47 protein-coding genes, 2 rRNA genes and 1 pseudogene (2 of these 50 cut by a window edge) are annotated in these 57,671 nt (G+C 61.1%); 18 read left to right on the top strand and 32 right to left on the bottom strand.

Annotation, left to right across the window (positions count from 1 at the left end):
- On the bottom strand, positions 1–1,487 hold the 5' portion of the coding sequence (gene cysN / locus AC3IP0_RS03490; protein WP_489326661.1) for a sulfate adenylyltransferase subunit CysN. It extends 415 nt beyond the left edge of the window; 1,487 of the gene's 1,902 nt are visible here — the first part of the coding sequence; its start codon is at positions 1,485–1,487; its stop codon lies beyond the left edge, outside the window.
- A complete protein-coding gene (gene cysD / locus AC3IP0_RS03485) occupies positions 1,487–2,416 on the bottom strand; it encodes a sulfate adenylyltransferase subunit CysD (RefSeq protein WP_489319714.1) in 930 nt (309 codons plus the stop codon). The genes cysN and cysD overlap by 1 nt, the downstream gene beginning before the upstream one ends.
- A 280-nt stretch (positions 2,417–2,696) precedes the next feature.
- On the opposite strand from cysD, the gene AC3IP0_RS03480 reads away from it, so the two are divergent.
- The 5 genes from AC3IP0_RS03480 to AC3IP0_RS03460 all read left to right on the top strand — a co-directional run bounded on the left by AC3IP0_RS03480 (position 2,697) and on the right by AC3IP0_RS03460 (position 8,167).
- Positions 2,697–3,467, top strand: a complete 771-nt coding sequence (locus AC3IP0_RS03480; protein ID WP_489318277.1) for an SDR family NAD(P)-dependent oxidoreductase — start codon at positions 2,697–2,699, stop codon at positions 3,465–3,467.
- A 66-nt stretch (positions 3,468–3,533) separates the two neighbouring features.
- Positions 3,534–4,796 carry a sulfotransferase family protein gene (locus tag AC3IP0_RS03475; protein WP_489326660.1) on the top strand — a complete coding sequence of 421 codons (1,263 nt, stop codon included), beginning with the start codon at positions 3,534–3,536 and terminating at the stop codon, positions 4,794–4,796.
- Positions 4,793–6,016, top strand: coding sequence for a hypothetical protein (locus AC3IP0_RS03470; RefSeq protein WP_223458489.1), 1,224 nt, complete (start codon positions 4,793–4,795; stop codon positions 6,014–6,016). The genes AC3IP0_RS03475 and AC3IP0_RS03470 overlap by 4 nt, the downstream gene beginning before the upstream one ends.
- Complete coding sequence (locus AC3IP0_RS03465) at positions 6,013–7,131, top strand: Gfo/Idh/MocA family oxidoreductase (RefSeq protein ID WP_489318275.1); 1,119 nt, start codon at positions 6,013–6,015, stop codon at positions 7,129–7,131. Before AC3IP0_RS03470 ends, AC3IP0_RS03465 begins: the two co-directional genes overlap by 4 nt.
- Positions 7,132–7,147: 16 nt before the next feature.
- Positions 7,148–8,167: a zinc-dependent alcohol dehydrogenase gene (locus AC3IP0_RS03460; RefSeq protein ID WP_489326659.1), complete on the top strand. Its 1,020-nt coding sequence runs from the start codon at positions 7,148–7,150 to the stop codon at positions 8,165–8,167.
- Between the two features lie 181 nt (positions 8,168–8,348).
- Here the strand turns inward: AC3IP0_RS03460 and AC3IP0_RS03455 are convergent, their stop codons facing one another.
- Entirely contained in the window at positions 8,349–8,612 is a 264-nt protein-coding gene (locus AC3IP0_RS03455) for a hypothetical protein (RefSeq protein WP_489318273.1), read from the bottom strand.
- A gap of 203 nt (positions 8,613–8,815) precedes the next feature.
- Between AC3IP0_RS03455 and AC3IP0_RS03450 the strand changes: the two genes are divergently transcribed.
- On the top strand, positions 8,816–9,277 hold the full coding sequence (locus AC3IP0_RS03450) for an isochorismatase family protein (RefSeq protein WP_489326658.1): 462 nt from the start codon (positions 8,816–8,818) through the stop codon (positions 9,275–9,277).
- A gap of 29 nt (positions 9,278–9,306) precedes the next feature.
- Here AC3IP0_RS03450 and AC3IP0_RS03445 read toward each other — a convergent pair whose 3' ends face one another.
- A complete protein-coding gene (locus AC3IP0_RS03445; protein WP_095942455.1) occupies positions 9,307–9,558 on the bottom strand; it encodes a helix-turn-helix transcriptional regulator in 252 nt (83 codons plus the stop codon).
- A 419-nt stretch (positions 9,559–9,977) separates the two neighbouring features.
- Here AC3IP0_RS03445 and AC3IP0_RS03440 point away from each other — a divergent pair, with 419 nt between their 5' ends.
- The 3 genes from AC3IP0_RS03440 to AC3IP0_RS03430 all read left to right on the top strand — a co-directional run bounded on the left by AC3IP0_RS03440 (position 9,978) and on the right by AC3IP0_RS03430 (position 12,145).
- Positions 9,978–10,331 carry a DUF6124 family protein gene (locus tag AC3IP0_RS03440; protein WP_489326656.1) on the top strand — a complete coding sequence of 118 codons (354 nt, stop codon included), beginning with the start codon at positions 9,978–9,980 and terminating at the stop codon, positions 10,329–10,331.
- Between the two features lies 1 nt (position 10,332).
- Positions 10,333–10,581, top strand: a complete 249-nt coding sequence (locus AC3IP0_RS03435; RefSeq protein WP_489326654.1) for a hypothetical protein — start codon at positions 10,333–10,335, stop codon at positions 10,579–10,581.
- A 157-nt stretch (positions 10,582–10,738) separates the two neighbouring features.
- Positions 10,739–12,145, top strand: a complete 1,407-nt coding sequence (locus AC3IP0_RS03430; protein ID WP_489326652.1) for a DUF2252 domain-containing protein — start codon at positions 10,739–10,741, stop codon at positions 12,143–12,145.
- Between the two features lie 189 nt (positions 12,146–12,334).
- Here the strand turns inward: AC3IP0_RS03430 and AC3IP0_RS03425 are convergent, their stop codons facing one another.
- Both AC3IP0_RS03425 and pmrG read right to left on the bottom strand, forming a co-directional pair.
- Complete coding sequence (locus tag AC3IP0_RS03425; protein ID WP_489326650.1) at positions 12,335–13,162, bottom strand: phosphatase PAP2 family protein; 828 nt, start codon at positions 13,160–13,162, stop codon at positions 12,335–12,337.
- A gap of 31 nt (positions 13,163–13,193) precedes the next feature.
- The gene (gene pmrG, locus AC3IP0_RS03420; RefSeq protein WP_489326649.1) at positions 13,194–13,865 is read right to left on the bottom strand and encodes a lipopolysaccharide core heptose(II)-phosphate phosphatase PmrG; all 672 of its coding nucleotides are present in this window, start codon (positions 13,863–13,865) and stop codon (positions 13,194–13,196) included.
- 260 nt (positions 13,866–14,125) lie between these two features.
- On the opposite strand from pmrG, the pseudogene AC3IP0_RS03415 reads away from it, so the two are divergent.
- Positions 14,126–15,139: pseudogene (locus AC3IP0_RS03415) on the top strand (methyl-accepting chemotaxis protein); the annotation flags it as partial.
- A 42-nt stretch (positions 15,140–15,181) separates the two neighbouring features.
- Positions 15,182–16,045: a methyl-accepting chemotaxis protein gene (locus AC3IP0_RS03410; protein ID WP_371318451.1), complete on the top strand. Its 864-nt coding sequence runs from the start codon at positions 15,182–15,184 to the stop codon at positions 16,043–16,045.
- A 145-nt stretch (positions 16,046–16,190) separates the two neighbouring features.
- Here the strand turns inward: AC3IP0_RS03410 and AC3IP0_RS03405 are convergent, their stop codons facing one another.
- From AC3IP0_RS03405 to AC3IP0_RS03370, 8 genes are all read right to left on the bottom strand, one after another.
- Complete coding sequence (locus tag AC3IP0_RS03405; protein ID WP_489318266.1) at positions 16,191–16,610, bottom strand: type II toxin-antitoxin system VapC family toxin; 420 nt, start codon at positions 16,608–16,610, stop codon at positions 16,191–16,193.
- Entirely contained in the window at positions 16,607–16,852 is a 246-nt protein-coding gene (locus AC3IP0_RS03400) for a FitA-like ribbon-helix-helix domain-containing protein (RefSeq protein WP_046038645.1), read from the bottom strand. Before AC3IP0_RS03400 ends, AC3IP0_RS03405 begins: the two co-directional genes overlap by 4 nt.
- A gap of 87 nt (positions 16,853–16,939) precedes the next feature.
- Positions 16,940–18,313 carry a DUF1329 domain-containing protein gene (locus AC3IP0_RS03395; RefSeq protein ID WP_489318265.1) on the bottom strand — a complete coding sequence of 458 codons (1,374 nt, stop codon included), beginning with the start codon at positions 18,311–18,313 and terminating at the stop codon, positions 16,940–16,942.
- Positions 18,314–18,447: 134 nt separating this feature from the next.
- Positions 18,448–20,403 (bottom strand): DUF1302 domain-containing protein, encoded by a 1,956-nt coding sequence (locus AC3IP0_RS03390; RefSeq protein WP_489318264.1) that lies wholly within the window; start codon positions 20,401–20,403, stop codon positions 18,448–18,450.
- Between the two features lie 60 nt (positions 20,404–20,463).
- On the bottom strand, positions 20,464–21,753 hold the full coding sequence (locus tag AC3IP0_RS03385) for a phospholipase (protein WP_489318263.1): 1,290 nt from the start codon (positions 21,751–21,753) through the stop codon (positions 20,464–20,466).
- Positions 21,754–21,982: 229 nt separating this feature from the next.
- Positions 21,983–23,551: an FGGY-family carbohydrate kinase gene (locus tag AC3IP0_RS03380; RefSeq protein ID WP_489318262.1), complete on the bottom strand. Its 1,569-nt coding sequence runs from the start codon at positions 23,549–23,551 to the stop codon at positions 21,983–21,985.
- A gap of 20 nt (positions 23,552–23,571) precedes the next feature.
- Positions 23,572–25,167 (bottom strand): glycerol-3-phosphate dehydrogenase/oxidase, encoded by a 1,596-nt coding sequence (locus AC3IP0_RS03375; RefSeq protein WP_489318261.1) that lies wholly within the window; start codon positions 25,165–25,167, stop codon positions 23,572–23,574.
- Positions 25,168–25,172: 5 nt separating this feature from the next.
- Positions 25,173–26,768, bottom strand: a complete 1,596-nt coding sequence (locus AC3IP0_RS03370) for an FAD-binding oxidoreductase (protein ID WP_489318260.1) — start codon at positions 26,766–26,768, stop codon at positions 25,173–25,175.
- A 210-nt stretch (positions 26,769–26,978) separates the two neighbouring features.
- On the opposite strand from AC3IP0_RS03370, the gene gliR reads away from it, so the two are divergent.
- Positions 26,979–27,995, top strand: coding sequence for an AraC family transcriptional regulator GliR (gene gliR, locus AC3IP0_RS03365; RefSeq protein ID WP_056728148.1), 1,017 nt, complete (start codon positions 26,979–26,981; stop codon positions 27,993–27,995).
- 15 nt (positions 27,996–28,010) lie between these two features.
- Here gliR and AC3IP0_RS03360 read toward each other — a convergent pair whose 3' ends face one another.
- The 7 genes from AC3IP0_RS03360 to mdaB all read right to left on the bottom strand — a co-directional run bounded on the left by AC3IP0_RS03360 (position 28,011) and on the right by mdaB (position 36,168).
- Positions 28,011–29,468 carry an N-acyl-D-amino-acid deacylase family protein gene (locus tag AC3IP0_RS03360; protein WP_489318259.1) on the bottom strand — a complete coding sequence of 486 codons (1,458 nt, stop codon included), beginning with the start codon at positions 29,466–29,468 and terminating at the stop codon, positions 28,011–28,013.
- 1 nt (position 29,469) lies between these two features.
- Positions 29,470–30,330 (bottom strand): MurR/RpiR family transcriptional regulator, encoded by an 861-nt coding sequence (locus tag AC3IP0_RS03355; RefSeq protein WP_046038631.1) that lies wholly within the window; start codon positions 30,328–30,330, stop codon positions 29,470–29,472.
- A gap of 14 nt (positions 30,331–30,344) precedes the next feature.
- Positions 30,345–31,694: a GntT/GntP/DsdX family permease gene (locus AC3IP0_RS03350; protein WP_008047545.1), complete on the bottom strand. Its 1,350-nt coding sequence runs from the start codon at positions 31,692–31,694 to the stop codon at positions 30,345–30,347.
- Positions 31,695–31,879: 185 nt separating this feature from the next.
- On the bottom strand, positions 31,880–33,325 hold the full coding sequence (locus tag AC3IP0_RS03345) for a SulP family inorganic anion transporter (RefSeq protein WP_489318258.1): 1,446 nt from the start codon (positions 33,323–33,325) through the stop codon (positions 31,880–31,882).
- A 201-nt stretch (positions 33,326–33,526) separates the two neighbouring features.
- On the bottom strand, positions 33,527–34,420 hold the full coding sequence (locus tag AC3IP0_RS03340; RefSeq protein WP_489318257.1) for an NAD-dependent epimerase/dehydratase family protein: 894 nt from the start codon (positions 34,418–34,420) through the stop codon (positions 33,527–33,529).
- A gap of 103 nt (positions 34,421–34,523) precedes the next feature.
- The gene (locus AC3IP0_RS03335) at positions 34,524–35,435 is read right to left on the bottom strand and encodes a LysR family transcriptional regulator (protein WP_489318256.1); all 912 of its coding nucleotides are present in this window, start codon (positions 35,433–35,435) and stop codon (positions 34,524–34,526) included.
- Between the two features lie 142 nt (positions 35,436–35,577).
- On the bottom strand, positions 35,578–36,168 hold the full coding sequence (mdaB, locus tag AC3IP0_RS03330; RefSeq protein ID WP_489326648.1) for an NADPH:quinone oxidoreductase MdaB: 591 nt from the start codon (positions 36,166–36,168) through the stop codon (positions 35,578–35,580).
- A 163-nt stretch (positions 36,169–36,331) separates the two neighbouring features.
- On the opposite strand from mdaB, the gene AC3IP0_RS03325 reads away from it, so the two are divergent.
- A complete protein-coding gene (locus AC3IP0_RS03325) occupies positions 36,332–36,646 on the top strand; it encodes a putative quinol monooxygenase (RefSeq protein WP_223465714.1) in 315 nt (104 codons plus the stop codon).
- Here the strand turns inward: AC3IP0_RS03325 and AC3IP0_RS03320 are convergent.
- Entirely contained in the window at positions 36,636–37,400 is a 765-nt protein-coding gene (locus AC3IP0_RS03320) for a sulfite exporter TauE/SafE family protein (RefSeq protein ID WP_489318254.1), read from the bottom strand. The genes AC3IP0_RS03325 and AC3IP0_RS03320 overlap by 11 nt on opposite strands.
- A 226-nt stretch (positions 37,401–37,626) precedes the next feature.
- Between AC3IP0_RS03320 and AC3IP0_RS03315 the strand changes: the two genes are divergently transcribed.
- From AC3IP0_RS03315 to AC3IP0_RS03300, 4 genes are all read left to right on the top strand, one after another.
- Positions 37,627–38,511 (top strand): LysR family transcriptional regulator, encoded by an 885-nt coding sequence (locus tag AC3IP0_RS03315; RefSeq protein WP_223448211.1) that lies wholly within the window; start codon positions 37,627–37,629, stop codon positions 38,509–38,511.
- Between the two features lie 42 nt (positions 38,512–38,553).
- A complete protein-coding gene (locus AC3IP0_RS03310; RefSeq protein WP_489318253.1) occupies positions 38,554–39,132 on the top strand; it encodes an NAD(P)H-dependent oxidoreductase in 579 nt (192 codons plus the stop codon).
- 49 nt (positions 39,133–39,181) lie between these two features.
- A complete protein-coding gene (locus AC3IP0_RS03305; protein WP_489318252.1) occupies positions 39,182–39,553 on the top strand; it encodes a MerR family transcriptional regulator in 372 nt (123 codons plus the stop codon).
- Between the two features lie 106 nt (positions 39,554–39,659).
- Positions 39,660–40,004 (top strand): cupin domain-containing protein, encoded by a 345-nt coding sequence (locus AC3IP0_RS03300; RefSeq protein WP_028624747.1) that lies wholly within the window; start codon positions 39,660–39,662, stop codon positions 40,002–40,004.
- A gap of 140 nt (positions 40,005–40,144) precedes the next feature.
- Here AC3IP0_RS03300 and mmsB read toward each other — a convergent pair whose 3' ends face one another.
- Positions 40,145–41,032 carry a 3-hydroxyisobutyrate dehydrogenase gene (gene mmsB, locus AC3IP0_RS03295; protein WP_057716518.1) on the bottom strand — a complete coding sequence of 296 codons (888 nt, stop codon included), beginning with the start codon at positions 41,030–41,032 and terminating at the stop codon, positions 40,145–40,147.
- Positions 41,033–41,042: 10 nt separating this feature from the next.
- Positions 41,043–42,569, bottom strand: coding sequence for a CoA-acylating methylmalonate-semialdehyde dehydrogenase (locus AC3IP0_RS03290; RefSeq protein WP_489326647.1), 1,527 nt, complete (start codon positions 42,567–42,569; stop codon positions 41,043–41,045).
- A gap of 150 nt (positions 42,570–42,719) precedes the next feature.
- Between AC3IP0_RS03290 and AC3IP0_RS03285 the strand changes: the two genes are divergently transcribed.
- Positions 42,720–43,667 (top strand): LysR family transcriptional regulator, encoded by a 948-nt coding sequence (locus AC3IP0_RS03285; RefSeq protein WP_007994583.1) that lies wholly within the window; start codon positions 42,720–42,722, stop codon positions 43,665–43,667.
- Here the strand turns inward: AC3IP0_RS03285 and yfiB are convergent.
- The 8 genes from yfiB to AC3IP0_RS03245 form a co-directional block, all read right to left on the bottom strand.
- Positions 43,664–44,164: an outer membrane lipoprotein YfiB gene (yfiB, locus tag AC3IP0_RS03280; protein ID WP_489318237.1), complete on the bottom strand. Its 501-nt coding sequence runs from the start codon at positions 44,162–44,164 to the stop codon at positions 43,664–43,666. The two genes, AC3IP0_RS03285 and yfiB, sit on opposite strands and share 4 nt — an antisense overlap.
- A 5-nt stretch (positions 44,165–44,169) precedes the next feature.
- On the bottom strand, positions 44,170–45,438 hold the full coding sequence (dgcN, locus tag AC3IP0_RS03275; RefSeq protein ID WP_489326646.1) for a diguanylate cyclase DgcN/YfiN: 1,269 nt from the start codon (positions 45,436–45,438) through the stop codon (positions 44,170–44,172).
- Positions 45,435–46,010, bottom strand: a complete 576-nt coding sequence (gene yfiR, locus AC3IP0_RS03270; RefSeq protein ID WP_489326644.1) for a regulatory sequestration protein YfiR — start codon at positions 46,008–46,010, stop codon at positions 45,435–45,437. Before yfiR ends, dgcN begins: the two co-directional genes overlap by 4 nt.
- 118 nt (positions 46,011–46,128) lie before the next feature.
- Complete coding sequence (gene recD / locus AC3IP0_RS03265) at positions 46,129–48,237, bottom strand: exodeoxyribonuclease V subunit alpha (protein WP_489318234.1); 2,109 nt, start codon at positions 48,235–48,237, stop codon at positions 46,129–46,131.
- Positions 48,234–51,923, bottom strand: a complete 3,690-nt coding sequence (recB, locus tag AC3IP0_RS03260; protein WP_489326642.1) for an exodeoxyribonuclease V subunit beta — start codon at positions 51,921–51,923, stop codon at positions 48,234–48,236. Before recB ends, recD begins: the two co-directional genes overlap by 4 nt.
- Positions 51,923–55,372 carry an exodeoxyribonuclease V subunit gamma gene (gene recC / locus AC3IP0_RS03255; RefSeq protein WP_489326641.1) on the bottom strand — a complete coding sequence of 1,150 codons (3,450 nt, stop codon included), beginning with the start codon at positions 55,370–55,372 and terminating at the stop codon, positions 51,923–51,925. Before recC ends, recB begins: the two co-directional genes overlap by 1 nt.
- Positions 55,373–55,526: 154 nt before the next feature.
- Positions 55,527–55,642, bottom strand: a 5S ribosomal RNA gene (rrf, locus tag AC3IP0_RS03250).
- 151 nt (positions 55,643–55,793) lie between these two features.
- Positions 55,794–57,671, bottom strand: a 23S ribosomal RNA gene (locus AC3IP0_RS03245) (it continues 1,016 nt past the right edge of the window).

The raw sequence follows: 57,671 nt of genomic DNA, 5'->3' as shown, positions 1-57,671 counted from the left end.
TCAAGCAGATAGGTATGTTTGCCCAATGCATGCAGTTTCTTCTCGACGAGGTTCGCGATCGTGGACTTGCCGGCACCCGACAGCCCTGTGAACCAGAGTACGCAAGGCTTCTGCCCCTTGAGGGTGGCGTGCGCCTGCTTGTTAACGTCAATCGCCTGCCAGTGGATGTTCTGCGAGCGACGCAAGGCAAAGTGCAGGAGTCCGGCGCCGACCGTATTGTTGGTCAGACGGTCAATCATGATGAAACCGCCGGTATCGCGATTTTCCTTGTAGGGATCAAATGCGATTGGCTGGTCAAAGCTCAGGTTGCAGACGCCGATTTCATTCAGGTCCAGTGTCTTGGCGGCGAGGTGCTCGAGCGTATTGACGTTGACCTTGTATTTCGGTGTCGCGCTGGTGGCCGTCACGGTCTTGGTGCCGATCTTCAACAGATAAGGGCGGCCCGGCAGCATCGGTTCATCGCTCATCCAGACGATCGTTGCCTCGAACTGGTCTGCCACCCTGGCCGGTGCATCGATCGTCGCGAGAATGTCGCCTCGGCTGATATCGATTTCGTCCTCGAGCGTAATCGTGATCGACTGGCCAGAGACGGCTTCCTCAAGGTCACCCTCGCGCGTCACGATACGCGCGACCCGGCTTTCCTTCCCCGACGGCAGGACACGGAGGCGATTGCCGCGCTTGACGCTGCCGCCGACAACGATCCCGGCATAGCCGCGGAAGTCGAGGTTCGGTCGGTTGACCCACTGCACCGGCATGCGAAACGGCCCGGACTGATCCGCAGCATCCTCGACCTGCACTGTCTCAAGGTACCCCATCAGTGTCGGCCCCTGGTACCAGGGGGTGTTCGGGCTCGGCTCGGTGATATTGTCGCCCTTCAGGGCTGACATCGGGATGGTGACGATATTCTGCAGGCCAATCTGGCTGGCGAAAGCGCGATAGTCCGCGTCTATCTTGTCGTAGATCTCTTTCGAGTAACCCACCATATCCAGTTTGTTGATGGCCAGCACGACATGGCGAATGCCAATCAGCGACACCAGATAGCTGTGTCGCCGCGTCTGGGTCAGCACCCCTTTGCGCCCGTCGATCAGAATGATGGCGACATCCGCTGTCGAGGCTCCGGTGACCATGTTGCGCGTATATTGCTCGTGGCCCGGTGTATCGGCCACGATGAACTTGCGCTTGTCGGTCGAGAAGAAGCGATAGGCAACATCGATGGTGATGCCTTGTTCACGCTCGGCGGAAAGTCCGTCGACCAGTAGTGCGAAATCCAGGTCGCCACCTTGCGTCCCCACCTTCTTTGAATCCGCTTCCAGCTGGCTCAACTGGTCTTCGAAGAGCATCTTCGATTCGTAAAGCAGGCGCCCGATGAGCGTGCTTTTTCCATCGTCGACGCTGCCGCAGGTGATGAAACGCAGCAGGCTCTTATTCTCGTGGGATTTCAAATATTGTTCGATGTCTTCGGAAATCAAATCGGATACGTGTGCCATTAGAAATACCCCTCCTGTTTCTTTTTCTCCATCGAACCCGCGGAGTCGTGATCAATCAGGCGGCCCTGGCGCTCGGACGTCCTGGCCAGAAGCATTTCCTGAATGATGGCCGTCAAGGAGTCGGCCTCGCTCTCGATTGCGCCGGTCAGCGGGTAGCAACCCAGCGTGCGGAAACGCACTTTCCTGATCTCGGGAACCTCGCCGTCGTTCAGTGGCATGCGCTCGTCATCGACCATGATGAGCGTGCCGTCGCGCTCCACCACCGGTCGCTCTTTCGCCAGGTAGAGCGGCACGATCGGAATGTCGTTCAGATAGATGTATTGCCAGATGTCGAGCTCGGTCCAATTGGACAGGGGAAACACCCGGATGCTTTCGCCCTTGTGCTTGCGGGCGTTATACATCCGCCACAGTTCGGGGCGTTGCAGCTTGGGATCCCAGCGGTGCTGTTCGGAGCGGATCGAGAATATCCGCTCCTTGGCCCGCGACTTCTCTTCGTCCCGCCGTGCGCCGCCAAAGGCCGCATCGAAGCCGTGCTTGTCCAGCGCTTGCTTCAATCCCTCGGTTTTCCAGATGTCGGTGTGTATGGCCGAACCATGGGAAAAGGGGCTGATGCCCTTTTCCAGCCCCTCGGGATTGATATGGACGAGCAGGTCGAAGTCGTGCTTTTTCGCCATGGCGTCGCGGAACTGAATCATCTCGCGGAACTTCCAGGTCGTGTCGACGTGGAGCAATGGGAACGGCAGTTTTCCTGGGTGGAACGCCTTCAGGGCCAGGTGCAGCATCACTGCACTGTCCTTACCGACGGAGTAGAGCATTACCGGGTTCTCACACTCAGCGACCACTTCTCGCATGATGTGAATGCTCTCGGCCTCAAGACGCTGCAAGTGCGTCAGCATGTGTTTCCTCCTTCCTCTGCGCTGGGTCGTGATGCCACCGAGAATCCGATGCCCGGCCCAGTCGCTCGAGGTGCGATTGCGTGTGGACGTTTATCGCCCACCTCTTTTTTAAGCCCTGTTACTTAAACTGGCTTTAAAGGTAGATCCCGCAATTGCACGGATCATCGTCCGTTTAGACTATTCGCAGTTCGAATGCTTTTAATACTATCGCCTTATCTTGAACCGCCAGTCGGCTGGGGCGATAGCTGCTGCTCCTGATCGACTGGCCCATTGCGCCACAGCAATCAGGTGTACCTATTGGAGGCAACGCCCCATGAACACTCAACAGGCCGACTGGCCGAACCTTCAGTTTGACTACAACAATTGCCATGTCCTGGTGACCGGTGGCACCAGCGGCATCGGGGCCGGCATCGCCGCTGCGTACCAAGCAGCAGGTGCGCAGGTGACGATCACCGGCACCCGGCCCTGCGCCGCCGATTACGACATTGACCTCGACGGCTACCGCTACTTGCAGCTCGACATCGAGAACGCAGACAACATTTCTGCCGTTGCAGCAGCGCTGCCGCGCCTGGACATCCTCGTCAACAACGCTGGCTTTGCGCTACCAAGCAGTGGCCTGGACGAGTACGAACCGGATGTTTTCGAACGCGCGGTGCGCATGCACCTGGTCGGTGGCTATCGCATGGCGCATGGCTGCGCCGACAAACTCCTGAAAAGCACGCTGCCTGGCGGCCCTTCGATCATCGGCATTGCATCAATGAGCTCGTTCTTCGGGATCGATGTGGTGCCCGGCTATGGCGCGGCAAAGACTGGCGTCGTCGGGCTGACCCGGGCACTGGCGGTCCATTGGGGCGGACGCATTCGCGTCAACGCGGTCGCGGCGGGGCTTACCGCAAGCCGCATGACGGCAGCGACCGTCGCCAATCCGCAGTGGTCCGCGCCCACGCTTGCGCGTACGCCGGCAGCACGGCTTGGGGTGCCGCAGGACATCGCCGGTCCAGTCCTTTTCCTGACGAGCGCCGCCGCCGGCTGGATCACGGGACAGACACTGCCTGTCGATGGCGGTTTCACGGTCGCCGGCTGAGTCCGGCACCGGCCCTTCCAGTACTGCCTGTCGCCAACACCTCTCCTCACACTTATGGAGCAGCGCATGAAACCTGACATCATCCGTATCACAGACCTGGGCGCCCCCGAGCTGACCGAGCGGCAGCGTCGAGCGATCGCGGGCGCCCCCCCCGTGGAAATGCGCGAGGAGGCCGTCCTGGCAGCCGCATGCCAGCGCACGGGGCTTTCCGACTTCGGTTCGGAGGACTTCCGCGAACGGCTGCGAATCTGGCTGAAGAGTTTTGACGAGGATACGGAGCTCGGCCCCCTGGGGCGCGCGGGGATGTTCGGCGATGCCGTGCGCTACGCATCTTCGCGCCTGCGCTTCGAAGATCTGGTGAAGCGACACCCGGAAATCAACGACGTCGCGATTGATCGGCCGATCATCGTCGCCGGGCTTCCCCGCTCAGGCACGACCCACCTGGTCAACATCCTGGCAGCCGATCCGCGACTGCGCTCGATGCCGCTATGGGAAGCGATGGAGCCGATTCCTGCGCCGCAAGACCAAACATCAGACGGGGAAGATCCGCGTATCGTTCGTACCCGCCAGGCCTGGGGCGAATTCGAAGCCATATTGCCGTTCATGCCGGCGATGCACGAAATGTCCCCCACCCACGTGCATGAAGACATCGAACTGCAAGGCCTGGACTTCTCGTCCTATCTGCCGGAATGGCAGTCTCGCCCGTGTCGCTGGCGCGACTACTACTACAGCCATGATCAAACGCCGCACTACCGTTATGGTCGCCGAGTCCTGCAGGCGCTTACCTGGCTCCAGGGCCCGAACCGATGGGTGATGAAATCGCCGCCGCACATGGAGAACCTGCGGCCGCTGATGACGACCTATCCCGACGCCACGCTCGTCATCACCCATCGCGACCCCGTTGCCGTGCTCCAGTCCGCCATCACCATGATCGCCTATGGCGACCGCATCCGCCGCCATACCGTCGACGTAAAGGCGTTGGCGCGCTATTGGACAGATCGAGTGGAACATCTGCTGCGCGCCTGCGTTCGGGACCGGGACAGTGTTCCCGCCGGCCAATCGCTCGATGTGCTCTTCGACGACTACATGGCCGACCAACAGACGGTGATCGAACGTATCTATGCCATGGCTGGCCTGCCATTGACCGCCGATGCCAAGGCGCGGATCCAGGCCTATCAGAACGCCAATCCACGGGGCAAGCATGGTCGCGTCGTCTACGACCTGAAAGGCGATTTCGGGGTTGATATTGCCGCTTTGCGCGAGCGATTCGGCTTTTACTATGAGCGCTTCTCGGTCAGGCCAGAGCGCATCGAAGGAGAGCGGCCATGACCGATCTAGCTACGGAACGCCTGTTGTCCGGCCGCGCGTGGGACGACTTCTGCGAAACAGTTCGCCAGGCCGGCCACAGGGTCGATGCTTTCGGCGCCGAGGCCGATACCCTCGACCGCGCCGAATGGTATCGATTCATGACCCGGCTCATGCGTAACGGTTTCGAACGCTACCTGGAGAACTGCGAGCCAGAACGGCCGCGCCTGCGCGATGCGCCCTGGCGCCAGTCCATCAACTTCCAGTCTCCCGATCAGGATCATCTGCTTGCCGAGTTCGTCGACGGTAGTCATGACTATGTCATTCGTGGCCATCGTGGCGGGCTGCCGTACTTCGTCATCGCCTCATGGCGCGCGCCACAACCGCGCCATCCCGGCGCTCAGGACTGGGCAACGCGTGGTGTATCCGGCCTTGACGAATTCGATCCCGCTGCGCTGCAGACCACCGGCTTCATCTCCTCACGCCAGGTGAAGTTCGATGCGCAGGGAAACTTCGAAATCGTTGTCAGCCAGAACAAACCCGCAGACGGGCGCGACTGGCTGTCGATCTCACCGGACTGCGTCGGTCTCCTGGTGCGCACGCTCTATCATGATCGCGCGAATACCGCGCCGCCTCACTTCACCATCGAACGGATCGATAGCCCGCAACCTCGTCCCGTCACCGCCGCCGAAATAAGCGATGCGCTCGCCAAGGCGGGCCAGATGGTACTTGGCTATTGCGAACTGGTGCGCAGCTGGTGGCAGGACAATCTCAGCCAGCGGCCAAACCGCATCCGCTTCGACCGCGCGGTGTACCTGTCCAATGGCGGCGTGCCGGACCGACACCACGGCTTCGGTACATGGGAGTGTGCTGGCGACGAGGCGCTGGTTATCGATTTCCTGCCCTCAGCCTGTGATTACTGGATATTCCAGCTCTGTTCGATCTGGCAAGAGAACCTCGACAACTACGAGGACGGCGGCGGTTGTGTGCAGAAGTACAAGGCCAGCTATCGCCACGACGGCTCGGTGCGCGTCATCGTTGCGCAAGGCCAGCCCGGCATTGCCGGCAATTGGGTCCAGTCCTTCGGCCATGTCCATGGCGGCATGAGTTTGCGCCTGATCGGCACGCAGGGCGAGCCGCCGCAGGTAACGCTGCGCCGTATTGCGCTGGCCGTGCTGCAAGAACGTGGTGAAGAGGCGCTGGAAGACATCGTGCCGATCATCAGTGGCGAGGTGGCGCGATGAGTACGCCGTCGCGATCCATTGCTGCGGCGGTGGTCGGCACCGGCTTCGGCCTTTTTACCCATGTACGTGCGTTGCGCGAGGCGGGGTTCGAGGTGCGCGCGATCGTCGGCCGAGACCGTGCCCGCACCATCGCGCGCGCCGCACCTCTCGGCATCCCGCTGGCAACCGATAGTCTTGCCGAGGCGCTTGCCGATCCAGCGATACAGCTCGTTACGGTGGCAACGCCCCCGCACGCACACTATGCACCGGTGATGGCCGCGATCGCCGCCGGGCGGCATGTCGTGTGCGAAAAGCCCTTTGCCCGCGACGCCGCCGAAGCGGCGCAGATGCGTGAAGCCGCGACAAAGGCCGGTGTTCATCACCTGCTCGGCGCCGAATTCCGCTTCGACAGCGCGCAGGCGTTGCTGCGGCGCGTCGTTCAGTCGGGGCTGATCGGCACGCCGCGCCATTTCCTGCGCATCTACCATCAACCGGGCCTGCAGGACTCGACAAGCAAGCTCAGCGACTGGTGGGAGGACGCTGACCAGGGCGGCGGTTTCCTTGGCGCATTCGGCTCGCACATGATCGATCAGGTCGAATACATGTTCGGCCCCATCGCTCGTGTCAGCGGCATGCTGCAGACGCTGGCGCCCGGGCGCCCCACCATGACAGCCGACGATTGCTACACCGTGCAGTTCGAAACGGACAGCGGTGTTGCCGGGTCAATCATCGCCGCGCTGGCCGCGCCGGGGCCGCTGGTGATGGCCACCAAGGTGGTGGGCAGCGCAGGCGGCGCGTGGATTCAGAGCGGCGCGACGTTTGGTGACCCCGAAGAAGTCTGGGTGAGCGACGCCGATGGCGTGCGGCGCATCGAGATGCCCGCGGATCTGGTCAACGCAATGCCGACAGCTTTTCCCGTCGCCGAGCTGATCCAGACCGAGCAGGACCGCTGGCACACCATGGGCTTCGATGTTGCGCCCTATGCGCGTCTGTTCGCCGAGATGCGCACGCGGATCGAAAATCGCGTACCCGCAATCCCCGAGCGTGCCGCCACATTCAACGACGCTGCGCGTGGCCAACAGGTGCTCGACGCCATTCGACTGTCGGCGCGCAAGCGCGCCTGGATCACAATCTGAAATGAAGGAATCCACTATGACGAAATTGATGCTTCATGCAACGGTTCACGGTCCTGACGATATTCGTGTCGAACAGGTACAACGCCCCAGTGCCGGGCCGGACGATATTGTGGTCAAGGTCGTGGTCTGCGGTATCTGCGGCTCTGACCTCGGTTATGCGCGCGCCGGTGGCCTGCCGATGGGGGGCGATGGTCCCTTGTCGCTCGGGCATGAGTTCTCGGGCGTGATCGAGGAGGTAGGCGCGCGAGTGACGGCGCTGCGCAAAGGCCAGCGCGTGGTGGTCAACCCGACGACGCCTGCGAACATGATCGGCTCCGGAGGCCCTGGGGCCTTCGCCTCGCACATTCTCGTGCGCAATGTCATGGCCGAGTCGTCGGTCTACCCCATTCCCGACACGCTGGACTTCGAAACCGCTGCGCTGGTCGAGCCGCTCGCCGTCGCGCTGCACGGCGTCAACCGGTCGCGTGCCGGCGCTGGTAGCAAGGTGGTTGTTTTCGGCGCGGGCCCCATCGGGCTCGGCGTCGTGGCGATGCTCCGTCTGCGCGGCGTTGCGGACATCATCGCCGTCGATCGCGTGGACTCACGTCTGGAACGTGCGCGCGCACTCGGTGCAAACGCCACGTTCAATCCCGACAATTGCGATCTGTGGGCTGAAATCGGCAAGCGCCATGGCGCTGGCACACTCTACGGGATGCCAGTGGTGGATACCGACGAATTCATCGAGGTGTCGGGCGCAGCTCCGGTTATTCCCCAAATCATTGCGCGCGCACGTTTCGGGGCGCATCTGACGGTGGTGGCGGTGCATCACGCACCGGTCGCCATGGATCTGGCGATGGCGCTGGGCAAGGAGATGGAAGTGACCACCGCCATGGCCTATCCCACCGAGTTTGGTGAGGTGCTGGAGATCCTCGCCGCAGGCCGGATCGACACCACCCCGCTGATCAGTCATCGCTACGCCTTCGAAGACTTCGAGCAAGCCTTCGCTACCGCCGCGCGTGCAGATGAATCGGCCAAGGTGTTGGTGACGTTCGGATGAGTCTCAAGCCAGAACATGGTGATGGTACGGCTGCATCATCGTTCTTGCGCAAACGACCACCATGACTACAGCGAATTTCGATGATGTCCGCCCTGGATCGAAGCGGACATCCACCATCTCTCGAAATCCCGAAGCGCTTGACCGGCCTGCCGGCAGGCGCAATCAGGACCCACGCAAACGATCAGTACTTGATATCCCGGGCTGTGCGACGGGTATCCTGCTTGGTGCTGCGCTTGTCCTGGCGACATTCCACGTTGCTCTTGTCGCTGCCCTTTCTGCATTCATCCTTGGTTTGCCGGGCAGTGGAGCGCCCTTCCTGCCTGGTATCGCGAGCTTCACGCCGTTGTTGACCCTGCTCGGTCGCGTAGACGGGTAGCGTCACCCACTGCACGCCAACGGCGATGAGCAGCGTCGCCAGGGCTTTCAAGTAGTGCTTGGGAATCATGATGTTTCTCCAATGCCATATCGCTCAGTCGCTTCGTTCGCTCCCCCGGGAATTCAGCGAAAACGTGAGTTACATCGTACGCCCACAACTCACAAAAGCACTTTGTGACAGGTAAAATCTGACGATAGGGTTACATGGACAGTCGCGCGATGCCGCTATGTGCACAGTCGCCCCTATCACTGCCATCACCCTCGGAGAAGCCCATGCGCCAAGCCCTCCTGATCATCGACGTACAACCCGGCTTCGCCCCGCCGCAATGGCTGATCGACGGTATCCAGGCGCTCATCGGCACCCTGCCCAGTGTCGCCACGGTCGAGCGCCATGACGAATCCATAACCCCCTTCGAAAAACAGCTCGGCTGGCACCCCGCGCCGGACGATGACAGCCTGATCCCGGCCGACCGCATCTTTATCAAGCACGGTTACGCGCCCACACCGGAAACCATCGACTACCTGAAAAGCCTGAACGTTGAACGCGTGCTGGTGTGCGGCCTGCAGACCGAAACCTGCTGCCTGGCGGCGGGGTTTGCGCTGTTTGATGCGGGTTTGCGGCCGACGTTGATCACGGATTTGACGGTGGGGTCATCGCTGGACCGGACGGGAGGGTTGGGGGTCAGGCTTTGGGAGCATCATTTCAAGCACACGGTAAAATTGGCGGACTTGTAAGCTGTTGTGCTCACGCAAAAGCCGTCGTTTCACTCGAACAGTTCACCTAGTTCTTCAAGCGTTGGCAGTGCTGCCGGAATCACAGAAAGCTCACAATCCAATGCGCACAAAACTCGGGCATACGCGACCATCGCAACGGTGGATGTACCCTTTTCCACGGCAATAACTTTCTGTCGCGGCAACCCGGAAAGCTCGGCAACTCTTGATTGCGTCAGTCCGTGACTCTTACGCTTTTCACGTATTTGGTGTCCCAGGCGGGATAGCAGAAGAGATTGATCCATGTTCGGTTACCGTGACATTGGTGATCGAATGTATTGCATACAGGACATTACTGCGAATCGATTTGGCTCAGCATCCAAGCGGTTACCCATCTCGACGCCTTCCTCACGTCCTAGGACATTTCCCGCAAAACGCATCGCCTTTCATGAACTGGCGGACGCAACTTCTCGACGATAGCCTTCAAGGGTCGCTGCACATCAGCGATCGGCTTTGACAGGCTGAAAAGTGTACCCTTCACACCTCCCAAATCAGACAGCATGCATTCGCGCATGTAGTCACGATTATGGCGGCTGTGCGCGGGGCACCTTCGGGTGCACCGGGTTCTCACACTTCCGGTCTGTCAACCCGCGTATAGCTGCCACCCAATCCTGTTTGACAGCAGGGGATGGCAGCTTCTCTAAACAGTGTGAGGAATGCCATCTTGAAAAAGAACAGCCCCAATCCCCCGGAAACCCCAGCCAATTTAGCTGAAGACAAAATCGACTTATCGAAAACCACCGAACCCACCATCAGCGCCCGCCTCCGCAACCCCAATCACCTCGACCCCATCAGCCACGTCTTCACCCTCCGCCCCAACATCGACACACCGTCCCTGCTCACCCACGCCAGTGAAACCCTCGCCTCGCTCAACGTCATGAGCACTGACCTTGCCTGCGAGCTTGAGAGTTCGCGTCGCAACATCGCCCTGGCGATCCAGCAGCTGGCCGTGCTGGCGCAATTGCTGGTGAACCGGGCACTGGACAACATTGCGCCACTCGACGAAGTGGAGGCTTGAGATGGATCGATACATGCCGATGACCGGCATCGACTGCACCATCGCGTCGCTGCTGATCGACACTGAAGCACCACTGGATGTGCTGCACGAAACAGCCGCTTATCGCATTCGAACCGCGACGCAATTGCTGGAGAGTTTCGCGGCTGACGAGGGTGTTTACAGCGAACTGGCGCGGGTGCTGGTCACGTCCCTGCGCGATGGTTGCGATTTGCTGGATGTGGTTGGGCGGCGGTTGCGGATGCAGGCTTGATCCTTGAAAAATGGACGGTCTCATTGAGATCGTCCAACTCCAGAGCCGCGCTCATCGCAGCACACCACGGATACTTGAACGCGGTTTCTGATGAACCCGCAAAGCCCTTCTACACTCAATCCGCAATCGCCCTGTAACCCCTGTCGAATAGGCCTCCATGACCACCCTCACCGACCGTTTGAAGCAAGGCAAGGATGCGCGCAAGAAGTGTTCCCGCAGTTCGCATGCAGCCTTGGGCAATGTCGACCGCGACCCCATACCGCTGATCAAGGCGTCGAGTGAAGGACGCATCAAATCGCTGGTGGAGTTGCGCTACGGACGCATGCTGGTGTCACCGTTCACCTTCTATCGCGGCAATGCGCTGCTGCAGGCACACGACCTGGCGGGCACCTCGAGCATGGGGCTGGTTTCGCCGATTTGTGGCGATAGCCACTTGATGAACTTCGGCGGTTTCGCAACGCCGGAGCGCAACCTGTTGTTCAGCGTCAACGACTTCGACGAAGCCCATCCCGGGCCGTGGGAGTGGGACTTGAAACGCCTGGTGGCGAGTTTCCTGGTGGCCGCCCGCGACTTGCGCCATGGGGAATCCGTTGAGGAAAACATCTGCCATGACGTGGTAAGCGCCTATCAAAAAACCATGCTGGAGTGCGCCGAACAGAGCTCGCTGGAAACCTGGTACGAATCCATCAGCTATGACGACCTGCTGGCGCAGGCCAACAAAAGCACCATGGAGCATGTGGAACGCGCCATCGCCAAAGCCGAACGGCGCACCCACGCCGAACTGCTGCCAAAAATCAGCGAACGCGACGCCCATGGTCGTCTGATCATTCGCGATGACCTGCCGGAAATTTTCCACCTGCACAAAAACACCACACTGCTGGACGCCGATGACGACTGGTTGCGCCTCTCGGACTGGCGTCCGCTCTACGACACCTTCATGCGCGACTATCGCGGCACCCTGCAAGCGGACCGCCGTGAACTGGTGTCGCGTTTTCACGTGCAGGACATGGCGTTCAAAGTGGTAGGCGTGGGCAGTGTCGGTACCCGTTGCCTGGTGGCGCTGCTGACCGACGATCAGGAGTTCCCGCTGTTCCTGCAATTCAAGGAAGCGCGACGCTCGGTGCTCGCCGGCTACGTGAAGACCAGATCGCGGGTGCGGCATGAGGGGCAACGGGTGGTCGATGGCCAGCGGTTGATGCAATCAGCCAGTGACTTGTTCCTCGGCTGGACCACCGGCCCCAGCGGGCGGCATTTCCATGTGCGGCAATTACGCGATATGAAAATCTCCGCCGAACTCGAGACCTTCGATGGCGACGCATTCGCCGCCTATGGCCGGCTCTGCGGCCGGGCCCTGGCTCGCGCCCACGCCAAGTCTTCCGGGCACGCGGCGGTGATCAGCGGCTATATCGGCAAGAGCGACGCACTGGCCGACGCGCTCTATAAATACGCCCAGGGCTATACCGAGCAGAACGAGCGTGATTTCGAGCGGTTCCAGCAAGCCTGCCGCAAGGGCCGTTTGCGTGCCCGGTCGGAAGCAGACTTTGCCGCGGATCATTTGCCGTAGCGGTGTCGCAAGCTCTGGTACGGAGCTTGGAGCGAGATGAATTTTTCTTCACCCCACGGTTCCGTTACTGCCTGTACATTGCACTCGCTCATTCAAGAAACTACGGTTTGCCCGCCCTCCCGCGGGCTTTTTTTTTAAAAAAAACACGCAGCCCTTTCGGAGTGCGGGTTTTGCGGTTCAATCGTCAGCTCAATTCACAGGTTGAGTCTGAGCCGCCAACACCGGTTGTTGCGCTTTGGAGAGCACGGGCTGTTCCAGCCTCGCTCGCCCGTAAAACGCCAGCGCCGTCAGCAAACACGCCAGCCACACGAAGATCCCGGCCCAGAAGGTGTGGGACATGTAGTGCCACCCTTGCAGTACCCGTGTGGTGCCATAGATGAAACCGAGGGTCAGCGAGCCATACATGATCGCTTTCGAGTAGCGCCAACGATAACGGCGCGCCACGAAGTACAACGCCAGCATGGTGAAACCGCCCGACGCATGTCCGCCCGGCCAGCAGCGCCCCTCACCGGCGACTTTCAGCAGGTCGAAATTTTCATACCACTCAATGTGCTCCATTTTGCCGCCGTACAGGGTCGTCTCGATCGGGCAATACACGCTGGTGTGGCCCTTGAGGTAGTGAATGACCCCGGTGCTGATGGAGAACGCGAACACCACGTAGAGAAAGTCGCGTCGATGGCGGTTGGCAAAACGCAGCACCGGTGCGACTTTGATTTTTTCCAGGAAGGCGATGATTTTCGCGTGCTTTTCGGCCTTCAGGCGTGGCCAGAGAAACGACAGCAAGGCACCAATAATCGCAATTTCACCGGTCCAGTTCGGGATGATCCGCGCCCATTTGTGGGTGATTTTTTCGAACAGATGGACCTGGTCCAACGGGTACGTCTGCGTCACCGGATCAAAAAAGTAATTGTTGAAGACGATGTCGATACTGGTCATGTCGAACATCAGGAACACCACGACCGCGCAGGCCAGCGGAATACCAAAATTCACCCAGTAAAAGCGGGAAACGGTCAGCATGCTCAGTCCTGATTCAAAGGGATGGTGAAATTCAACGGGGCGTCACCGTCGGCCAATCCGATGCTTCGATAAAGCCAAGCATGCGCGGAGTCCGCGGCGATTCGGCGGAGATAAACAGAGAGGCCCCGTAACCCAGGGTCGAAGTCGGCAAATGGAGGTCTTTTTCCAGTTGGTCCATGCATTCGCTGTGGGTCACCAGAATCAGGTTGCGCCCGGCCACCTTGTGCGCCAACGCGTCGCGCAGCATGGTGCCCTTGCAACTGATCAACCAGTCTTCGCCCGTGCCGACCTTGTCGAACATGAAGCTGGCGGTCTGCGCCGTCCGCAGGATCGGGCTGTTGTAGATATCGGCCTTGTCCAGGCCCAGGTTCTGGAAGTGCGCTCCGACACCCATGGCGACACGGCGCGAGCGCTCGGTAATGCCATCGTTGCCAAACAGGCAAGGCGCCGAGGAGTGATCGCAGCGTTCGACGTGGCGCACCAGAACGATCAGGTCGCCCTTGGCCCATCCGGTCATCAACGCCTGTGCACCGGTCACATTGCCGTGAGCCAGGTCCGCAACGGCGGCAGGTCGCAGCAGGAACACCGTCAACGGGATCACCAGCAACGCCGAGGCCAACACCACCGCAGCGTTGCGATAGCGGGCTAAGCGGCTCAGATCGATCGAGCGTTTTATCCCGAAAAGACTCAGTCTTAATTCCACATCAAGCCGCCTCGCCGGCACGCACTACCTCATTAGATCCAGGCAGGTTAAAGAAACGCGCGTCGGTGTCTGGTGAAACCCATGTGAAAAAAAGCTTAAAAGCATTGTAAAAATTTTGTTACAGAATCCGTTCGGAAAAAACCTTTCAGCTCCCGGGATTGCTGCCGATACATCCTGCTTACACAGCTTGGCGGCTTCCAAAAAAAACAATCTTCCAGCCAACCGACGATAAAGAAGTACCAAGTTCCTGGAGGAATGTGATGAATAGCTGGTTCGGCAACATCAGCGTGAACCTGAAACTGGGCCTGGGGTTTGGCCTGGTCCTGGCACTGACCTGCGTCCTGGCCCTGACCGGCTGGACCAGCCTGGGCGGGTTGATCGACCGCAGCAACTGGATGAGCGACATCACCCAGCTCAACGCCGGCCTGACCAAGCTGCGCGTGGTTCGCCTGCAATACATGCTGACCAACGGCGACGAAACCGCCGCGCAGAACGTACAGACCACCCTCGATGCCTTCTCGGCCCAGCAGCAAGCCCTGCTGGCGAAGTTCAAGAGCCCGGAAAACCTCAAGCTGCTGCGAGAGCAAGGCGCCGTCATCGACGCCTACAGGACGTCCCTGGGCAAGATGCGCAGCGCCTATCGCGCCGGCAACAGCGCCCGCGACGCCATGAGTGCCAACGCCGAAACCGCCAGCACGCTGATCAATGACATCAATGCCCGCGTGCAGCAAATGCCGTTGAGCGACCAGCGCTTCGAACAGTTCCAGGCCATAACGACTGCCAAGGAAGCGTTCCTGCTGGCCCGCTACGAAGTGCGCGGCTACACCGCCAGTACCAATGCCGAGACCGAGCAAAAAGCCGTCGGCCAACTGGACGCCGCCATCGCCAGCCTGAAACCGCTGAACGTGCATTTCGCCGACTCCCGGCAAGACGCCCTGCGTCAGCTGGAAACCGCGTTGGGCAACTACCGCAGCGCCTTGCAGACCTACAAGGCCGCCAGCAATGACGCGGTGCAAGCGCGCAAGGAAATGACCGACCAGGGCGCCGCCATCGTATCCCAGAGCGATCAGCTGTATCAGATCCAGCTCGACCGTCGTGACGCCGAAAGCGCCCGGGCCCGTACCCTGCAACTGATCAGCACCCTGCTGGCACTGCTGGTAGGCATCATTGCCGCCGTGGTCATCACTCGCCAGATCACCCGCCCATTGCGCGAAACCCTGGCGGTAGTCGATCGCATCGCCAGCGGTGACCTGTCCCACAATGTGCTGGTCACCCGTCGCGACGAACTCGGGGTGTTGCAGCAAGGCATCGCACGCATGGGCGTGACCCTGCGCGACTTGATCAGCGGCATCCGCGACGGCGTGACCCAGATCGCCAGCGCTGCCGAAGAGCTGTCGGCCGTGACCGAGCAGACCAGCGCCGGGGTCAACAGCCAGAAAGTCGAGACCGATCAGGTCGCCACCGCCATGCACGAGATGACCGCCACCGTGCAGGAAGTCGCGCGCAACGCCGAAGAAGCCTCGCAAGCCGCTGCGGCGGCGGACGGCGAAGCCCGTGAAGGCGACAAAGTGGTCAACGAAGCCATCGCCCAGATCGAGCGCCTGGCCAGTGAAGTGGTGCGCTCCACCGAAGCCATGAGCGTGCTGCAACAGGAAAGCGACAAGATCGGCAGCGTCATGGACGTGATCAAGGCAGTCGCCGAACAGACCAACCTGCTGGCGCTCAACGCCGCCATCGAAGCGGCCCGTGCCGGTGAAGCCGGTCGTGGTTTTGCGGTGGTGGCCGACGAAGTCCGGGGCCTGGCCCAGCGCACGCAGAAATCCACCGAGGAAATCGAAGGCCTGGTGGCCGGTTTGCAGAACGGCACGCAACAAGTGTCCGCCGTGATGAACAACAGCCGCGTCCTCACCGACAGCAGCGTGGCCCTGACCCGCAAGGCCGGCGAGTCACTGGAGAACATCACCCGCACGGTGTCCAACATCCAGTCGATGAACCAGCAGATCGCCGCCGCTGCAGAACAGCAAAGCGCCGTGGCCGAAGAGATCAGCCGCAGCATCATCAACGTGCGCGATGTGTCCGAACAGACCGCTGCGGCGAGCGATGAGACCGCTAAGTCCAGCGTTGAGCTGGCGCGGCTGGGTGGTCAATTGCAGCAGATGGTCAGCCACTTCCGCGTATGACATTCGCCTTGCCGTGAATGAAAGATCCCTTCGCGAGCAGGCTCGCTCCCACAGGTAAAGAGTCGAACACAGACTCTGTGAACGATCCAAAACCCTGTGGGAGCGAGCTTGCTCGCGATTGCATTGTGGATGACTGCGCAGATGCTCAGGCCTCCCAAGGATTGATGACCTCAATCCCGGGAAATCCGAAGTCGCGAATATTGCGGGTGGCTATGGCAGCCCCATGGCTTCGGCAAATGGCGGCAATTTGTGCATCTGCCATTGAAACCGCACGCCCATTTGCTTCAGCACCGGCTGTCAGCGTTGCGTACTCAACAGCGGCATGAGCATCGAAGGGCAAAATGCGTCCGGCAAAGTCCTCTTCGAACATTGCCATGGCATGGGCTTCAAGTTTCTGTTTGCGCTTGCCCGAAGGCAGGCGTGCGATGCCGTGGAGTATTTCCGCCACCGTTACCGCACTGACTGCCAGATCCATCGATGGCTGCGCATCGACCCAGGCAAGCACCCGGGCTTCAGGCTCGACTCGCATAAACTCTGAAAGAACGTTGGTATCGAGCACTATCATTCAGAAAAATCCACCGCCGTTGCTTTCTCTGAACGCTCTGGCAGATCAAGCTCGACGCCTCCGAGAGCGCTGAATCTGTTGCGGATCCTGCTTCCAAGTCCACCGGCACGATCAACAGTCGCCAAGGCCCTGCCCAGAATCAGCCGAGCCTCTTCTTCCATGGAATGTCCGTTATGAGCCGCTGTGATACGCAGCTGCTCCTTGAGCTTCTCATCAAGGTTTCTAATTGTGATGCTGGCCATGATGCCTCCTGCAATCAATGAAATCATTGATTGCAGGCTAGCACATCCTGGTAAACCAAAACCCGGCAATCTTCCGAATGGCCAATATCACCGCGTCCCGCGCTGGCGCAATGCCGACGGCATGAAGTACGCGTCTTCCGGTACCGGTTGGGCGAAGTCCACTGTGGCTGGCTCTTCGTTGTCCAGGTTCTGCACGTAGTAACGACGCGCCTGCAAGTCATGGAATACGTCCAGCGCGCTCCAGGTGGTGGGCAGGTCGTAGAAGTTTTTCAGGTAAGCCATCGACACCCGCCACAACTCCCCTCGCCCGTCGTATTGATCCACCAATGCGGCGCCCCAACTGTCCTCGTCCAGAAACAGCACTCGCTTGGAATAGATATGCCGTGCACCCGGCTTGAGCGTGCCTTCGACCACCCAGACCCGATGCAGCTCATAACGGGTGAATTGAGGGTTGAGGTGGCCCGGTGTGAGCAACTGCTCGTACTTCACCTCAGGGCTGCCGACTTTGTAGTTGTTATAGGGAATGTAGACCTCTTGCTTGCCCTTGAGCTTCCAGTCGTAGCGGTCTGGCGAGCCGTTGAACATGTCCGTATCGTCCGCCGTGCGCAGGCCGTCGGATGAGGCGATCGGGGTGTCATACGCCAGGTTCGGCGCCCGGCGCACACGACGCTGACCCGCATCGTAGACCCAGGCCTGACGCGGGTCCTTGAGCTGGTCCAGGGTCTCGTGAACCAGTGCCGCACCGCCCGCCAGCCGGGCCGGGCTCTTCACGAATGCCAGGTAGTAGAACAGGATGTTTTTCAGGTCGGCAAACTGCCCGCCCGGACGGTAATAGTTGAAGAGTCCCTCCTGCTGCGAGGTCACGAGCGCGAAGCTGCCGTTGCGTTGTACCGGCGCTTCGGAGGCACGACGGACCACATAGATGCCGCGATAACGGGTGATGTGGTTCGACAGCACCTCGATGCCATCCTTGGGCACCGGGAACGGCACACCGCCATAGGCATCGGCAAAACCGGTCCCGCCATCGATCAGCTTGGCCGAGGTCGCATTTTTCAAGGTGTTGTCATACAGCCACTGCGGCGCCGAGCCCGAGCGGCGAGAGGGATAGACCGGCATCTGGAAGGTGTCGGGGTAGCTGTTGAACAGTGCGATCTGACCCGGGCTGAGGTGGGCCTTGTACTGTTCAAGGTTGGCCTTGGTGATGGTGAACAGCGGCTTGTCCGCCGCATACGGGTCCAGGTGATGCTGGCCGGGTTTGTAGCCCGCCGGCGCCTGGGTGATGCCGCCGCTCCATGCCGGAATGGTCCCGGCCGCGTTGCCGGCACGCTCGGCCCCCATCGGCGTCAGCGTGGTCTTCAATTGCTCGGCTTGCTGGGGCGTGACCGCGGCGAGTGCGCTGCCAGCGGCCAGGCTCAGGAACAGCGCCAGCGTGGTCTTGGTCAGTCGTGAGGTGTGAAACATGATCGTTCTCCGAAATACAAAAACCTGTGGGAGCGGGCTTGCTCGCGAAGAGGGCGGCACATCCAGCACAGATGTCGCCAGATACACCGCTTTCGCGAGCAAGCCCGGTCCCACACAGGGTCTGCGTGTAGCAATCAAAGGAAGTACTTGAGGTTGAAGCCGACGTTGTCGCGGTCACGCAGGCCGTTGTCCTGCCCGCCACCGTAGAACTCGGTGTATTGCAGCTCGGCCTCCAGCTTGTTCTGGTAGTTGGCCTTGATCCCCAGGGTATAGGCCTTGCGGCCCTCGATGATGTTGCCCGCCTGATAGCTGTTGCCCTCGAAGTCATCCTTGTAGACGACATAAGGCGAGACGTTGACCCCGGCATACACGTCGTTCCAGGTGCCGTTGAGCATCGCGGTGTAGCTGTAGGAGTTGCGGTTGACCTGGTCGCTGCGTTCGCCGCCGGACACATAGGAAAAGTTACCGGTGCCAGCGTAGTAACGGGTACTGCCGTCATACGCGGTGTATTGCAGGCTGCTACCGCGCAGGTGCTCGGACGCCAGTTCGAATACGCCGAACATCGAGTCGAATGACAGGCTCGGGCCAAAGTTGTAAATGGTGCCCACGGACGTGTTGAACGCTTCCACCCGCTCGGCGTTATTGATCTGGCTGTCGAGCGTGACTTGCTGCCCACCGATGTTGATGGTCTGGCCGCCTGCCGCTGCGGCGGCGCCGTTGGCCAGGTCGCCGATCAGGTCGTTGGTGGCGGCAACCCCGATGGGCAGGTTCGGCCGATAGGCCACTTCACCGAACACCGACGCCTGGCCCAGGGTGGTGTTGAAACTGAAGCCGTACATGCGGATGTCTTCGGCGTAGCGCCGATGCGCCTGGATATTGCCCAGCACATCCATGGTCGCCAGGCCGTTGGCCAGTTGCCCCGCCTGACTGCCGGCGACACCGGCCAACAGGTTGGTCAGGGCATTCATGTCGATGCCCTGGTATCCGCCCAGATCGGCGGAAATGGTCGGCTCCTTGGCGTGGTAGTTGACCATGTACAACCCGAACTCGGTGCTGTTGAGCTCTTCTACGATGTAGCGAAAAGCGAAACCGAACTGGCCGTCGTTGCGCGCATTGAAATCCTTGCCGACCGTGGCCACTTTGACGGTGTTGCCAAAGGCTGGGGTTACCCCGTTGGCGTACAGGCCGGTAGTGCTCAGGGCCTGGCTGAGCAGCGGGTTGTTGCCCAGCGCGCTGTACAGATCGATGACGTTGCCGAAGCCAGGCACCGGAGTGTCCAGCGCGGTACCGCTGAAGTTGTTGTAGGCGGTGTTGCCGCCGTCGGCGAACAGGTCCGTCTGCGAGTAGAACGTGCCAACCGGGTCGATGCGGGTTTCCTTCCAGTTCGTCTGGTAAAAGCTTTCCATGGTCAGGCTATCGGTCAGGCCGATGTTGAAGCTCAGCGCTTCCACTGGTACCAGCACTTCCTTGACTTCGGCCCCGGGCAGACGGTACTTGGCCGCATCCACCGGGTTGGTGGTGTTGATCCCGCCACGGTAGAAAATCCCCTCGCCCCAGTTGAACACCTGGCGCCCGATACGTGCCGTGAGCGGCATCTGCGCGACGTCCCAGTTGCCATAGAGGTAGGCGTCGAGCATCTCCACCCGGCTGCCGGCGATATCGCGGGTCTGGTCAGTGAAGTGGTCGTCCTGCGGGAAACTCTGGCTGGGTTGCGACGGGTTGTTGTTGCGGTAGTAATCGTTGCGCTTGTCCATCAGTTGGGTGTCATAGAACGCGGTGCCGCGCACGAACATCCCGTAGTTCTGATAGTTGGCCTCGAGCTCCGAGGTGATCTTGTACACCTCGGAAACCAGCCCGGTATCGAAGTTGCGATTGCCGTCGTTGGTATTGACGTCGTCGTTGTTCTTGTCCCGGCCCTGGACCCGCCACAAGCGGCCATAAGACAAGGTACTGTCGAATGAACCGGTGACCTGGTTGTCCAGCACGCTGAACTCCTTGGCCTGCACGCCGTCGACCGCGCACAGTTGCAGCAGCCCTGCCAGGCCCACGCCGGGAAGCGCCGCGCCAGACAGGCGAAATCGAGTGCTCATGATCCTTTCCTCTTTCCCTGGTTTTATTGTTTTTGTCTTCTGACACCGTTGCAACGATGGCTATGGCGCCAATCCCGCACGGGCGTACATCCGGCTGTGGGCGCCGAAATGCCCCAGCAGTTTGAGCAGCTGCCGGTTAAGTGCCGGATGGTCGAAGTCTTCGCGTTGCAGCTGATTACTGCTGCTGAAATCGCTGGTGATCGGTGCTGTGTCCAGCCACTGGCCGATGGCTTCATCAAACGCCGCGGATTGGTCGACGGACTCGGCACTCACCACTTCGCGCAGGTAGTCGACCGAGTACGGCGGATAACGGGCGTCCTGTGCAGAATCGGCATAAGCGTCGAGCATCGGGTGTGCCTGACCGGCGCGCAGCAGGCGACGAAGCCAGGTCGACTGATATTTCTCCACCTCCATGTGCCGGGTGGCGACCCGTTCGATGGCCGCATGCTTGTCGGCATCGAAGCCGGCCAGGGCCTTGCCTTCAAGCAACAACAGGCTCGCCAGTTCGACACCCGGCAGCGGCTTGGCGTGATACGGCTGGGTCAGGTCCTGAACGTGGTGCAGGCCCCAACCGAGAAATCGATAACCCCAATAGGGATGGCCAGTGGCAAACGCCAGTCGCGCCAACCCCATGTATTGGTAGGCGCGCCAGTCCGGCCAGCTGCGCTGAAGAAAACCGGCGGCGGCATACACCACCGGGCTTTCATGGAAGAAGCCCATATGAAAGGGCGCCTGGGAGCTGTACTGAAAACGCGCGTCACCGAAAGGCTGCGGGCCGAAACCGTACAACGCGCCCACCTCGCCCGGGTTGTCGCTGAACAGGTTGATGTCGTGGCCGTAATCCGGCTCGTCGGCGGCGCTGGCCAACACGGCCAGGGGCGCGACTGGTTCGTGGTCAGCCACAACGATGAAGCGCTGGCGATTCCACGGTGAGAGCGTCTGCTCCACCATGACTTGTCCGGCCTTGAGGTGTTCACGCTCGGGCAGATCCTTGCCCGGCAGCGGCTGGATGACCATCGCCAAATGAACCCCGGGATTGATGCGCAGTGCGGTGAGGAAGTCGTGGCGCAGATTGTCCCCAGGCACGGCTGGCAACCGCAGGTTGTCGGGGCGCGGCGGGTATTGGGCGAAGTGCTCGCGGGCGAAGCGTTCCTGCTCATCCAGCAGCGCACTCACGGCCTGGTATTGCTGCGAAAGAAACTGTTCCAGCGGCTCGACTTCGACCTGTGGCGCATCACGTAACGTCGGCAAATCCTGCAACGCCAGGTAGCTGCCCACCGTATGGTTGGACCAGCCCCAGGCTGTCGGGGCAGTTGCACAAAGCAGCAACAGGAGGAATGTCAGCTTCATTGCCTGGTTCTTATTGGATGTGCCGTGGGGGTTGAGCCTAACAACCGACCCTGCCCCTGACACTGTCCAATCTCACCAGAAAAGCTCTCCGATAGCGCCACATGCAAGGTTGCCTATGGTTCCTCTGTAGGAGCTGCCGAAGGCTGCGATCTTTTGATTTTGGCGGACTCGAAGATCAAAAGATCGCAGCCTTCGGCAGCTCCTACAGGGGGGGATCTACGGTGTTCTTTCAGGCGGGGTAACCGGTAATTTTGCGGATGCTCTGGTACAACGGCTTGAGCTGTCGATACATGCGCAGGTAGACCTCCTTGTACAGTCGCTCATAGATCTGCTGCGCCTCGGGTTGCGGCATGAAAACCGCACCGACCCGCGTCATGGAGGCCATCGCCGTGGGGAAATCTGCGTGCAACCCCAGCCCTACCGCGCAGCAAATGGCCGCGCCCAGGCCGGACGCTTCGTAGACGTGCGGACGCTCGGCCGGCAGGCCGAAAATGTTCGCCGTGAGTTGCATCGCGGCATCACTCTGCGAACCTCCTCCGGCAACACGCAAGCGCGTGATCGAGACCTTCGAGCGCTTCTCGATCTTCTCCATGCCCTGACGCAAGGCATACGCCAGGCCTTCGAGGATCGCCCGGTAAATGTGCGCGCGGGTATGCACGTCGCCGAAGCCGATCATCGCGCCCTTGGCTTCCACACCCGGCTCGCGGATGCCGGGCGACCAGTAGGGTTGCAGCATCAACCCCATGGAGCCCGGCGGCACCGCGTCGACCAGCGCATCGAAGAGTTGCTCGGGCTCCACGCCCTGGGCTTTGGCCTGCTGCATTTCCCGCAGGCCGAACTCGTTCTTGAACCAGCTGACCATCCAGTAGCCGCGATAGATCATCACCTCGCAGTTGTATTGATCCGGCACCGCGGACGGGTAAGGTGGAATCAACGGGACGATTTCCAGATAGCGCGACCGGGTGCTGGTGATCGTCGCCGTGGTGCCGTAGGAAAGGCACACGGTACCTGCGTCGACGACACCGGAACCCACGACTTCGCAGGCCTTGTCGGCACCCGCGGCGATCAGCGGCAGCCCCTCGGGAATGCCGGTGTGGCGGCTGGCCTCGGCGCTGATGTAGCCTAGGGTTTCACCGGGCTTGTGCAGGCTCGGCAGTTGCTCGGGACGCACCGCCAGCGCCTGCCATTTCCAGTCGGCGGGTGCGGCCCAGCGCAAGCGCTTGAAGTCGAACGGCAGGTAACCGACGCAACAGCCCACCGAATCGACAAAGCGCCCGCAAAGGCGATGGGTGAGAAACCCCGAGAGCAGCAAGAACTTGTCGGTCGCCGCCCACACTTCAGGCTGATTGCGGGCGATCCAGTTGGCCTCGGCCTGGGCGCGAAAGTAGTCCACCGTGGCTTGCGCGCCGACCAGTTTGAACAGCCAGCCCCACGGGCCCTTGATGCCGCCTTTGACTTCGGCCTGGCGTTGATCGAGCCACAGGATCGCCGGGCGCAGCGCCTTGCCTTGGGCATCGACGTTGATCACGGTGCCGCGCTGGGTGGTCAGGGATACCCCGGCAATCTGTGAACGATCGATGCCGGTTTGCTGCCACAACTGCTGGCAGGCCTCACCCAGTTTTGCCCAGTAATATTCCGGGTCCTGCTCGGCCCAGCCGGGTTGAATCGAGTAATAGGCCTGCAACTCGACCTTGCCTTTGCCCAGCAGATTGCCCTGCAGGTCGAAGAGCAGCGCGCGCACGCTCTGGGTGCCATTGTCGATGGCCAACAGGTAACGCTTGTTCGGGTGGTTATCCATGGAGCTCTCTTCAATGGGCATCAATGCGCGGCATCCGGTAAACCATGATGGCGTTGCCACAACGCCCGATAACGCTGTAATTCCTGCTGCCAATGCTCATCGTCCCAACCCAGTCGCGGTTGGCAGAGTTGGCGAATGGCAGCGAAATAATCCTCGCCACCGCGCGGCAGCAACAGGCCCAGGCGGGTTCGGCGTAGCAGCAGGTCATCCAGGTGCAGGACCATTTCCCCATCGCAGGCAACGGCCAATTCCGCCCACAAGGTGTCAGTGCCGCCGACGCTGTCGTGACCCAATTCGACGAGTAGCTTCGCCAGCCTCGGCAGGTTGCGGCCATGCCGCCCGGCCAGGCGCCGCCAACGGTTGGCGCTGAGCCCCGGTATCGCCAGCGGCGGCACGGCGGCGAACACCGGCGCGGCGTCATCAACGAATGGACGGTCGAGCATGGCCGCGCAAGCCTTGAGCACTTCGATGGCCTGCGGGCGAAAGGTGGTCAGCTTGCCGCCGGCCAGGGTCACGCAACCAGGCTCCTGCCACAGCACATGCTCACGGGTTTCATTCGACGGTTTGTCTTGGTGCTCACCCGCCGCACTGCCCACCACCGGGCGCACTCCCGACCAGGTCGACAGCACATCGGCTGCGACCACCCCGGCCTGGGGGAACTGTTGGCTGCAGGCCGCCAGCAGATAGTCGAGTTCATCAAAGCTGATGCTCGCGCTCTGGTCCAGATCGCCGTGATGATCGAGGTCCGTGGTGCCGACCACCGTGGCACCCTCCCACGGGAAAACGAACACCGGTCGACGGTCGCGCTCGTGGAGGAAGGTGAAGGCTTGCGCCACTGGCAAGCGCCAGCCCGGCAACAACAGATGACTGCCACGCAAGGGGCGCAACTGGCGAGGGGCATCGGGCAGACGCAAGCGCTCGGCCCACGCGCCGGTGGCCACGGCCAGCACACCGCAACGCAATGTCAGTGATCCGCCGCCCTCGCAGTCTTCGACCTCAACCCCGCAAACGCGCCCCTCTTCACGCAGTAATTGCTGCACGCGCACGCCGTTGAGCACCACGGCGCCGTCGGCCCGGGCCTCGCCCAATACGCGCATCACCAGACGGGCATCATCGGTCAGCGCATCGACAAAACAGGTGCCGCCCAGCAGGTCGTCTTCCTTCACCCCGGGCGCCAGATAACGCAGTTGTTGCGCATCATGGAAGTGATGGCTGCGCCGCCCGGCCAATGCGTCATAGATGGACAGCAAACCACCCAGCACCCGAGGTCCGGGAAAACCGCCACGGTAATGCGGCATCATGAAACTCATCGGCTCCACCAGCCCCGGCGCTTCGTCGAGCAGGCGCTGGCGTTCGCGGACCGAATCGCGGGTCAGGCGCCATTGGCCCTTGGCGATATAACGCAGGCCACCATGGACCATTTTCGAGGAGCGGCTGGAGGTGCCCCAGGCGAAATCGCGCTGCTCCAGCAGCAGGCAGCGCCAGCCACGACGCGCGGCTTCGCGCAGGATACCGGCGCCGCTGATGCCGCCGCCGATGACGATCAGGTCCCAGGTTTCATCCGCCAGCGTCGGCAGCACCCGCTGTCGCCACGCCGCGTTCCAGTCCAGGCTCATGGCCGTCACTCCTGCAACAGCGTGCCAGGGTTCAGGCGCCCGGCCGGATCAAAATGCCGACTCAGTGCCTGCAGGGTTTCCATCGCCAGCGCGCCCTTCTCCCGCCGCAGGTACGGCGCGTGATCCTTGCCCACGCCATGCTGGTGACTGATGGTGCCGTGGTTGTCGACGATGGTCTGGCTGGCCGCCTGCTTGAGTGCCTGCCAGCGCGCCAGGGTGGCGGGGTAGTCCGCCGCCGGGCGAAACACATAGGTGGTGTAGATGCTCGACCCTTCGCCATAGACATGGGAAAGGTGGGTGAAGACATGCACCCGCTCGCCTTCGGCAGCCAAGGCGTCGCGCAGGCTGTTTTCGATCAGCGTGAGCAGGTTATCGACGTTGCTCCAGTCAGTGGCCGTTTCCAGGGTGTCCACCACATAACCTGCGCTCCACAGGTTTTCGCGCAGGTAGGGAAAACGAAAACGGTTCTGCGCCCACTTCTTGCCGAGCAAGGTGCCGGTAAACACCCCGCCGAAGGCCTTGAGGTGCTGCCGGGCCTGACGCAGGGACAGCGCATTTTGCCGACGATTGCCGGTCACGCCGAACGTCAGCAGGCATTTGCCCTCACCGGCGCCGCGCAGGGCCAGGTACTTTTCCAGCCAGGCGATCTGCTGCGGGTGACCGGCCAGCGCCAGCTGGGTTTCGGTTTCCACCGCGTTGGACAGGCGCAGCATCGACAGCGGCACGCGCGCCTGGGCCAACTGGCGGATGGCTTGCAGCGCCTTGGGCCAATCGGGCAGAAACACCCCATAGAAACGCTCATCGGCGGGCAGTGCGCTGACCCGTACCTTCACCTCGGAAATGATCCCGAAACGGCCCTCACAGCCCAACACCACCTCGCGCAGATCGGGCCCGGCCGCCGAGGCCGGAAAGGAGGGAATTTCCAATGGCCCGGCAAAGGTCTCCAGGGTCCCGCCGGCGAACAGTTGCTCGATCCGCCCATAGCGCAACGACTGCTGGCCACTGGAGCGGCTGGCGACCCAACCACCCAGGGTCGACAGCTCCCACGACTGCGGGAAATGCCCCAGGGTGTAACCACGGGCGCGCAGCTGACTTTCCACCTGCGGTCCGCTGATGCCGGGGCCGAAGGTGGCCAGCAGGCTCTCTTCGTCGAGGTCCAGCAGGCGATTCATGCGGGCCAGGGAAACCGTCACCACCGGCCGCGCGGAACTCGGTGGGTTGATATGACCGGCCACCGAAGTGCCGCCGCCATAAGGAATCAGGCACAGGTCCTGTTCATGGGCGAGCAGCAGTAATCGGCGAATCTGTTCAGCGCTCACGGGATAGGCCACAGCGTCGGGATAATTTCCCAGCTCGCCCTCACGCAACGCCAGCCAGTCCGGCAGGCTCTGGCCGCGAGCATGCAGCAAACGATCATGGGCATCCACGCTGTACAAGAAGTGTTGCTGCAACCGCGACGGGGGCACGCGGGCCAAAGCTGTCTCAAGCGTCGCATCGGGCAGCGCTCGACCGTCACCCACCCGCCGGGCGAGAAAACTCGCGCCCTGGGCCGGCAGTTCGACCACCGTGGTTGCATCTCCCCAGCCGTTCCAGCGTCGCATGCGTGTGTCCTTTTGCGGTTCTGATCAGTGATATTTCAGGCCCCCATACTAGTCAGCCGCCCGAAAGTGTCACGGTCGCATCCGGCCAGTTCGAGTAGCCAATTGAGTCAAACGTCGCGCAAGCGTCAGCCATTTACTTTAGCCGTGGTTTCAAATTACCTTTCAGCGCATTCATCCGCGCACGCGGGCCTTGATCAAAGGAATACGGTCATGCAATCCCTGGGCTTCACTTCAGTTCCGCCGCTGCTCAAATACCTGCGTCATGCCGAACAACTGGGCATGGCCATCGAGCCTGCGTTGGCGGCTGCCGGGTTGCAGGCACAGCAGTTGAGTGACAACAGCCTGCGGTTGCCGGGCGAAGCCCATGAACGGCTGCTCGATTATTTCTGCGAACACTCGGGCGATGCGTTGTTCGGTCTCAACGCCGCGCGTTTTGTGTTGCCCAACTCCTGGAGCGTGCTGGGCTACATCACCATGAACTGCGCGACACTGGGCGACGCCATGAGCCGCATCATGCCGTTCGAGAAGCTGGTGGGAGACATGGGCGTCAGCCGCGCCGAGGTGCAAGGCAGCGAGGTGCACCTGATCTGGACATGCCGCCATCAACGCCCGCGAATTCGCCGGCATCTGGTGGAAAACGTGCTCGGTTCCTGGCTGCAATACGCGCGCTGGATCGCCGACACGCAAATGTCGCCGGCCGCCGTCTGGCTGGAACATGCCTGCCCGGCCGACACGACGCTGGCAGAGTACGAGCAGTTCTTCGACTGCCCGGTACTGTTCGACCAGCCTTATTCGGCGCTGATTGTCCCGTTGCCGTATTTGCAGTTGCCATTGCGCCAGGCCGATGCGCAATTGCTGCGCACGCTGGAAGAACATGCCCAGGGATTGATGGCCACACTGGAAGACGCGTCGCTGGAGCAGCGGGTCAAAAGCATCCTGCGAAAGTTGCTCAAGGAAGGTCTGCCACGCAAGGAGCAGGTGGCCGAGCATCTCGCCGTGTCAGTGCGCACGCTGCAACGCCAGCTGCATCTGGCCGGTACGTCGTACCAGCAGATCCTCGATGACCTGCGCCAGGAACTGGCCGAGCATTACCTGCTCAACAGTACTCTGCCGATCCAGGACATCGCCCAGTACCTGGGTTTCACCGAACCCCGCTCGTTTCACCGCACGTTCAAAAGCCGGCGCGGGATGCCGCCGGGTGAGTTTCGCCAAACCCACCGGGTTTGACGCAGTCCTCGAAACTCACTGAAAACCCGTGCGCAAGTCCCCTTCCCGGGCCAGGAACCGCCCTTCCCTGCGCCCGTTGGCCTGGCCATCGCGGTAGCTCAACACACCGTTGACCCATACGCCCTCGATGCCTTGCGCCGCCCGCTGCGGGTCGTTGAAATCGGCGACATCGCGGATGGTTGCCGGATCGAACAACACCAGGTCAGCCCAATGGCCTTCGCGGATCTCACCGCGCCCCTTCAAACCGAAGCGTGCCGCCGACAGCCCGGTCATTTTGTGCACGGCGGTGTGCAGCGGGAACAGTCCTACGTCACGGCTGAAATGTCCGAGCACCCGAGGGAATGCGCCCCACAGGCGTGGGTGCGGAAACGGATCTTCCGGCAGGCCGTCGGAGCCGACCATCGACAGCGGGTGCGCGAGGATTCTGCGGACATCCGCCTCATCCATTCCGTAGTACACCGCACCGGCCGGTTGCAGATGGCGAGCGGCCTCCAGCAGCGACACATTCCATTCGGCGGCAATGTCCATCAGGTCGCGGCCGCCCATTTCCGGGTGCGGGGTCGACCAGGTGATGGTGATGCGATGGGCGTCAGTAACCTGCTTCAAATCCAGCGTCGAAGAACTCGCTGCATACGGATAACAATCGCAACCCACCGGATGGGTTTTCGCCGCCTGTTCGAGGGACGCCAGCAGCTGCGGACTACGCCCCCAGTTACCGGCGCCGGCACATTTGAGGTGGGAAATGATCACCGGGCTTTGCGCATGGCGGCCGATCTTGAACGCCTCGTCCATGGCCTCCAGCACCGGTTCGAATTCGCTGCGCAAATGGGTGGTGTAGACCGCCCCGAACGCGGTCAACTCTTCGGTCAGCTGCATCACTTCCTCGGTGGATGCCGAGAAGGCACTGGCATAGGCAAGGCCGGTGGACAGGCCCAGGGCGCCAGCCTCAAGGCTTTCGCGCAATTGCTCGCGCATCGCGCTGATTTCATCCGCCGTGGCGGTGCGAAACAGGTCGTCCAGATGATTGCTGCGCAACGCCGTGTGGCCGACCAGTGCGGCAACGTTCAGCGTGGTGCTCGCCGCTTCAACCGCCGCGCGGTAGTCGCGAAAGCTCGGATAAACGAACGCGGCGGCCATGCCCAGCAGGTTCATCGGGTCCGGCGGATCGCCGCGCAAGCTCACTGGCGACGCACTGATCCCGCAATTGCCGACGATGACCGTGGTCACACCCTGGCTGAGCTTGGGCAGCATCTGCGGCTGACGGATCACCACGGTGTCGTCATGGGTGTGCACGTCGATGAAACCCGGCGCCAGCACATGGCCCTGCGCGTCGATTTCTTCGCTGGCGCGGGCATCGCGCAAGTCGCCGATACGCTCGATGCGCCCGTTGAGAATGGCCACGTCGGCGGGGTAACCGGGGCTGTTGCTGCCGTCGATGATCAGGGCGTTGCGAATCAGCGTGTCGTACTGCATGTCAGTCTCCCAGCGGCAAGTGATCGTCGCCGCCGCGGTATTCGTCGAGGGCGAGTTTGATCCGCCGCAGACGTTCTTGATTGTCTTCAGGATTGGCCAACGCCAGCTCGGTGGCGAGCACGTCGATGGCCAGCAGCATGCCGTAGCGCGCTGCCGTGGGTTTGTAGATGAACGAAGTTTCGGCGCTTTGCAGGGGCAGGACGATGTCGGCCAGTTGCGCCAGCGGCGAATCGGCACGGGTGATGGCCAGAATGCGTGCGCCGTAGTTGCGCGCCAGCTCCACCGTTTCGATCAGCTCCGGGGTGATCCCGGTCAGCGAGCAGACAATCACCACGTGCTCAGCGCTGAGGCTGGCGGCGGTGACGCGCATCATCACCGCATCGTGGCACACCGCGATCGGATAGCCGAGGCGCACCAGACGCACTTGCAGTTCATCGCTGCACAGGGTCGAGCAGCCACCCATGCCGAAAGCGTGAATCATCCGCGCCTTGCCCAGCAGCTTCACCGCATCGGCGAAACGCGACTCATCGAACGCCGCCAGGTGCTGGCGCAAGGTCGACTCGATGTCGCCCACGATCTGCCCGTAGAACGCCGACTGCTCGGGCGTGCCCGCCGGGTCGAGAAAGCGGCTGCCGACGCCGCTGGCCTGGGCCAGTTGCAAGCGCAGGTCACGCAGGTCCTTACAGCCGACCGTACGGGCGAAGCGCGACAGCGTGGCGCTGCTGACCTCCGCCCGCAGCGCCAGTTCATCGAGGCTGGCGGAGGCGGCAAATCCTACGTCGTCGAGCATCAGGCGGGCGATGCGTCCTTCACCGGCGCTGAAGGAGTCCTGACGGGCGCGGATCTGGTAGAGGATGTCCATGCAAGTGGCTCCGGCTAAATCAGGTAAGAAAGGCCAACGGTCAGGCCGAAGGCGACGACCGAGATCAATGTCTCGAGCACGGTCCAGGTCTTGAAGGTTTGGGTAACGGTCATGTTGAAGTATTCCTTGATCAACCAGAAACCGCCGTCATTGACGTGGGAAAAGATAACCGACCCGGCGCCAGTCGCCAGCACCAGCAGTTCCGGATGGGGATAACCCAGACCAATGGCCACTGGCGCGACCACGCCTGAAGCGGTGGTCATGGCCACAGTGGCAGAACCGGTGGCGATGCGCATCAGCGCGGCAAACAGCCAGCCCATCAACAGCGGCGACAAATGAAACTCGTGGGCCAGACCGACGATCTGGTCGGTGACGCCGGCGTCCACCAGAATCCGGTTCAAGCCACCGCCGGCGCCCACCAGCAGCGTGATGCTCGCGGTCGGCGCCAGGCATTCGTTGGTGAACTTGAGGATCGATTCGCGGTTGAAGCCCTGGGCCAGGCCGAGGGTCCAGAAGCTCAGCAAAGTCGCCAGTAGCAGCGCGATCACCGAGTTGCCGATGAACAGCAGGAACTGGTTGAAACCACTGCCCGGCGTGGAAATCAGATTGGCCCAGCCGCCGATCAGCATCAACACCACAGGCAACAGGATGGTCGCCATGGTGATGCCGAACCCTGGCAGGCTGTCGCGCGGTTCACGCTCAAGAAACTGTCGTTCCAGAGGGTTTTCCGCCGGCAACTGAATGCGCGGCACAATGAATTTGGCGTACAGGGGACCGGCGATGATCGCGGTCGGAATGCCGATCAGTATCGCGTACATCAAGGTCTGCCCCACCGACGCCTGATACACCTGCACCGCCAGCATCGCCGCCGGGTGCGGCGGTACCAGCGCATGCACCACCGAAAGCCCGGCGACCATCGGCAAGCCGACCATCAGGATCGAGACGCCCACCCGCCGCGCCACGGTAAAGGCAATCGGCACCAGCAAGACGAAACCGACTTCGAAGAACAGCGGCAGCCCCACCAGAAACGCGATGGTCACCATCGCCCAATGCGCGTTCTTCTCGCCAAAGCGGTCGATCAAGGTGCGCGCCACCTGCTCAGCGCCACCGGACTCGGCCATCATCTTGCCGAGCATGGTGCCCAGCGCCACCACCAGTGCGATATGCCCCAGGGTCTTGCCGACCCCGGCCTCGTACGCCCCCACCACACCGGACGGCGGCATCCCGGCGACCAGCGCCAGGCCGATGGAGATCAGGGTGATGACAATGAACGGGTTGAGTCGATAACGGGCGATCAGAACGATCAGAGCGATGATGGCGATGGCGGCATACACCAGCAGCCAATAGCCGAAGGACAGGGTCATGCGGTACTCCTCGAGAGGGTCACGTCGAAATATTTGTGAAACTCTTAAAACATTTCGAGGCGCGATTATCAAACGAGGTGAAAGTAATTTTCGTGCAGAGGTAAGGGGTGTCGCACAGAGGTATGAGTTGTCGCAAATAATGAAAGTCAGGCAGGCGGATTTTCATCGCGCCGGCCTGTTTGATTTCAGTCGTGCTGCATCCGGGCACGCTTGAGCAATTTCTTGCAGCGTTCGGACAAATGCAGCACCCGCAGGTGTTTGCCGGCCTTGGCGTAGCGCTCGCGCAAGGTACCCAGCGCGGCGATGGCCGAGTAGTCGACAAAACTCAGGTGCAGGCAATCCAGCGTCACTTGCGCCGGGTCATTGGCCGGATCGAACTGATTGAGGAAAGGTGTGGTCGAGGCGAAGAACAGCGTGCCATGCACCCGATACAGCTTGCTGCCGTCGTTCTCCAGGTGGCTGTCGGCATACAACTGTCGGGCCTGCTGCCAGGCAAAGTTCAGCGCCGCGATGATGATCCCGCAAAGCACCGCCATTGCCAGGTCGGTGAACACGGTAATCACCGTCACCGCGATGATCACCAGCACGTCGTTCAACGGCACCTTGTTCAGCACCCGCAACGAGGCCCAGGCGAAGGTCTGTTGCGCCACCACGAACATCACCCCCACCAGCGCGGCCAGCGGAATGCGCTCGATCAGCGGCGACAGAAACAGGATGAACAACAGGATCGACACCCCGGCCACCATCCCGGACAAGCGCCCGCGCCCGCCGGAGCTGAGGTTGATCACGGTCTGGCCGATCATCGCGCAACCGCCCATGCCGCCAAACGCCCCGGACACCACATTCGCCGCCCCCAGGGCCACGCACTCGCGATCCGGGTAGCCACGGCTTTCGGTGATTTCGTCGGTGAGGTTCAGGGTCAACAGGGTTTCCAGCAACCCGACCAGCGCCATCAGGATCGCGTAGGGCGCGATGATGCGCAGGGTGTCCAGGTTCCACGCAATGTCCGGCAGCGCCAGCGTCGGCAAGCCACCGGCGATGTGCGCCATGTCGCCCAGGGTGCGGGTCGGCAGGCCCAGCAGATACACCGCCAGGCCCACGCCGAGAATCGCCACCAGCGCCGGCGGCACCGTACGGGTCAGGCGCGGCAGCACGTAGACAACGGCCATGGTCACCGCAACCAGCCCGATCATCATGTACAGCGGCGTACCGCTCAACCAGGTCTCACCGCTCTTGAAATGCTCCATTTGCGCCAGGGCAATGATGATCGCCAGGCCGTTGACGAAGCCGAGCATCACCGGGTGCGGCACCATGCGTACCAGTTTGCCGAGCTTGAGCAGCCCGAACGCCATCATGATCAGCCCGCCCAGCAACACCGTGGCCAGCAGATACTGCACGCCGTGTTGCACCACCAGCGCGACGATCACCACGGCCATCGAGCCGGCCGCGCCGGACACCATGCCCGGTCGCCCGCCGAACAGCGCGGTCAGGGTGCAGATGATGAACGCGCCATAGAGCCCCATCAGCGGATTGAGATGGGCCACCAGCGCGAAAGCGATGCACTCGGGCAACAGGGCGAAGGACGTGGTAAGTCCGGCCAGGACATCGGCGCGTAGACGTTTTGCTTTCATGGGGAACCGCACACAGGGAGAGACGAAAAAGAGTGTGCGGATGTTACGGAATCGGGGGCCGACCGGCCATCATCTGTGTCATCGAAAAAGTCTTCGCGAGCAAGCCCGCTCCCACATTCGATCGCATTCCTTCTGACGGAGCGCGATCAATTGTGGGAGCGGGCTTGCTCGCGAAGAACGATGACGCGGTCTAAAGCGAACTCACACCATCTCGTCGCGAATCCACTCCACCACCGACGTGCGCTTTGGCACCCAACCCAACAATTCCCGCGCATGCTTACCGCGCACCCGGCTGTTGGAGCCCAAACCATAGTTGGCCATTTCATAGCCCCACTCGGCTTCCGCATCCTTGAGCGCCCAGTCCTGCGGCTCGCCCAGGTTCAGCGCCTGGGCCATGGCCGTGGTCATGTCGATGAACGACGCTTCACCGCTTTCGACGAAGTAGAAGGTGCCTGGTACGTTTTCAGTCAGCGCCAGCAGGTACAGCGCCACCACGTCCTCAATGTGCACATTGGACCAGATGTTCTGGCCCGGTCCGACATGACGCACCACACCGCTTTTGCGCGCCTGTTTCAGCAGGCGCGGCAGCTGCACGCTGTCACGATGGACACCCAGGCTGTGGCCGTAGATCAGCGTGTTGCAGATCACTGCCGAGTTCACCCCGTCCATGGCCGCCGCCAGGATCAGGTTGTCGATGGCCACGCGCGCTGCCTTGTCGACTGTCGGTTTCGGCAGGTTGTCTTCGAAGTAGATGACATCGCTGGATTTACCGCCCGAGGCATCACCGACGATGCTCGAACCGCTGGTGTGCAGGAACACTTTGCCAGCACCGCGCAAGGCATCGAGCAAGGCTTCCACCGCGCCACGATGATCGCTGCTGGCGGCGTTGATCACAGCGTCCGCAGCAAGCGCATGATCGGCCAACAGGGCGGAGTCGTCGAGGGTGCCGATCACCGGGGTGATGCCCAGTGCACGCAGCTCATCGGCTTGTTCGGCGCTGCGCACCAGACCGGTGACGTTGTGGCCGGCCTGGACCAGGCCCGTGGCGATGGATCCACCGATAAAACCGGCGGCACCGGTAATGAATACATTCATGGAGAAACTCCCTGCGTGGATAAGTGATGCAAGGAGTATCCGGCCGCGATCCCTGAGGAAAAATCCCTGCCGGCCCAATTCACTTTTGCGCAGGAATCACGAATCAGCCCTTGAAATCTGCGCTGGCATAATCCACCAACTTGCCCTGGATAAAGTCCAGGAAGCATTGAATCCGCAGGGCCAGTTGCGAGTTGCGGTAGTACACCGCGTTGATCGGCTGGCGATAGCCGCTGTTGAACTCGGCCAGCAACACTTTCAAGCGTCCGGCACGAATGTCTTCGATGGTCATGAAATGCGACAGGCTGGCAATGCCCTGGCCGTCCAGTGCGAGATGGCGGATGGTCTCGCCGCTCGATGCGCTGATCGATGCCTGGATCGGCCAGCGATCGCCATGCACATAACGCAGCGGCCATTGGTTGAGGCCTTCGTTCTGGGTGAACCCCAGCAGCGTATGGTTGGCCAGGTCTGCCACGGCTTGCGGTGTGTCGTGCTTTTCCAGGTACGCCGGGCTGGCGACGATGTGCAGCGGGCTGCAACCCAGGGAGCGGGCATGCAGCGTCGAGTCGGTCAGGGTGCCGATGCGGATGGCGATGTCGGTGCTCTGTTCCAGCAGGTCGATGATCAAATCGTTGCTGTTGAGTTCGAGCTGGATGTCGGGGTAGAGCCTGCGGAATTCATCGATGTAGGGCACGATGGCGTGCAGCATGAACGGTGATGCCGCGTTGATCCGCAGCCGCCCGGACGGTGTTTGCTGGCGCGAGGACAGGCGCTCTTCGAGCTCGTCCATCTGATCGAGAATCCGCTTGGCGTGTTCGAAGAAGTATTTGCCCTCTTCGGTCAGGTCCATGCGCCGCGTGGTGCGATTGATCAACGTGGTGTCGAGCTTGGCCTCCAGCCGCGACAGCGTACGACTGACCGCCGAAGGCGTTTGCCCGACCTGCTCGGCCGCCGCGGAAATCGACCCGCATTCAATCACGCAGACGAAAACCTGCAATTCATCGGATCTGGCTTTCACGTGTGTCCTCGTTTGCGAATCGGCGCGGCACAAATCGCCAAGATCGCAGCCTGCGGCAGCTCCTACAGGGTTTTGTGTACATCCGTAGGAGCTGCCGCAGGCTGCGATCTTCCTGGCCGTTGCATCGGATAGTAGCCGAGCGTTAAGCCTTGAGGCCAAACACCTCAGCCAAATGCTGCTCATAGCGTGCCACATCACTTTCGATGTTCGGACGCTTCATCACGTCCACACAGAGGAACGTTGGCAATCCGGTCATCCCCAGGAACTCGTTGGCCTTGTGGAACGGGAAGTACACCGCGTCCACACCCTTGGCCTCGAAGAAGTCGGTCGGGTCGTCGAAGGCTTGCTGCGGGGCGTTCCAGGTCAGCGACAGCATGTACTGCTTGCCGTGAATCAGGCCACCGCTGCCGTACTTCTGCGACGCGTCCGAACGGGTGCGACCGTCGCTGGCATAGAGGCTGCCATGGCCTTCGGTGAAGACTTCATCGATGTACTTTTTCACGGTCCACGGCGCGCCCATCCACCAGCCGGGCATCTGGTAGATGATCACGTCGGCCCAGAGGAACTTGGCCACTTCTTCGGCGACGTCGTAACCCTCGTCGATGAAAGTGGTTTTCACATCCATGCCACCGCGATCCAGCACACTCAACGCGGCTTCATGCAGGGTGGCGTTGTAGCGGCCGTCGGAGTGCGCAAATTTTTTACCGCCATTGAGCAACAGGACTTTTTTCATGGGAGATCTCGGGAAGGGTCGGGAATCGGATGGCGGCAGAGTACCGATCGACCTCGCGCGGAGTAAGCGTCGATTTGGCAAAATTCATTTGACCTACAAGCACGAATCAACAGGCGATTGTTGTCTTAGACTGGCGCCAGTTCTGACTTGAGGTGAGATGTAGATGAGTGAAATCCAGGGCTTCATCCTGCACGCCAAGACCCGCCCGGAAAAATCCGACGCGTTCGAAGCGTTTTTCAGCGGCTACGTGCAAGCGAGCCGGGCCGAACCCGGTTGCATCGAATACCACATGTTGCGCGACCAACAGGACCCGACCCTGTTCATCTTCTACGAGATCTGGCAATCCCGGGCACACCTCGACGTGCACTCGAACCTGCCGCACATGAAGCAGTTCCTCGCGCAGCGCGATGAATACCTGGAACGGGACTTCGAGATCCGCGCCATCGAAATGATCAGCCCGTCGTCCGCTAACCGCTGATCAGCAAATGGCCGCCGAGCACACCCAGGCCAACGAAGAACACGCGCTTGAACCACAGGGCGCTGATCCGCTGGCGCAGCGATTGCCCCAGCCACATGCCGAGCATCGCCGGGATCAGCGCCAGCAGCGATGCGCTCAACTCGCCCCCGCCGAGCGCGCCACGCCATAGCAAGCCACCGGCCAGGGCCAGGGTCGAGATGGTGAACGACAGGCCCAGCGCCTGCACCAGTTCGTCCTTGCTCAAGCCCAGCGCTTGCAGATAAGGCACCGCCGGAATCACGAACACGCCGGTGGCCGAAGTGATGACGCCGGTCAGCACACCACACAGCGGACCGAGCCAGCGTTCGCTACGCCGCCCCACGCGCACAGTCGGCAGGAACAAACCGCTCAGCGCATACAGCAACAATGCCGCGCCCAACCCTCGCACCACCCAATGGCCACCGCTCATGCCGAGCCACAGCGTGCCTGCCCCGGTGCCGATGAAAATCGCCAGCAACATCGGCCACAACCGTTTGACCAGCCCCGACAGATGCCCGCCGAATGCCAGTTGCCAGACGTTGGTCAGGGTCGCCGGAATGATCAGCAACGCCGCAGCCTGCGTCGGCGCCATAGCCAGACCGAGCAGGCCCATGGCAACGGTCGGCAGGCCGAGGCCGATCACGCCCTTGATCATGCCGGCCAGCACAAAGGTGCCGATAACCAACAGTGAAAGGGCCAAACCGAGATGCTGATAAAACGCAGAGAGTGTATTCATGGGGCCATGTTGAGCCCGCGGGGGGTTGATTGAAAATCTGCCATATACTGAGGCTGCCTCTTGCTTTGGCAGAGACTGAGTATTTCGCTGAAGCGACTGGCCTCTTCGCGGGCAAGCCCGCTCCCACAGGGGACCGAGTTCTCGCAGAAGAAATGCGATTCACTGTGGGAGCGGGCTTGCTCGCGAAGGCGCCCTTCCAGACAACACACAACTCGGGATTGCTGCAATGCACTTCGACCTGACCGACCTGCGCCTGTACCTGAACATCCTCGACACTGGCAACATCACCGCCGGCGCCGCACGCAGCCACTTGTCCCTCGCGGCGGCCAGCGCGCGAATTCGCGCCATGGAGGCGTCGCTGGGCGTCGAGTTTCTTCAGCGCAATCGTCGCGGGGTCAGCCCGACGCCGGCCGGCAATGCCCTGGCCCGACACGCCCGGGTTCTGCTGCAACAGGCCGAACGCCTGCAACAGGAACTGGCCGAATACGCCCAGGGCGTCAAAGGTCAGGTACGGCTGCTGTGCAATACCACGGCGATCACCGAGTACCTGCCAGAGTTGCTCGCGGATTTCCTGCACAGCCACCCCAACCTCGACATCGACCTGCAGGAACTGCCCAGCACCCGCATCACCCATGCCTTGCGCCAGGGGGCGGCGGACCTCGGCATCGTGTCCGACGCGGTGGACACCGATGACCTGCAGACCCGAGCGTTCCGCGATGATCCGCTGGTGCTGATCATGCCCCGGGAACATCCCTTGGCACAGGCGACCTCAGTGAGCTTCACCGACACACTGCATCACGACTACATCGGCCTGAATGCCAACAGCGCCTTGGCGGTGTACCTGGAAGAGCAGGCACTGCACGCTGGCCTGCGCATGCAGATTCGCATCCGCGCCGATGGCTTCGATGGCGTGATGCGCATGGTCGCCCGAGGGGCGGGGCTGGCAATCGTACCGCTGGCCGCAGTCGAACGCAGGTCAGGTGGACTGCCCTTCAAAAGCCTCGCCCTGCAAGAACCCTGGGGCCAACGCAAACTGTTGCTCTGTGCCCGGGACTTCGCCGCATTACCCGGCTATGCCAAGGCTCTGCTGCACGCCTTGACTCTCCCCTGAGGGGCAGACTTTATCCTTGAGGTTTGATCCTCAAGGACAGCGATGATGGGCAAACGAATACTGGTGATCCTCGGTCATCCGTCCGGCAACAGCTTCTGCGCCGCCCTTGCCGAGCGTTACACACAGTCGGCAATGCGCGCCGGGCATGAGGTGCGGCAGTTATTTCTGGGCAGCATGGATTTTGACCCGGTACTGCGCGAAGGCTATCAACAGGTCCAGCCGCTGGAAGCCGACTTGCGTAACGCCCAGGCCGATATCCTGTGGGCCGAACAACTGACGCTGGTTTATCCGATCTGGTGGGGTGGCGTACCGGCTTTGCTCAAGGGCTTTTTCGACCGGGTGTTCTTGCCGGGTTTTGCCTTCAAGTATCGCCAGGGCAAAGCCTTCCCCGACAAACTCCTGCGCGGCCGAACCGCCCACCTGCTGGTGACCATGGACACACCGCCCTGGTACTACCGATGGATCTACCGCATGCCCGGTTTGCACCAGGTCCGCAAAACCACGCTGGAGTTCTGTGGTATCAAGCCAACCCGAACCCTCACCTTCGGGCCAATTCTCGGCGCCAGCGCAGACCGGCATGCGGCCTGGTTACGCCAAGCCGAAGCTATCGCCAGCACTTGAGTCAGTCGATAATGCACCGAGCTTTATCCTCGGAGAAAAGGACCTTCCCATGTACATCGGCCAAGCCGCGCAACGTTCCGGCACCACTGTCAAATGCATCCGTCACTACGAGTCGATTGGCCTGCTGCCTGCCGCTCGCCGCCAGGGCAAGTACCGCATCTATGACCAGCACAGCGTTGATCTGCTGATGTTCATCAAATGTGCCCAGCAGCTGGGTTTCAGGCTCAAGGAATTGCAGTCGGTCTTCGCCGGACATCAGGGCCCGCAGCTGCCATGGGAACGGGCACACCAGATCCTCGCCAGCAAAAAACAGGAAATCGCCGAGCGGATAGTGGCGCTGTCGCAACAACACTCGCAATTGGTCGAATTCGAGAACAGCCTCGAACAATCCAGGCAAGACTGCCCACTGACCCGTATTTGAGGGCCGTGCGTTTCTGGACAGCTCAGTGTCGAGCACAGACAACTGATGGTTGGGCAGGCGCTATAGGGTGCGACTTCAGTTCTTGAGCCCACTGCCCGGAGTCATCATGACCGCACCGATTACCGTACTTCGCGATACCCACCCGCTGCCCGTGCTCGACGCCTGCAAATGGGAAAAACTCGAAGGCGACCCGCACACCGTCAACCTCAATGCCTACACCAGTGAAGACGGCAGCAAGATCATGGGCACCTGGATCTGCACACCGGGCAAGTGGTACGTGGAATACGTGAAGTGGGAGTACTGCCATTTCCAGGAAGGCTACTGCGTCATCACCCCGGAAGGCATGGCGCCGATCCACCTGCGCGCCGGCGACATTTTCGTCGTTGAGCCGGGGATGAAAGGCACATGGGAAGTGGTGGAAACCGTGCGCAAATATTTCGTGTTTGCCTGATAAAGCAAAAGATCGCAGCCTTCGGCAGCTCCTACGGGGTGTATACATTCCCCTGTAGGAGCTGCCGAAGGCTGCGATCTTTTCTTTCTGCCAAATAAAAAACCGGGAACCCGCCCGACGCGGACTCCCGGAAACATCCCTTATTGCGGCTTGCGATAGCCGTTGATGATCGCCGAGAAGTCCTGCCCGCCCTCCCCACGCAAACTCATCGCCTGATACAACTGCTGGGCCACCGCGCCGAGTACCACCGGCTGGTGTGCCTGACGCGCCGCTTCAGTGGCCAGCCCCAGATCCTTGAGCATCAGTTCGGCACCGAAACCACCGGTGTAACCGCGCGACGCCGGCGCCGTTTCAACGATGCCCGGCCATGGGTTGTACATTTCCGAACTCCAGCAACGTCCGGTGGAACTGTTGATGATGCCCGCCAGCACCTTGGTGTCGATGCCCAGGGCATCGCCCAGCGCCATGGCTTCGCTGACGCCGACCATGGAAATCCCCAGCAGCAGGTTGTTGCAGATTTTAGCGATTTGCCCGGTGCCGACCTCACCACAATGGACGATGTTGCGGCCCATTTGCGCCAGTACCGGTTGCAGGGTGGCGAACAGTTCGGGGGTGGCGCCGACCATGAAGGTCAGCGTCCCGGCGGCTGCACCACCGGTGCCGCCAGAGACCGGCGCATCGGCCATGGCCACGCCCTGTTTGGCAGCGGCGGCGGCTACGTCCCGCGCGGTCTGCGGATCGATGGTGCTGCAATCCACGGCCGGAACACCCTTGCCGATACCGGCGAGCACGCCGTCTTCACCCAGCCACACACTGCGTACATGCACCGCGGCAGGCAGCATGGTGATCACCAGTTCGGCGCCCTCTGCCGCTTCACGGGCCGATGCACTAATACTGCCGCCCAGTTGTTCCAGCTCCGCCAGCACGGCTTTGTTCAGGTCCACCAGGCGCAGTGCATGGCCGGCCTTGATCAGGTTGCGCGCCATCGGCGCGCCCATGTTGCCCAGACCGATAAAAGCGATTTTCATGTCCGGCTCCTTAACGCAGGTTGATCGTGGTGTTCACACCGTCGTTGACGCTGTCGTCATCGAACCAGCGACTGGTGACGGTCTTGGTCTGAGTGTAGAACTGCACCACTTGCTTGCCATACGGGCCGAGGTCGCCGAGCTTGGAGCCGCGCGAACCGGTGAAGCTGAAGAACGGGACCGGCACCGGAATCGGGATGTTGATACCGACCTGGCCGACGTCGATTTCGTTCTGGAATTTACGCGCCGCCGCGCCGCTCTGGGTGAACAGGCCCGTGCCGTTGCCGAACGGGTTGGCGTTGACCAGGGCGATGGCCTCGTCGAGCGTATTGACTTCCAGCACCACCAGCACCGGGCCGAAGATTTCCTGGGTGTAGATCTGCATGTCGGTGGTCACGCCGGAGAACAGGGTCGGGCCGACAAAGTTGCCCTTCTCGTAACCGGGAACCGAGATCTCGCGACCGTCCAGCTCCAGTTTCGCGCCTTCCTTGATGCCGCTCTCGATCAGGTCGAGAATCCGTGCCTTGGCCTTTTTCGAGATCACCGGGCCGACGTCGGTGCCCGGCTCGCTGCCGGCATTGACCTTGAGCTTCTGCGCCAGCGCCTTCAGATCCGGCAGCCATTGCTTGGCCGCGCCCACCAGCACCACCACCGAGGTGGCCATGCAGCGTTGACCGGCGGCACCGAAACCGGCGCCCACCAGCGCATTCAGCGCTTGCTCGCGATTGGCGTCCGGCAGCACCACGGCGTGGTTCTTCGCGCCCATCATCGATTGCACGCGCTTGCCGTGTTTACCGGCCAGGTCGTAAACGTGCGTGCCGACCGCAGTCGAACCGACGAACGACACAGCCCTGATGTCCTTGTGGGTGCAGAGCCCGTCCACCACGTCCTTGCCGCCATGCACGACGTTGAGCACGCCGGCCGGAATGCCCGCCTCGATCGCCAGTTCCACCAGGAGCATGGTCGACATCGGGTCCTGTTCGGACGGCTTGAGCACGAAGGTGTTGCCGCAGGCGATGGCCATCGGGAACATCCACAGCGGAATCATCGCCGGGAAGTTGAACGGGGTAATGCCGGCGCACACGCCGATTGGCTGGCGCAGGGTGTAAGTGTCGACGCCACCGGCGACGTTCTCAGCGAACTCGCCCATTTGCAGGCTGCCGATGGAGCAGGCGTGCTCGACCACTTCCAGCCCACGGAAAATGTCGCCTTCGGCGTCGGCGATGGTCTTGCCCTGCTCAGCACTGAGGACCGCGGCGATGCGCTTGGAGTGTTCGCGAATCAGCGCCTGGAGCTTGAGCATGATGCGCATGCGGGCGCCGATCGGGGTCAGCTTCCAGGTCTGGAAAGCACGATGAGCGGCACTGATGGCAGCATCGACTTCTTCGGCGGTGGCAAACGGCACTTTGGCCAGCACTTGCTGGGTCGCCGGGTTGATGATGTCGTGCCATTCGGTGGTCTTGGATTCGACCCACTGACCGTCGATCAACAGTTTGACCTTTTGCACGGTGGTTTCGTTGGGCGTGAGCGATACGTTCATGTGGGTCTCCGGATGCTTGTTTTTATCTTGGGAGCCAAGGCGAGATAGTCGCCCTGAGATGAGCTATGTGTCGCGAATTGGTTGTCGGACTGTTTTTGGAGTATAGATGTGCAAACTTCTAATATGAACGCACATAAAAACCGGTCCAACATGCAAAAAAACATCACCTCCCTCGGCTCGCTGAACTGGGATGACCTCAAGTTTTTCCTTGAAGTCGCCCGCACCCGCAAGGCCAGCACCGCGGCCAAGCGCCTGGCGGTGGACTACACCACGGTGTCGCGACGCATCAGTTCCCTGGAAACCGCGTTGGGTACTTTGCTGTTCGAAAAATCCCGGACCAACGGCTTTGTCCTGACCGCCGAAGGCCAGCGGTTGATGGGGTATGCCGAGTCGATCGAAAGTACCTTGCACATGGCCTGCGAGCAGGTTTCCGGGTCCGGCGTGGCGCTGTCCGGTCATGTGCGCATGGGCTGCACCGAAGGCTTCGGCAGCTTTTTCATCACGCCACAGCTGAGCCACTTCGTCGACACCTACCCGGCCATCTCGGTGGATATCCTGCCGCTGCCGCACTTCATCAGCCTGTCCAAGCGCGAGGCCGACATCGTCATCGCCCTGGAGCGCCCGGAGCATGGCCCGTACGTCTGCTGCAAACTGTGCGACTACCGGTTGCAGCTGTACGCGACCCAGGACTATCTGGACAACCACCCACCGATCCGCCGCCCGGCAGACTTGGCCAAACATTCGTTTATCAGTTACGTCGATGATCTGGCGTTCAGTTCGGAGCTGCTGTACCTGGCCAACGTATTGCCCGGCGCCAGCGCCAACCTGCGCAGCACCAGCGTGATCGCGCAGTTCGTGGCCGCGCAGCAAGGACGCTCGCTGGCGATCCTGCCGTGCTTCCTCGCCACTCAGGACCCGCGCCTGCTGCCGGTGCTACCACAGGAAATCAATATCACCCGGCAGTTCTGGATGTACTGCCGCGAAGACCTGCGCAAGCTCAAGCGGATCACCCTGTTGTGGGATTACATCCGCCAGGTCACCGAGCAGAATCAGGGCCTGCTGATGGGAGAAAGCCGGGAGATGCTGTTTGCCGATTAGTCGGAGCTGACCACGATGGCGACCCGGCGATTTTCTGTGCGGCCACTGGACGTGCTGTTGCTGGCCACCGGCACGCTGCTGCCCAGGCCACGCAGCTGGATGTTTTCCTGTTTCATGCCGACGGTGTTGAGCACCTTGGCAACGCTTTTTGCCCGGCGCATGGACAGTTGTTCGTTGTAAGCCTCTTTGCCCGATGCATCGGTGTGGCCATCGACCCGTACCCGCTCGATACCCACCCCCAACAGCGCCTTGCCGATGCGCTCGACGATGTCGGTGCTCTGCTTGTTCAGACTGTCGTCGTCACTGCCAAACAGGACCTTGCCGGACAACCCGAAGGCCCAGCCATCGTCGGTCAGCTCGAACCCCTGCTGTTTCAGCACGGCGATTTGCGCCGGGGTCAGGCCTTTGGGGGTGGTCTGGCAACCGGTCAGGCTCAGCAAGGCCACGAGCAGGGTCAGGGTGAAAAAACGCAGGGAACGCGGGTTGAAAGTGAACACGGAAATCAGCTCCTGTTTTGAACATCGGCGGCAGGGTGCTCCGACCCTGCCGTGTACTGTGCGCCTCGGGACAGGCGCTTGGCCTGGTACATCGCGCCATCGGCGGCGTTGAGCAGGGCACCCGGCGTTGCGCCATGATCCGGGTACACCGCGACCCCGATACTGAGTGAGGTCAGTACCTGGGTACTGCCCGGCAATGGAATCGGCATGTCCATGCTGGCCAGAATCTTGTCGGCAATCCGTTCGGCGTCTTCGGTCTTGTGCAGTGGCGTCAGCAGCACGGCAAATTCATCGCCACCCAAGCGCGCCACCAGGTCACCTTCCCGCAGTTGCGCCCGAACCCGATTGGCCACGGCCACCAACACCGCATCACCCGCCGCATGGCCGAAACTGTCGTTGATCTCCTTGAAGCGATCGCTGTCGAGAAACAGCACCGCCACTCGCTCGCCGAGCTTGTTGGCGTTGCGCAACGCGCGCATCAGGCGACCTTCGAAAAACGCCCGATTGGGTAATCCGGTGAGGCTGTCGTGGCTGGCCTGGTGAGCCAGGGATTCGTTTTCGCTTTGCAGGTGCGACTGCCAGGCTTCGAGTTCATCGAGCAGGGCATTGAAGTCGTTGCCGAAATTATCGAGTTCGGCAATATCGGCGGGCGGCACGCGCTTGTCGAAGGCGCGTTCACTGCGCGCGGCGTGGGCGACGGCGGCCAGGTTGCGCAGGGGCTTGATGATCCCGCGAAGTTGTCGACGCGCCAAAAAGAGCGCAACCCAGGCACTGATGGCCGTGCACAGCACGATACCCACCAGACCGCTGAGCAAAAAGCGCATCAGGCTGGCGCCATGACCGGTGAGCCTGATGCTGCCGACTTCCCGCCCTTGATGGAGGATCGGCATGCTCATGGGTTCTTCCAGAAACGCTTTGGCGATGTGCAATTCGATATCGGACACCCAACCGGTTTCCGGTCGTTGCCAGCGGGCCAGCAACTGGCCCTGCCGGTCGAACACCTGGGCGTCGGCCACTTCTTCGGTGGAGGCAATCAACGCCAGCGCTTCGGTGGCGGCAGGTTTGTCGTTGAAAACCACCGCGGCTTCCACGGTGTAGCTGATCGAGCGTGCGATCAGGTGCAGGTTGTGGTCGGCGTACACGCGCAAGGCCAGCACGCCGAGCAACGTCAGTGAAACACTGGCCATGGCGACGCCCACCAGCGCAACGAGCAAATTGCCGCGACCGATGACCGAATGCAAAGTCGGGCGACTGCCCGGTGTCAGTATTTTCATGGCGCCGCCGGCTTGCGACGGGACAGTTGCAACACACTCGGATGAATGCGTACGCCGCTACGGGCAACAGAGTCCAGATTGACCTCGAACGACACCTGCTCGTCGCTGACCCGCAAGCAAAACAGGCTGCCGACGGTGCATTGCTCATCGCTCTCACTAATGCTCAACACCGGATGCCCGATCAACGCGGCAAACAATCGGCTGCGTTCTTCGCCGGTCAGCTTGCCGATGTAAACCGCATCGCAGTCACCGGCAATCGAAGGGTTGTCGGCCAACAAGCGTTGCACCGTGACAGGTCGACCTGTCGCCTGGGTTGTGCCCTTGACCAGGTCGTCGGTGTATTCGGTAGGGCCGACCAGGCACAAGCGCAGCAGCAAAGGCTCGACGGGCCAGCGCGCATAGCTGAGGATTCCGAGGACCACCTGGGTAACCGCTTTGGCGCGCTGGTCCGCCATGCCCACCGGGGCTTGCGATTGAGCGAAAACGACGCTGGCCAGCAGACAGAGAAGGATGGCCAGCAGCGCTTTTCTACAGCCAACGACGCGCTCTGTCGTCCTGACAGCCACCTTCATGCAGGGATACTCTTTGACCGTAGCGAAATGATGCCGCAACGATAGCACAGCAACGAAATGCCAGCGAGGCCACGTACTACGCAGCCTCGGACATTTTCCTACAACCGTTACTGACCTTTCAGCCTGCCGGCTCGCTGCCGTCCTTGAGCTCCAGCATCAGCCCGCTCAAGCGTTTGACCCGGCGTTTCACCGCCTCTTCAAACACCCCCGTACGCGACTCGATCAAGGTGAACCAGTCCTTGGCCCGGGTAATTCCGGTGTAGATCAGTTCCTTGGTGAGTACCGGATTCAAGGCATCGGGAAGAATCAACGCGGTATGTGCGAACTCCGAGCCCTGGGATTTATGCACGGTCATGGCGTACACGGTTTCGACATCATTCAGACGGCTGGGCAGGACAAACCGCACACCACCCTGGCCATCATTGCGTGGGAACGCCACACGCAGAACCTGCCTGCCAGTCCCGTGGCCTTCCTGTTCCGGGAGCTTGAGGGCAATGCCGATATCGCCGTTCATCAAACCCAACCCGTAATCGTTGCGGGTCATCAGGACAGGGCGACCTTCGTACCACTGCTGGTCGCTGTCGATCAGCCGCGCCCTGAGCAATGCCCCCGTCACCCGCTGGTTCAAGCCCTCTACACCCCACGGCCCCTTGCGCACGGCACATAACAACTGGAACGCGTCGAAGGCCTGCAGCACTTGTCGAGCCCAATCAATCCAGCACGAGTCTTCCAGCGGCCTGTCCAGCGGCGGCCGCTGATTGCGCAGCACGCTCAGGTAATGTCGATAACCCTGCGGGCCCTCACCATGGCCGTCGAGAAGCAAGCGTTCCAGAGCCCGATCCTGCTCCCCCTTGAGGGCCAGGCAATACACATCGTCATGGCTTCGCGCAGACAACAACTTGCGGGCTTCTTCGGGTTGCTGCTGGTTGACCCAGCGAGCCAGTTGACCAATGCCGCTGCCTTCACCGAATCGCCGGGAATGGCGCAACATCACGACCTGTTGAGCCAATGGATGAGTGCCCTGCGCGTCTTCCTGCAAGCCGCTGGCCTGCAGGTTTTCGCCACTGACGGTTTCCAGCCACTGGCGTGTCTGCGGGCTGTACCAGCCAGCCTCCGCGTCGCGACACAGGTCCCCCAACACCGCACCGGCTTCTACCGAAGCCAATTGATCCTTGTCCCCCAACAGCACGAGACGCGCATGGGCCGGCAAGGCGTCGAGCAGGTTGGCCATCATTTCCAGGTCGATCATCGAGGCCTCGTCCACCACCAACACATCCAGCGGCAGGCGATTGCCCGCGTGATGGCGGAAATGACGAGTCCCGGGCCTGCTGCCGAGCAGACGGTGAACGGTGGTGACGTCGGAGGGGATCTTGTCTCTTATGTCTTGGGTGACCTTCAAGGTCCGGACTTGCTGGCTGATGGATTCTGTCAGACGCGCCGCGGCCTTGCCGGTCGGTGCGGCGAGGCGAATGCGCAGGGGCATGCCGGCCTCGACCGCTGGCGCCTGGAGCAACGCCAGCAAGCGCACGACGGTGGTGGTCTTGCCGGTTCCCGGCCCCCCCGTGACGATGCTGAAGGCGCTGCGGGTCGCAAGCGCGCAGGCCAGCTTCTGCCAGTCGATCACGTCACCAGGCCGGGCAGGACCAAACAAACCGGTGAGGCGCTGGAGCAAGTCATTCGGCGTGGATTCGTGTTCCGTCAGACGCTCACGCAGCGAGAGGTCGATCCGCCGCTCGTACGCCCAATAGCGGCGCAGGTACAAGCGTTTGCCCGATAACACCAAAGGCCGGTCGCGCACGTTGTCACGACTGTCAGCGGCCAGCGCGACCAGGTTGCTGGCGGCCAGCACCTTGCACCAATGAGCACCGTCCAGCGATCCCAGCAATTGCGAGGGCAACAGCATCGCGCCGCCTTGCACGTCACCTTCAGGTGGTAACGACAGGGCGAAGTCCGGTTCTTTCAGCGTCTCGAACAGGTCGAGGCAGACATGCCCGTGGCCCAACTGGTGGCTGGTCAGCGCGGCTGCCAGCAACACCAGTGGATCATCTTCCGGTGCCAGTTCGTGCAGAAACGCCACAAAGGCTTTGTCCAGCGCGCGCAACCAGCCACGCTCGACCCAACGCGTGAGCAACAACAGCAAGTCGTCGGCACGACTCAGCGGCGCCAGATCGGCCAGGCTTTCGGCTGCCAGCGATGTGGGCAACAAATCGGCGAATGTGCGACTCATAACAGTACTCCCTGTTCCCAGGCGGGCTCGGCCTTGGGTTCTGGCTTGCCCTGGAACAACATGTCCAGACGCTCGATCAGCTCTCTTGGCGGCCGGGCGAAAAACACACCCTGGCTGGCCGCACGGGTGCCGCGCAAAAACAGGTACAACGCACCGCCGACATGCCGGTCGTAGTCGTAATCGGCGAGCCGTGCCTTGAGCTGGCGGTGCAGGGCCAACAGGTACAACACGTATTGCAGGTCATAACGGTTGTCGAGAATCGACTGTTCCATGGCCTGCGCGGTATAGGCCGCATCATCGACGCCGAGCCAGTTGGATTTGTAGTCGGCAACGTAGTAGCGGCCGTCATGTTCGAACGTCAGGTCGATGAAGCCCTTGAACATGCCGTTGAGCAAGACAGGTTCCGCGGCCACCCGGGCCACGCCGTTATGGGTGTATTGGCACACCAGGGCATCGAGCTTGAGCACATCGACCTTATGGCTGGCGAACCAGAACTCCATCTCGACCTGATACTGCGTCAACTGGCCGAATATCACCGGTGCCTGACCGCCGCCCAGTTGCAGCGGCGACTTGAGCAAATGCTGCAGCCAGTCGCTCAAGGTGCTGATCCAGCCCTCCCAGCCTCGACGGTTGCAGCGACGGGCAATGGCGTCGATCACCTCTTGCGGTGCCGCATCAAAACCCTCGCCCCCCGCCCATTCGAGCAAGCCATGGAGGAAGGTGCCGGGGTTGGGGCCACGCGGGAAGCGATGGATATCGCCGCCGCCAGCCACCACTTCCCTTGGGGCCTGTGGATCGAGGCGTTCGTCATCGAACAGTTTTTGCGCCTGCGGGCTTTCCGGCGCCTCGTCGGTGCCGACACTCAGGGTGTCGCCAATGCGCAACGCGCTGTAGGAAGCGATCCACCAGTTTTCACTGGCCTTGCGTTTCGGAACCAGCGGAACCAGCAGCGCCGCGTCGTTTTGCGGTGGCCGGTAATGCTCTGCAGTTGCTTCAGGCATCTCGGCATAGGCCAGTGCCGGGCAGTCCTGCTGCAAGTCCCGCAACCAAAGCTGCAACGCCGGGGAATCGGCCAAAGGCGCACCGCCGCCCAGCAGATAACCCAATGCCGACAGATGCAGCACCGAGCCATTGTTGTTGCCGCGCTTGAGGTCGGCCACCCCCAGCCAGCAGGCGTGTTGCGCCCGGGTCAGGGCGACATAGAGCAAGCGCAGATCCTCGGCCAGACGCTCATCGTCAGCCAGGGCAATCAACTCTGTCGTCGGCTTCAACGTGACCTGGGCATTGCCGGATTCATCGTGGTAGTGCAACGGCAGGCGGCTGCCATCCACCGGTTTCGCCGAGCAAATGAACGGCAGGAACACCAAGGGGTATTCAAGGCCTTTGGACTTGTGAATGGTCACGACCTTGACCAATTGCTCATCACTTTCCAGACGCAGGATCTGCTCTTCGCCAGCCTGCCCGGACAACGCCAGATGCTCGGACAAATGCCGGATCAGGGCTTGCTCGCCATCGAGTTCGGCGGCGGCTTGCTGCAGTAGTTCGAAAAGGTGCAGAAGGTTGGTCAAGACGCGCTCGCCGTCACTGCGGGCGATCAGCGCCTGGGGCAAACGGAAGTCGTGCAGCAGCCGTCGCAGCATCGGCAGTACGCCCTGCTTGCGCCAGACTTCGCGATAGCCACGGAACTGCATGACCCGGGATTCCCAGGCCAATTCGTCCTGATTCAGCCGCTCCAGTTCCGTCAACGACAGGTTCAACGTGATGCTGGCCAACGCGGCCCGCAGCGGTCGCTCGACATCCGGCTCTGCGCAGGCCTTGAGCCAGGTCAGCACGTCATGCGCCTCCTGGGCGGCGAACACCGAGTCCTTATCCGACAGATAAACACTGCGCACGCCACGGGCGGCCAATTGCCCACGAACCGCCTGCGCCTCCTTGCCGTCACGGACCAGGATGGCGATGTCCGCCGGCAGCAGGCCCCTGAAGGCTTTGCCGTCCTGGGAGAACCCCGCTTGCCCCTGCTGCCCGCCATTGAGCAATGCCGTGATTTCACTGGCGCAGGCCGCCGCCAGTTGTTGCCGGTACACCGCACCGGACAACGGTTGTTCGGCCGGCAAGTGCCAGATGTTCAACGCCGGGATTGCCTGGTCATTGATGCGCAAGACTTCTTTGCGGCCCTGGGAGGCAACCGGCGTGAACGGAACCGGGTTGTCGCCATTCTTCTGCCGAAAGAGGAAAGCACCGCGCCCTGACACCCGGGCTTCGGCGCGCTCGAACACATGGTTCACCGCGTTGACCATGCCGTGGCTTGAGCGGAAGTTGGTGCCCAGGGTGTGCAGGCGGCCGGTGGTGGCCTGGCGGGCGCGCAGGTAGGTATGGATGTCGGCACCGCGAAAAGCGTAGATCGCCTGTTTCGGGTCGCCGATCAGGAACAGACCGCACTCGGGGCTGTTCTCTTCAATGCGGTAGATGCTCTCGAAGATCCGGTATTGCACCGGGTCGGTGTCCTGGAACTCATCGATCAGGGCGACCGGAAACTGTTCACGAATCAGGGTTGCCAGTCGCTCACCGCCATCGGACTGCAAGGCCGCATCAAGGCGCAGCAACATGTCGTCGAAACCCATTTCCGCGCGGCGGCGTTTCTCTTCCTCGAATCGCGCACCGACCCAGCGGGCCGCATGTTGCAGTACGGCCGCGTCAGGTGTCGGCAGCCCATCGAGACAGGCCTTGAGGCCGGCCATCGCATCGAGTCCCGGATGTCGAGGTGCTTCGCCTTTCCAGGCTTCAGCCATGCCATCCGGGGTCAGGCGAGTGAAACCGGTGCCGATATCCAGTTGCTCAAGGGATTCGTCCTCGGCCCAGGCTTTGATCTTTTCAAACCAGGGCTCGAAATAGCGTGCCTGCATCTTGCGACCGTCGACGGACTTGGTGGCAACGCCCTGGTGACAGATGACAAGCAACTCGTCCGCCCAATGCAGCCAGGGCTTCTTGAGTTCGATCAGGGCCGCCCGTCGTTCTTGCAGGCATTGCGAAATCACTTCGGCGGGCTCTTTCCCTTCATGCGCATCCCGCTCGCTGGCGAACAGCGCACGAATCCGCGGCAGCAGCGCCGCCGGCCCGCCCCAATTGCTGCGCACCCAATTCAAGGCGTCACCTTGCATCGGGTAACAGAACAGCCGCCAGTAATCGCGCAGGACTTCCCCCAGCAAATCGCTGTGGTCGGTTTCCAGGGTCTGGGTAAACAGGCTGCCGCTGTCGAATGCGTGCTCGCGCAACATGCGCTGGCACCAACTGTGGATGGTCGACACCGCCGCCTCGTCCATCCACTGGGCGGCGATATCCAGGCGGTTTGCGCAGCCGGGCCATTGCTCGGGCAAGTACTGATCACGCAACTCGGCAATCAGGCTGTCGGGGGCCGGTGTTTCATCGCGAAAATATCGTGCGGCCTCGGCGAGCCGCGTGCGGATGCGTTCGCGCAGCTCTTTGGTCGCGGCGTCGGTGAAGGTCACGACGAGGATTTGCGGCGGCAACAGCTCACGCCCGAAGCCACTGCCCTCTCCGCCATTGCCAAGCACCAGACGCAGGTACAACGCGGAAATGGTGAACGTCTTGCCGGTCCCGGCGCTGGCTTCGATCAGTTGACTGCCACGCAGCGGGAATGCCAGGGCCAGAGGTGTCTTCGTGCTCATCAGCGCGACTCCTCGCTGGACAGTGAACGCCAGGGCGCTTCAAGAAGCGGGCGATAGAGCGCGTCACACCACTGGGGGAATGTCTCGTCGGCGACCAAGGCATCGTAATCGGCGAATTGGCGAGCCAGTGCCGGGCTTTCGCGGCGCTCTCCGTCCGTCGTCTGCCCATCACCTTCATAGGCCTTGCGCGCAGCGGCCTCGGCTTTGACCGGATCGGTTTGCCCCAGCCACGCGAAGGCTGTCTTGACCGCGATCGGCAGAGGCTGGCGCATCCCCGACTGCCAGGCCATCAACAGGTCACCGAGAACTTTCCGCGCCGTGGACTGGTCCAGCGGACCGAGCAACAGGCTGTCGTCGCTGGCCACCAATGCGGTGGTCAGCGGCATGCCACTGGCACAAGCCATCAGATGATTGACCCACGGGCGTGTCAGTCGATGCCATTTGCGCGACTTGATCGAGCCGATACTGTTGGGGATCGTTGTGATAGACAACAAACCACCATCAGCACGCTGATGCAGGCCGCTGAGCCAGCCCTCGATGTGCAGGCCCTGCAGTTCAAGACTGACGGGCAACGCGCTGCTGAGGGGTGTTGGCCACAATGCCAGGAGCCGTTGGTGGCGTTGCAGCAAGTCAGGTAATGGCTCGATCAACTCGCGTTGCAGGCACTCACCGAATCCGGCCATGGGCAGCAGCCCGCTGTTCTGCAAACGTTTCGCCTGATCTTCCAGTGCCTGCCCGGAATTACCCGGATCTGCCAGCGCCGCTTCGAGCAAACGGTCGCTGAGGCTGTAACGCTGCAACGCATCCAGGACAAAAGGCTCTTCATCGGCCAACGGCACTTCCGCCGCCTCGAAGAAGACCTTCAGTCGCTGGCTGAAAAAATGCCGTACCGGATTGCGCAGGAAATCCTGCACCTGACCGAGACTCAGTGGTTCGTCCTGAACGTGAGGCGCGAGCACTTCGGCGCTTGCCTGTTGCTCTATCGCCTGATGAAGCACCTGCCATTCGCTGGCGTAGCTGAACGACTCATCCCCGTCGTGAAAGTAGCGAGCACTGAAGGGTTGCAACGGGTGTTCCCGGGTCATGGCTTCCAGCAGATCCTCGTCGCTATGCAGCAATCGCCAACCGCTGGCCAGGTGATCACGCAACTGACCGATCAGTACCGACGCAGGTCGCTCGCTGTTATCGCGGATGCTGCGACCCACCCAACTGATGTAAAGCTGGTCCCGGGCCGACAACAAGGCTTCCAGTAGCAGGTAGCGGTCATCTTCGCGCCGAGAGCGGTCACCTGGACGGTAATCACTGCCCATCAGATCGAAGTCCAGCGGCGGTTGCGCGCGCGGATAATCGCCGTCATTCATGCCCAGCAGGCATACCAGTTTGAACGGGATGGCGCGCATGGGCATCAGGGTGCAGAAGTTGACCGCACCGGCCAGAAAACGCTGGGACAAACGGCCCTGATCCAGACCTGCAAGCCAGGCTTCTCGGACGACGGTCAGCGGCAATTCGTCCTGCAACCCAACGGATTCGCAGGTCTCGAGCCAGGTCTCGCGCAGTTCTTCGAGCTGGGCCAGCAAGTAGTCATCGTGTTCGTTACCGGCAAGGAAGAACAACTGCACCAAAGCCTGCAAGCGCAAGCCCCATTGCCCCGGCGATGCAGGCTGAGAGAGTTCGTGGTGAGCCACTTCCAGCGCGTCCAGCAACGCAACCAGCGGACCGATGAGCGCAGCGTCCAGGCCACCGATCTCGTCGTAGGGTTCGATACCCTCATAAGCATCGGCGCTGCCAACGGCATAACCGAGCAACATCCGTCGCAAGCCGAAACGCCAGCTGTTTTGCTCAAGTTCATCAGGCAACCCGAGCCCGGCACGTTGCTCGGCATTCATGCCCCAGCGAATGCCGGCTCCTTCGATCCAGCGGTGCAGCGTTGGCAGATCACGCTCCTCGACGCCAAAACGAGCGCGCAGTGCGGGGACGTCCAGCAGATCGAGAATCTCACTGACGGGGAATCGGCTGTCAGGCAGCTTTAGCAGGTGCTCCACAGCAATCAGCAAAGGATCGCGACCACGCTGGCCCTGGTCAGCCAACGTAAACGGAATGAAGCGAGAATCCTGGCGGTCAAGCTGACCAAACACGGCACGAATATGCGGTGCGTAGCTGTCGATGTCCGGGACCATCACGATGATGTCCCGGGGCCGCAGTGTCGGGTCGGCGCTGAAGCGCGCGAGCAGTTGATCGTGGAGGATCTCGACTTCTCGCTGGGCGCTATGGGCGATGTGAAAACGGATCGACTCGTCCTTCTGCAGATCGATAGCCGGCCAACGCTCCCGAGTCTCATTGAGGGGGCGCAGTTCGAGGATGTCGTCCTGCAACTGGTTGAGCACGTTCAGCGGCTGACCATCACTGAACAGGTCGATGCGCCCGTCGCGGAATGCCGAACGATAGCTGTTGGGATCGTCATAACTGTCGAGCAGGTTGATGTAGTCCCGCCCCTGCTTGCCCCATGCCGCCAGCAGCGGGTGAGCATGCTGATGCAGGGTTTGCGGATCGATCACTACCGGCATGCCGCTCTTGCGGGCCTGACGCTTGTATTGATGCCGCAACAGGTCTTTATCGGCGACGATGTCCGCCCAATGGTGACGACACGGGTTGTGTACGCACAGCAGGACCTGGCTGAATCGTGCCAGTCCCGCCAGTGCTTCCAGGGCTTGAGCAGGCAGGGAGGAAATCCCGAAAACGATCACTCGCGAGGGTAATCCCTTGGGGGCGGCTTCGAGATGGTTAATACGCTCGACAAATCGCTGATGGACACCGGCACGGCTTTGCGCCATGCCTTCTGCTCCCACATCCAGCAAGAGTGCGCGCCATAACTCTGCCTGCCAGCAATTGGCCGGGGTCAGGGGTTTGGCTTCGCCCCTGGCGTTTCTTGTTTGATGACGACCTTCCGCCCAGTCTTCGAGCCAGTCAGCTCGGTACACCTGGTATTGGTCGAACAGATCCGCCAGACGCTCAGCCAGTTGATAGCGTTTGCGCAGGTCGGTGTCATGGGTCAGGAAACGCTGCAGTGGCTCGAAGTGCGGTTGGTTGATCAACTGCGGCAGCAGGCGCATCAGACGCCAGGTCAGCGGGGCTTTATCGAGCAGGGACTTGACCGGAATTTCGTCGCGGCCAAGGACCATGCGATAGAGCTGCCACATGAAGCTGCCGGGCAACTGCACGTCGATGGCGGCAGCGATGCCACAGCCACCCATGTCGTCGTCTTCAGAATCTTCCGCCAGTGCCAGCTTCAGCCATTGGGCAATGCCATTGCTTTGCACCAACGCGATTTCATTCTCCAGGGGAGCCAGCGGGTAGCGCCGCATCCAGCTGACCACCAGGCTGCGCAACTCGTCCAGGCGGTTGCCGTGAACCACCATAAAACCAGCACTGAGGGACGTCGCGTCCGGCATAAAGGCTTCCTTGGAAAATACAAACGCCAGGGGCGAACCTTAGCATTGTCGGGAGACGGTGACAGCGTGAACCTGCTCGCTGTTGCTGTACGAACTTTCCCGCGGCCAAAAACAAAACCCCAACTGCTTTCGCAATTGGGGTTTCGGAATTTAATCTTGACGATGACCTACTCTCACATGGGGAAACCCCACACTACCATCGGCGATGCATCGTTTCACTGCTGAGTTCGGGATGGGATCAGGTGGTTCCAACGCTCTATGGTCGTCAAGAAATTCGGGTACTGAGTCGTGGCCGGCTGGCCTCGCTTCAGCAAATTGGGTATGCGATAGTTTGGTGTTTTGTGAGTATCTCGAACTTTCGGTTCGTTTCGTCTTCACACACCGCAATCTGGCTTTTAAGCGCAAATTGCTTGGGTGTTATATGGTCAAGCCTCACGGGCAATTAGTATTGGTTAGCTCAACGCCTCACAGCGCTTACACACCCAACCTATCAACGTCGTAGTCTTCGACGGCCCTTCAGGGGACTCAAGGTCCCAGTGAGATCTCATCTTGAGGCAAGTTTCCCGCTTAGATGCTTTCAGCGGTTATCTTTTCCGAACATAGCTACCCGGCAATGCCACTGGCGTGACAACCGGAACACCAGAGGTTCGTCCACTCCGGTCCTCTCGTACTAGGAGCAGCCCCTCTCAAATCTCAAACGTCCACGGCAGATAGGGACCGAACTGTCTCACGACGTTCTAAACCCAGCTCGCGTACCACTTTAAATGGCGAACAGCCATACCCTTGGGACCGGCTTCAGCCCCAGGATGTGATGAGCCGACATCGAGGTGCCAAACACCGCCGTCGATATGAACTCTTGGGCGGTATCAGCCTGTTATCCCCGGAGTACCTTTTATCCGTTGAGCGATGGCCCTTCCATACAGAACCACCGGATCACTAAGACCTACTTTCGTACCTGCTCGACGTGTCTGTCTCGCAGTCAAGCGCGCTTTTGCCTTTATACTCTACGACCGATTTCCGACCGGTCTGAGCGCACCTTCGTACTCCTCCGTTACTCTTTAGGAGGAGACCGCCCCAGTCAAACTACCCACCATACACTGTCCTCGATCCGGATAACGGACCTGAGTTAGAACCTCAAAGTTGCCAGGGTGGTATTTCAAGGTTGGCTCCACGCGAACTGGCGTCCACGCTTCAAAGCCTCCCACCTATCCTACACAAGCAAATTCAAAGTCCAGTGCAAAGCTATAGTAAAGGTTCACGGGGTCTTTCCGTCTAGCCGCGGATACACTGCATCTTCACAGCGATTTCAATTTCACTGAGTCTCGGGTGGAGACAGCGCCGCCATCGTTACGCCATTCGTGCAGGTCGGAACTTACCCGACAAGGAATTTCGCTACCTTAGGACCGTTATAGTTACGGCCGCCGTTTACCGGGGCTTCGATCAAGAGCTTCGCGTTAGCTAACCCCATCAATTAACCTTCCGGCACCGGGCAGGCGTCACACCCTATACGTCCACTTTCGTGTTTGCAGAGTGCTGTGTTTTTAATAAACAGTCGCAGCGGCCTGGTATCTTCGACCGGCGTGGGCTTACGGAGCAAGTCCTTCACCCTCACCGGCGCACCTTCTCCCGAAGTTACGGTGCCATTTTGCCTAGTTCCTTCACCCGAGTTCTCTCAAGCGCCTTGGTATTCTCTACCCAACCACCTGTGTCGGTTTGGGGTACGGTTCCTGGTTACCTGAAGCTTAGAAGCTTTTCTTGGAAGCATGGCATCAACCACTTCGTGTTCTAAAAGAACACTCGTCATCAGCTCTCGGCCTTAGAATCCCGGATTTACCTAAGATTCCAGCCTACCACCTTAAACTTGGACAACCAACGCCAAGCTGGCCTAGCCTTCTCCGTCCCTCCATCGCAATAACCAGAAGTACAGGAATATTAACCTGTTTTCCATCGACTACGCTTTTCAGCCTCGCCTTAGGGACCGACTAACCCTGCGTCGATTAACGTTGCGCAGGAAACCTTGGTCTTTCGGCGTGGGTGTTTTTCACACCCATTGTCGTTACTCATGTCAGCATTCGCACTTCTGATACCTCCAGCAAGCTTCTCAACTCACCTTCACAGGCTTACAGAACGCTCCTCTACCGCATCACCCGAAGGTGATACCCGTAGCTTCGGTGTATGGTTTGAGCCCCGTTACATCTTCCGCGCAGGCCGACTCGACTAGTGAGCTATTACGCTTTCTTTAAAGGGTGGCTGCTTCTAAGCCAACCTCCTAGCTGTCTAAGCCTTCCCACATCGTTTC

Source organism: Pseudomonas sp. GL_103 (assembly GCF_057835175.1).
Note: the sequence above shows the minus strand (reverse complement) of the source record. Positions and strands in the feature narration are given on the sequence as shown.

Coding starts and splice junctions, on each gene's coding strand:
- mmsB (WP_057716518.1), bottom strand. CDS start 41,032: ATGAAAATCGCTTTTATCGGTCTGGGCAACATGGGCGCGCCGATGGCG.
- AC3IP0_RS03350 (WP_008047545.1), bottom strand. CDS start 31,694: ATGACCCTGTCCTTCGGCTATTGGCTGCTGGTGTATGCCGCCATCGCC.
- AC3IP0_RS03400 (WP_046038645.1), bottom strand. CDS start 16,852: ATGGCCAGCATCACAATTAGAAACCTTGATGAGAAGCTCAAGGAGCAG.
- AC3IP0_RS03450 (WP_489326658.1), top strand. CDS start 8,816: ATGCGCCAAGCCCTCCTGATCATCGACGTACAACCCGGCTTCGCCCCG.
- AC3IP0_RS03470 (WP_223458489.1), top strand. CDS start 4,793: ATGACCGATCTAGCTACGGAACGCCTGTTGTCCGGCCGCGCGTGGGAC.
- AC3IP0_RS03325 (WP_223465714.1), top strand. CDS start 36,332: ATGAGTGAAATCCAGGGCTTCATCCTGCACGCCAAGACCCGCCCGGAA.
- mdaB (WP_489326648.1), bottom strand. CDS start 36,168: ATGAAAAAAGTCCTGTTGCTCAATGGCGGTAAAAAATTTGCGCACTCC.
- AC3IP0_RS03480 (WP_489318277.1), top strand. CDS start 2,697: ATGAACACTCAACAGGCCGACTGGCCGAACCTTCAGTTTGACTACAAC.
- AC3IP0_RS03445 (WP_095942455.1), bottom strand. CDS start 9,558: ATGGATCAATCTCTTCTGCTATCCCGCCTGGGACACCAAATACGTGAA.
- AC3IP0_RS03355 (WP_046038631.1), bottom strand. CDS start 30,330: ATGGACATCCTCTACCAGATCCGCGCCCGTCAGGACTCCTTCAGCGCC.
- AC3IP0_RS03475 (WP_489326660.1), top strand. CDS start 3,534: ATGAAACCTGACATCATCCGTATCACAGACCTGGGCGCCCCCGAGCTG.
- AC3IP0_RS03455 (WP_489318273.1), bottom strand. CDS start 8,612: ATGATTCCCAAGCACTACTTGAAAGCCCTGGCGACGCTGCTCATCGCC.
- AC3IP0_RS03340 (WP_489318257.1), bottom strand. CDS start 34,420: ATGAATGTATTCATTACCGGTGCCGCCGGTTTTATCGGTGGATCCATC.
- AC3IP0_RS03390 (WP_489318264.1), bottom strand. CDS start 20,403: ATGAGCACTCGATTTCGCCTGTCTGGCGCGGCGCTTCCCGGCGTGGGC.
- AC3IP0_RS03380 (WP_489318262.1), bottom strand. CDS start 23,551: ATGGATAACCACCCGAACAAGCGTTACCTGTTGGCCATCGACAATGGC.
- AC3IP0_RS03290 (WP_489326647.1), bottom strand. CDS start 42,569: ATGAACGTATCGCTCACGCCCAACGAAACCACCGTGCAAAAGGTCAAA.
- recC (WP_489326641.1), bottom strand. CDS start 55,372: ATGCCGGACGCGACGTCCCTCAGTGCTGGTTTTATGGTGGTTCACGGC.
- yfiR (WP_489326644.1), bottom strand. CDS start 46,010: ATGAAGGTGGCTGTCAGGACGACAGAGCGCGTCGTTGGCTGTAGAAAA.
- AC3IP0_RS03285 (WP_007994583.1), top strand. CDS start 42,720: ATGCAAAAAAACATCACCTCCCTCGGCTCGCTGAACTGGGATGACCTC.
- AC3IP0_RS03435 (WP_489326654.1), top strand. CDS start 10,333: ATGGATCGATACATGCCGATGACCGGCATCGACTGCACCATCGCGTCG.
- recD (WP_489318234.1), bottom strand. CDS start 48,237: ATGAGTCGCACATTCGCCGATTTGTTGCCCACATCGCTGGCAGCCGAA.
- AC3IP0_RS03405 (WP_489318266.1), bottom strand. CDS start 16,610: ATGATAGTGCTCGATACCAACGTTCTTTCAGAGTTTATGCGAGTCGAG.
- AC3IP0_RS03345 (WP_489318258.1), bottom strand. CDS start 33,325: ATGAAAGCAAAACGTCTACGCGCCGATGTCCTGGCCGGACTTACCACG.
- AC3IP0_RS03410 (WP_371318451.1), top strand. CDS start 15,182: ATGGGCGTGACCCTGCGCGACTTGATCAGCGGCATCCGCGACGGCGTG.
- recB (WP_489326642.1), bottom strand. CDS start 51,923: ATGAGCACGAAGACACCTCTGGCCCTGGCATTCCCGCTGCGTGGCAGT.
- AC3IP0_RS03465 (WP_489318275.1), top strand. CDS start 6,013: ATGAGTACGCCGTCGCGATCCATTGCTGCGGCGGTGGTCGGCACCGGC.
- AC3IP0_RS03300 (WP_028624747.1), top strand. CDS start 39,660: ATGACCGCACCGATTACCGTACTTCGCGATACCCACCCGCTGCCCGTG.
- AC3IP0_RS03305 (WP_489318252.1), top strand. CDS start 39,182: ATGTACATCGGCCAAGCCGCGCAACGTTCCGGCACCACTGTCAAATGC.
- AC3IP0_RS03370 (WP_489318260.1), bottom strand. CDS start 26,768: ATGCGACGCTGGAACGGCTGGGGAGATGCAACCACGGTGGTCGAACTG.
- AC3IP0_RS03395 (WP_489318265.1), bottom strand. CDS start 18,313: ATGTTTCACACCTCACGACTGACCAAGACCACGCTGGCGCTGTTCCTG.
- AC3IP0_RS03375 (WP_489318261.1), bottom strand. CDS start 25,167: ATGAGCCTGGACTGGAACGCGGCGTGGCGACAGCGGGTGCTGCCGACG.
- AC3IP0_RS03310 (WP_489318253.1), top strand. CDS start 38,554: ATGATGGGCAAACGAATACTGGTGATCCTCGGTCATCCGTCCGGCAAC.
- AC3IP0_RS03460 (WP_489326659.1), top strand. CDS start 7,148: ATGACGAAATTGATGCTTCATGCAACGGTTCACGGTCCTGACGATATT.
- dgcN (WP_489326646.1), bottom strand. CDS start 45,438: ATGAAAATACTGACACCGGGCAGTCGCCCGACTTTGCATTCGGTCATC.
- AC3IP0_RS03385 (WP_489318263.1), bottom strand. CDS start 21,753: ATGAAGCTGACATTCCTCCTGTTGCTGCTTTGTGCAACTGCCCCGACA.
- AC3IP0_RS03360 (WP_489318259.1), bottom strand. CDS start 29,468: ATGCAGTACGACACGCTGATTCGCAACGCCCTGATCATCGACGGCAGC.
- gliR (WP_056728148.1), top strand. CDS start 26,979: ATGCAATCCCTGGGCTTCACTTCAGTTCCGCCGCTGCTCAAATACCTG.
- AC3IP0_RS03315 (WP_223448211.1), top strand. CDS start 37,627: ATGCACTTCGACCTGACCGACCTGCGCCTGTACCTGAACATCCTCGAC.
- AC3IP0_RS03320 (WP_489318254.1), bottom strand. CDS start 37,400: ATGAATACACTCTCTGCGTTTTATCAGCATCTCGGTTTGGCCCTTTCA.
- AC3IP0_RS03425 (WP_489326650.1), bottom strand. CDS start 13,162: ATGCTGACCGTTTCCCGCTTTTACTGGGTGAATTTTGGTATTCCGCTG.
- AC3IP0_RS03430 (WP_489326652.1), top strand. CDS start 10,739: ATGACCACCCTCACCGACCGTTTGAAGCAAGGCAAGGATGCGCGCAAG.